Below are 57,671 nucleotides of genomic sequence, written 5' to 3' on the forward strand. Positions count from 1 at the left end.
ATTGATGACTTTATTCTCGATAAAAATCATCTGCTACCACAGAGAATCTATAAATAATAGTGCGTAAGTCCTATATATTATGTTTTTTATTTATTTCCCTCATCAACAAGATTGATTGAAATGCAATTCAAATTGAGTTCCGTCTACAATTTAAGCAAAGTTCCTTACATAAAACCCCATAATCTGACTGTCATTAAAGATAGAAAACTTTATTTTTTGCAGTATTTTTTCAGATATAAATGCTCTTTTAAAATGTGACTGCTGGTTCACAAAACTGTATTCAGCAGTTTATTGGGTATGAAATAAACAATCTGTTTTATTTTGATGGATATTTATGCGCTTTCACCACGCCACCTCCCAGATAAAGGACATAAAAAAACTCAGCTTAAACTTGCTGAGTTTCTAAAAAGTCACGGTGGATATGACTTAAATCTATCAATTCATAGGCCTGTAAATTAAAAATTTCCCAAACTGCAATAAAATCTTCTTTTACATCTATTTTACTGCTTGCATTTGGGCGTGCTTGCCACTGCTGATCTGAAATCCATAAATAGCTTTGTTGCGTTTGCGGATGAATCGCCTGCATTTTACCTTCAGCATTAATACCCTGCACCAAACAATCGGCAGGTAGTTCTTGCTCGATCATCGGCAAGCTTATTTCGACAAAATGTTTCACTTGACGCAAGCCATAACCTGCAAAAATTTCTTTTTGGCTTGGGCTTAATTGTTCATATTTTTCTTGAAGATTCGAAATCATGGTTTTGCCTATCATTTGATATCCAAAGTGTTATGCAGTGGAACAAAAAATAATGTCATCCATGTCTATTATTCGTGTGACCCACTCTTTCTGCTTCTTTATACTGCATAACGCACTTTTTTATTATTCTACAATAGTTGCAATGACATCTTGGTGAAGGCGCTTTTACTTAAAGTATTAAGTACAGCACAAAGGCTTTACAACTGACTGTGAGAAAAATATTTGCAGTATGAAATAGCTATATTTTAACTTGCAAAAATAATGCCGACTTTAGGTAAAGCTTTACTTTTTACTCGCACGTGGATGTGCCTGATCATAAACTCGCGCTAACTGATCAAAATCGACATGGGTATAAATTTGCGTGGTGCTTAAATTGCTATGCCCAAGCATTTCTTGGACTGCACGTATATCCCCACTATTCGATAGCATGTGACTTGCAAAACAATGTCGCAATAAGTGCGGATGCAAATCGACATTAACGCCCGCACGCTGCGCCTGAAACTTCACCCGATTTTCAATTTGGCGTGCTTTTAAAGGTTCACCTTTTTGAGTAATAAACAATGCTGCATCGGGTACAAAATCGCCCTGCCATAAAGGGTAAATCTGCAGCCATTGCATCACCGCATCTTTGGCTTTGCGACCAAAAGGCACTATACGGGTTTTATTGCCTTTACCCGTAATGCGCAGCAATTGACGGTTAAAATCTAAATCGCGGATACGTAAACTTTGTACCTCTGCTAGGCGCAAACCACTCGAATAGAGCAATTCTAAAATCGCTTTATCGCGTCGCCACATTTGTTGTTGTACTTCAGTTTCAGGTTCAGGCTGATCCAAAATTTGATGAATCGTTTCAATATCAATCAAACCCGGCAAAGGTCGTGGCTGACGTTTTAGCTGAAAATTATCAATTGGATTAAATTGTAAATACTGCCCTTGCTCGGCCCATTTCATAAACTGACGAATCGCTGACAACATGCGCTGTAAACTGCTGCTATTTAATTGTTGCTGTTCTACTTTTTGCGCTAAATAATGGCGCAAATCTGCAGCCTCTACATCATATAAGGCAAGTTGTTGTTGCTCACAAAAGCTAAAAAAATCGTTTAAATCGCGTGCGTAGGCTTTTAACGTATGCGGTGACTGCTGTTGTATTTCTCGTTCTTTGAGCCACATCTTTAATAGTTGCTGCGGATCGTACATTAGTCACGCTCCGATTGCTGAACTGCGGCAAACTGAGATAAATAAGCAGCAATGTGTTCAGCCGCCTGATCTGCATGTGTTTCTAAAAACAAATGATCACCATCATGCACAATTTTTAATACGGCTTGTGGAAATTGTTGTTGTAAAAACTCACCTACTGCCAGTGGACTTATCGGGTCTTGATCACCCCATAACAACAAAATAGGCATGTTGATTTTAGCAAAGTCTACCGTGTAATCGGCCTTTGCCTCTACAAACCAGTCAGGATAATTTAAATCACTTGCTTGATAGTCTTGTCGCCAATCTTGCACCTGAAAACTGCTTAAATCCATGCCACCAGATGTTGCAACCAATACTAATCCTTTGACTTTTTCTGGATATTGCAACGCGGCAGCAACTGCAAAAATACCACCCATCGACTGTGCAATGATAATGCAATCATCTGGGATATTCGCCAACACATAAGCCTGCAAACTTGCAAAATCATGTACCTGTGAATGTGCAGGTTGATGATTAAATTCAGGATAAGCCACAATTTTTACAGCATTCTGCCACGGCAATTTTTCAATTTTTTCGATTAGCGGATGAAAAAATGCGGTATTGCCTGAAGCGCCAGGTAAAAAAATCAGTTGCGGCATAATGAGTAGAAGTTTTTAGAGTGACATTCAGTACAGCATACCTGATCCGTGCTGCAAGATACAAAAAAGCACCATTCGTTTTGAATAGTGCTTTTAAGTAAGATAAGAGCTGTTCATGTTAGAACGAAACATCAGCCCTGAAAATAATTTAAATCCAAACGACCGTGATAGACATTAGCAGTTGGCCCTGTCATCCACACCACATCGCCTTCACGCCATTCGATTTGCAACTTACCACCTGCCAGTTCAATTTCAACTGAATTAGACAATAAGCCACGGCGCATACCCGAAACGGCTGCAGCACATGCACCTGTACCACAAGCCAAGGTTTCACCTACGCCACGTTCAAACACACGCAAACGCGCATGTTTTTCGTCAATGATTTGCATAAAACCTGCATTGACGCGCTGTGGAAAACGCTCGTGTGATTCCACTTGTGGGCCAATACCTGCAACATCGGCAGTCAATACATCAGGCACAATGGTCACAGCATGAGGATTGCCTATGTTCACCACATCAATGGTCAATGCAGCACCATCTTTCAGCGCAATGTCATATAAGTTATCAGGCTCATCGGCAATGAATGGAATCTCATGCGGCAAGAATTTTGGATAGCCCATATTCACCCGCACCCAACCGTTTTGCCCCAATTCAGGCTCTACAATGCCTGCCTTGGTTTGCACCTTGATTTTGGTTTTGGTCGTAAGCTGACGTTCATGCACAAAACGTGCAAAACAACGCACACCATTGCCGCACTGCTCCACTTCAGAACCATCGGCATTGAAAATGCGATATTTAAAATCGACATTTGGTAAATCGGGCGGTTCCACAATCAGGAGTTGGTCAAAGCCAATCCCGAAGTGGCGGTCTGCAAGGCGTTGAATAGTCAGCGCATCCAAATACGCACGCTGGCTGATGAGATCAACCACCATGAAATCATTGCCCAGACCATGCATTTTGGTAAATTCTAATAACATCTCGAATTCCCCTTATGGCAATAAACGCTCTCTTTCCCACAGCGATTCAATGCTTTCACGTTCACGAATTAAATGTGCTTGATCTGCATCGACCATGACTTCAGCTGCACGACCACGGCTGTTGTAGTTAGAACTCATCACAAAACCGTATGCGCCCGCACCCATTACAGCCAAAACATCATTTTCTTTGATCGCAAGCTGACGTTCTTTACCCAAGAAGTCACCTGTTTCACAAATTGCACCAACCACATCCCACTCTAGCGTTTCAACATCAGTACGTGGGGTTACGGGCTGGATGTCCATCCACGCTTCATATAACGCAGGACGGATTAGGTCATTCATGGCAGCGTCAATAATCGCAAAGTTACGATGATTGGTCGGTTTGAGTAAATCAACTTTCGTCAACAATACACCTGCATTGGCAGAGATACTACGCCCCGGTTCCATATACACTTTAAGACCTAACTTTTCTAAAGCGGGACGTAAAGCATTGGCATATTCTTCAACCGTTGGTGGAGTTTCATCTTTATAAGTCACCCCTAAACCACCGCCAATATCAATGTGTTTGAGCTGAATACCCATTTCTTTTAAGGTATCAATCATCACAATCACGCGATCTAAAGCATCGACAAACGGTTGTGTTTCGGTCAATTGTGAACCGATGTGACAGTCAATTCCAACGATATCTAAGTTTGCTAAAGAAGCCGCATATTCATAAGTGCTATATACCGAATCAGACGGAATCCCGAACTTGTTTTCTTTTAAGCCTGTAGAAATATAAGGATGGGTTTTGGCATCGACATCTGGGTTAACCCGTAATGAAATTGGTGCTTTGACATTCATGCTTGCCGCAACTTTTTGAATACGGTCTAATTCTGCATGCGATTCTACGTTAAAGCAGGCAATCCCAACTTCCAACGCTTTTTGAATATCGGCTTCAGTTTTACCTAAACCTGAAAAAACAATTTTCGATGCATCACCACCTGCTTTGAGAACACGCGCCAATTCACCGCCTGTCACAATATCAAAACCTGCACCCAACTTAGCCAATACATTCAATACCGCAAGATTCGAGTTTGACTTTACCGCAAAACAAATTTGATGATCGATAAAGTGGAAAGCACGATCCATATCTAAATAATGCTTTTCAAAAGTCGCTTTTGAATAAACATAGAGTGGTGTGCCAAATTGCTGTGCGAGTTGTTGTAGCGAACATTGCTCGGCGTGCAAAACCCCTTGAATGCGGGTAAAACTCATGAATGTATCCTTTATCTAGAAAGCGTTAAGGTGTAGTCGATGTAGATGCAGCAGGTGCAGCAAACTGCTGTTGCACAGGTACGGCTGTGTCTGACGATGTTGCCGATTGCGTTGCACGTTTAGGCGCAGCATCTGGATATAACAAATATTTTGCGCGTTTGTCGTAATTTGGGTCATTGGGTAACTGTAATGTACCTGACTGACCACAACCGACCAAAACCACTGTTGTAAGCAAAACACTCATGCAGCAAATGACGGTACGCATCTGACCACCTATAAAATATTTTCGATGAAGTATAACGCGATCACTGCCGCGACCAAAGTGCTAATGCAGAGAGATTATATTGAGCTTAGTAAAAATTCTAGCTTACTTACTATTCTGCTGGCATAGATTGACCTTATCAGGTCTGAAAAATTGCGACTTCTGACACAGATAAAGTCAATTTTATTTCAAGGCATCAATTGTCAAAATCTAAAAACTATGCAAAAAATATAACGTGCTTAAAACCAAGTTCTTTTAACAGGAAGTTTTAAAGACTGGCATATCACTTGCTTAATTTTTACAACTGTTCAACTACAGTCACAAACTAAGCATTTATACACTGCGTTTATAAGAAGAAATTTATGCAAAATTTACAATCGATGATGGAAACCCTAAGCGGTTGGGTCTGGGGTCCATACATGCTGGTTCTCATTGTGGGAACGGGCGTCTTCCTCACCTTCCGCTTATTGTTCTGGCAATTCCGCATGCTGCCACTGGCTTTTAAACAAGTCTTTTGCAAACACGACAAAGCGCAAAAAGAACCGGGCGATATTTCACATTTCGCATCACTGATGACTGCACTCTCTGCCACCATTGGTACGGGAAATATTGCAGGTGTTGCAACGGCTTGCGTCCTCGGTGGCCCGGGTGCAGTGTTTTGGATGTGGATGACTGCCCTGTTTGGTATGGCGACCAAATATGGTGAAGGTGTTTTGGCGGTTAAATACCGTATTAAAAACGAAAAAGGGCAAATGTCAGGCGGCCCAATGTACTACATTGAACGCGGACTAAAATGGAAATGGCTCGCGATTATCTTTGCCTTTTTTGGCACAGTCGCCTCGTTTGGAATTGGTAGTTCAGTACAATCCAACACCGTAGCTTTAGCAGTTGAAAATAGCTTAGGTGTAGAAACTTGGATTACTGGCGTGGTAATTACCGTATTTTCTGCATTGGTGATTTTGGGCGGAATTAGCTCGATTTCCAAAGCATCTTCGGTGATTGTTCCGATTATGGCCATTCTGTATGTTACAGGCGGTTTAATTATTATCCTGAATAATTTACACCTTGTCGTGCCTGCATTTGAGCTAATTTTCCGTGATGCCTTTACTGGTGAAGCAGTTGCGGGCGGTGCAATTGGTGCAGTAATTCGTTACGGGGTTGCACGTGGCGTATTCTCCAACGAAGCAGGGATGGGTTCTGCCCCAATTGCTGCTGCGGCTGCAAAAACCGACCACCCTGCGCGTCAAGGTTTAGTGTCTATGACAGGTACCTTCATTGATACCATTATTGTCTGTAGCATCACGGGGATTGTTTTGGTAATGGGCTTCATTATGGCAGGTAATAGCTTTGGTGGTGCAACAGGTGCTGTACTCACCACACAGGTTTTTGACCAGTTATTGCCAGGCTTTGGTGGTTGGGTCGTCACTTTCGGGATCATCTTCTTCGCCTATTCCACCATTCTCGGTTGGAGCTATTATGGTGAAAAATGCTGTACTTATTTATTCGGCGAAAAATACGTGTTGATTTACCGCTTAATTTATATTGCTTCAGTGTTCATTGGCACCATCGCCACCCTAGATTTAGTCTGGTTATTTGCCGATACCTTTAATGGTTTAATGGCTGTACCAAACTTAATTGCCTTGTTGTTACTGTCTGGTGTGATTGCCAAAGAATCTAAAGACTTTATTGCGAAGCGCAAATCTGGCGAGTTGTATTAAATAAGCCCAATTCATTGAATTATTCCGTTCAAATCATAAATCATACAATCACCCACGTGGTTGTATGATTTTCCATGAAAAATCCAGATAACATTCATTTCGCGAACATTCCTCTGTATGCTGTAGTCAGTTTTTAATTGATGCAATGACTGGGTTATGGCAAAAGTAAAAAGTGTCTATCGCTGTGAACAATGTGGTGCAGATCATCCTAAATGGGCAGGTCAATGTTCAGAATGTGGGGAATGGAACTCACTTCATGAGGTCAGTATTGCCCCTGCGGTGACGCATCGTGCCCAACCCAAAATGGGCGGTGGCTATGCAGGACAAGCTGCAGCAATTACTACATTAAACAAAGTATCTGTTTCGCATGAAACCAGACTAACCACAGGCATTGGTGAGTTTGACCGTGTATTGGGGGGCGGTTTGGTTACAGGTTCTGTGGTGCTCATTGGTGGTGACCCTGGTATCGGTAAATCGACCATTTTGCTGCAAACTGCAACACACATGGCTGCGGCCAACAACACTGCCTTATATATCACGGGTGAAGAATCGCTTTCACAAGTGGCATTACGTGCTCAACGCTTAGACTTACCCACAGATCAGCTCAAAGTCATGGCAGAGACCTGTGTTGAACGTATTTACGAAGTTTTGGCGCATGAACGCCCTGCGGTAGCCATTCTGGACTCGATTCAAACTTTATATACCGAAACGTTGCAGTCTGCTCCAGGTGGTGTTTCACAAATTCGTGAATCAGCTGCCTTGCTGACTCGTTTTGCTAAAAATAGTGGCACTGCGCTGTTTATTGTCGGTCATGTGACCAAAGAAGGGGCTTTAGCGGGGCCGCGCGTCCTTGAACACATGGTCGATTGCGTCTTGTATTTTGAAGGACAGTCAGACTCACGCTACCGTATGATTCGAGCAGTCAAAAACCGTTTCGGTGCAGTGAATGAACTGGGCGTTTTTGGCATGACCGATAAAGGCTTACGCGAGGTTGCCAATCCATCTGCGATATTTTTGAGCCGTTATGATGAGGCAATTCCAGGTTCTATTGTCATGATTAGCCGCGAAGGAACGCGACCACTTTTAGTTGAAGTACAAGCCTTGGTGGATGATGCACATGGTCAACCTAGACGTGTAGCTTTAGGTTTGGAGCAAAACCGTCTGAATATGTTGTTGGCGGTCATGCATCGACATGGTGGTGTGCAAACCTCAGGGCAAGACGTGTATGTAAATGTGGTTGGTGGTTTAAAAATTACCGAAACAGGCTCTGACCTTGCAGTATTGCTGGCCTGTGCTTCGAGCTTACGAGGCAAAGCCCTACCACAACAATTGGCTGTTTTTGGTGAGGTCGGTTTGTCGGGCGAAATCCGCCCTGTGCCTAATGGTCAAGAACGCTTAAAAGAAGCCATTAAGCATGGCTTTAAATACATTATTGTGCCGCGTGGCAATGCCCCACAAAAAGCCATTGCAGGTGTGCAAATTATTGCGGTAGCTCGTTTGCATGAAGCTTTAAGTGAAGCCATGAATTTAAGTGAAAACTTAGGTTAAATCCTTGGATGATATTTTTTCAGTTTCAAGAAAAAATATCATATTTATATTGAAATTCGCAGCAAATGCCTGCATAAATACACAGCTTAACTTTATTTTAATATAGGAAAATTTGATGGAAGTTCGACAGCGTGGTTTGATTGCAGCAATGCTTACAGCGACCTTATTGGTAGCACCGTTGGCAGCAGAAGCAAAACGTGCAGGTGGCGGTAAAAGTCATGGTATGAGCCGTTCTGCAGCCCCAACTCAGTCTTACCAACAACCTCGCCAAACAACGCCAGCACAACAACCTGCTCCTGCTCAGCAAAAATCTGGCCCAGGCGTAGGTGGTATGGTTGCAGCAGGTGTTGCTGGTGCAGCGATTGGTGCTGTTGCTGCGAATGCTTTGGCAGATGACCAAGCCAGTGCAGCCGAAGCACAAGAGGAAAAAGGTGGTATTCCAAGCTGGATTTGGATTTTACTCGCTGCTGCTGTCGCCTTCTTCATTTTCCGTAAGATGGGCGCAAAAAAAAAACTAACGCCTAACCCGTATGCGCCAAACAGCGGTGCCAATCAGGCACCGTTTGCGCAAACACCACCTGCTGCAGCGCCACGTAACGACAATACCAATATTTTTGGTCAATCTGTTGGGGGTTCTGCCGCTTCTACCCAAGCGCCTTTTGGTCAAGCTGCCAATAATAACGCGCCATTTGGTGCAGCTTATACCAACAGTGGTAATCAATTGCCTGATGGTTCAGAGCCTGCAACCTTTTTACGTGTAGCGCGTCAGCGTTTTAACCATATTCAGTCTATGAACACAGCCAGTAATATCGCAGAAATTCAGCGTTATTTAACTCCTGATTTATATCAGTCGATGTATCAGGACATTATGGCAAACCAAGACCAAGATGTAGCAGAGTTTTCTAACTTGAATGCCATGGTGGTCGATTCTGCAACTGAAAATGGTCAATATGTCATAAGTGTACGCTTTACAGGTACAGTCAGCGAAGACCTGAACAGCTTACCGCAACCATTTACAGAAATTTGGCACTTTGTAAAACCTGCAGGCTCTAATCAAGACTGGTTAGTGGCAGGTATTCAGCAAGAGCAATAATTTCAATGGATCTAGAAAAACAGCGACTTCGGTTGCTGTTTTTTATGCCTTTCTTTATCTAAGTTGAGACCCATCATGTTTAAACAGCACGTTTAAATCTTCTAAGACATCAACACCGAATACATCCACACTTGCCACACAAAACCAAACCCTCGATTGATTAGATCTATCAAAAAGTATCATCATTCATCAATACAGTTTATTTAGCCCACCTTCTCTTTGTATCTACCCAGAGATAAATCAAATCACGTTATCCGTATCACTTTGGTTATTTCCAGTCGATCTCCATTTACTTAGCCAACAAAAAAGCCCTGCAAACGGGCAAGGCTAAATTGTTACTGTTAAATCTATTATTCAGGCAATGGAATAAATTGCTTATCGGTATTTTGAACTTTGCGCTCACCGACTGCGACTTCCAAATCTAAGGCTTCTTCACCACGTTCAACTGAAACAGTCACCGTCGTATGCGGTGCTTGTGCAGCAACATAATTAATTAAATGCGAGGTTGAAGTAATCGCTTCATCATTCACTTTTAAAATTTTGTCACCACGTTTTAAACCTGCTTCTGCTGCAGGGCCACCGCGCAGTACATCAGCAACCACTACACCGCCTTGTGCAGGTTCTAAAATGTTGTCTTGTTGCACAGGCAACAAACTAATACCTAACCAACCACGAACCACACGTCCATCTTTTAAAATCGAGTTTAAAACCTGCTGACAGACTTGTGCAGGAATTGCAAAGCCGATGCCCAATGAACCACCTGATTGCGAGAAAATTGCCGTATTTACCCCAATCAAATTCCCTGCCACATCAATCAATGCACCACCTGAGTTACCTGGATTAATTGCTGCATCGGTTTGAATGAAATCTTCATAGGTATTAATACCCAAGTCAGAACGTCCTGTCGCAGAAATAATCCCTTGAGTCACGGTTTGTCCCACACCAAATGGGTTACCAATCGCAAGTACGACATCGCCCACTTCATTGCCACTCAGTTTAAATGGCAATACAGGCAGTTTTTCTAGATCAATTTTAATGACCGCTAAGTCTGTGTCTGGGTCAGTTCCAACAACTTTTGCAACCGCACGGCGTCCATCGTGCAAAGCCACGACAATTTGTTCAGCCTGCGCGATCACATGATTATTCGTTAAAATATAACCATCTGGACGAACAATGACCCCAGACCCCAAACTGTTTTCATTTGGGCCTTGCTTAAATTGATCGGGTAACTGATTGCCAAAAAATTCACGAAATGCAGGGTCATTTAACAATGGATGATCCATTTGTTTCACTTTTTGTGTGGTAAAAATATTTACCACCGCAGGCGCTGCCACTTTAACCGCAGCGCTATACGACACCACCCCACCTGTCCGTGTTGTATCAATTAATGGTTCAACTTTCTCGGCAGGCATTTTGACCCCATCGGCAGCCACAGGCGCTTTCGGTTTTTGCAGTTGTTGCCAAGTCACAAAGCCAATAATAACCAGAATGAGTAACACCCAAGGTAACCAGGTAAAGGTCCGGCGCACGTTTTGTACCTCTAAGTAAATTTTTTTTGATGATTAAGTCATTGAATGAGCTATTGTAAAACGAAACACAAATAGAAACATAAAAAAGCCCAAGAGTTTTGTCTTGCTTTAGTTACAATACAAAATATGTTTTGATATTGGCTAAATATGAGCAATTTGAGAAAGTTATGGCGCAGCTAAAAGAAATTATTCAATGGTGTGATCAAACTTTAAATACACATGAATTTAAAGATTACGCGCCCAACGGTTTACAAATTGAAGGTAAGTCTGAAGTTCAAAAAATTTTATGTGCAGTGACTGCCTCTCAAGAGGCTATTGATGCTGCTATTGCCCAAAATGCAGACTTACTGTTGGTACATCATGGCTATTTTTGGAAAGGCGAACCTTACCCAATTACAGGCATGCGCGGTAAACGCATCAAAAGTTTAATCCAGCATGATATTTCTTTGGTGGGTTATCACTTACCGCTCGATTCACACCCAAGTCTAGGCAATAATGCTGCCATTGCTGAATGTTTGGCATTAGAAAATTTGCAAGCCCTAGACCCGAGTGAACGTCATCCTATTGGTAATATTGGTTTTTTAAAGCAAGCCATGAGCGCAACCGAATTTCGTGACTATCTCACAGCGCGTTTAGGCTTTAAAACCATTCATCTTCCTGCCGAAAAAAGTCAGATTCAAAAAGTAGGGTTCTGCACGGGTGCAGCACAAGATTTTATTGGCAAAGCGGCAGAACAAGGTTGTGATGCCTTTATTTCGGGCGAAGTCAGTGAACGCACCTATTATGAAGCCAAAGAACTAGGCGTGCATTATTATGCCTGCGGACATCACGCGACTGAGCGCTATGGTGTACAACGACTCGCAAAAGCTATTTCAGAACAGTTTAATATTGAGTATAGTTATTTTGAATTAAATAACCCAATTTAATACACCGTTTCACCCAACGATTTCACTCAAATGACATCTGTGTTTAACATAGTCTTTAGATGTATACATTCGAGTCTTATTCTGTATGGTTATTTATACCTAATGCGCAATTTGATCTCGAAATCTATTACAATAGAGCCACTTAATGTTAAAACCCAGCAAAATGCAAGGAATTGAAAACATGACAACCATTACTTTACCGGCTTTACCATACGGTTACGAAGATCTTGCTCCACACATCAGCAAAGAAACTTTAGAATTCCACCACGACAAACACCACAACACTTATGTTGTGAACCTGAACAACTTGATCGCGGGTACGGAGCTTGAAGGTAAAACTTTAGACGAAATCATCAAAGCAACTGCAGGCGATGCAGCTAAAGCTGGTGTATTCAACAACGCAGCGCAAGTTTGGAACCACACGTTCTACTGGAACTGTATGGCGAAAAACGGTGGTGGTAAAGCTACTGGTGCTTTGGCTGCTAAAATTGATGAAGCTTTCGGTTCTTACGAAAAATTTGCTGAAGAATTTGCTGCTGCTGCAACAACTCAATTCGGTTCAGGTTGGGCTTGGTTAGTAGCTGACGAAGTGAATGGCAAACTTTCTATTATGAAAACTTCAAATGCTGACACACCAATGGCGCACGGCAAAGTTGCAGTATTGACGATTGACGTTTGGGAACACGCTTACTACATCGACTTCCGTAATGCACGTCCTGTTTACATCAAAACTTTCTTAGAAAGCCTTGTAAACTGGGATTACGCAAATGCGAAATACGCAGGTCAAGATGCTGGTGTAGAAAAATAATTTCTATTTTTCTGTAGAAAAACTGCTCTTTATGGGCAGTTTTTTTATTTTTGCAGATGAAATGAATATTTATAAAGCAAACAATACATTTCTGATGATGAACGTGTTGACGACTTAAACTTTCATCCCTAAAATGCCCCACAGATTCTCCAATAGCTCAGTCGGTAGAGCGACGGACTGTTAATCCGCAGGTCCCTGGTTCGAGCCCAGGTTGGAGAGCCAATCTATTCTCCCATAGCTCAGTCGGTAGAGCGACGGACTGTTAATCCGCAGGTCCCTGGTTCGAGCCCAGGTGGGAGAGCCAAGATTCTAAAAATCCCACGCAGTATGACGTGGGATTTTTTTTTGCAATTTTTATTGTTTTTATAGTGGATATGATATTCTAAACGAATGGAACAGGCCTCACTCTCCCCTTAAATCAAAATTAAAACCATACAGTGAAGATCGGGCTATCCCCTCTTGTGATGACTCTATTTTTTCGCTAACTTAGGTTCATCAACAACAATAAAACTTGAAAGCCCATGCAAGCGCCTTGGTTAAAATCCCTGATTTTTTGGACAATTCTGATTGTGGTGATTTTTGCAATTTTTCAATGTACGCAAAAATCTGAAAGCAATAAAACTGCTGCGACACTCATGTATGAACGTCTGTATCAATGCAGTCGTGATCTGAACGCACAACAACAAGCCACCTTAAAACAAATTCAAAGCCAAGTGAAAACAGAAATGACTCAGCAAGAGATGCTGCAATTAATTAACTTATGTCGTAAAACCAACCCACCACAGACACGCGAAGATTATATAAAAGCCATTCAAGCACTCTAAAAACTGCGTTGAAACAAAGCTAGATGATTATTTTTAAAGCAGTTAATCTATAATTACGGTTTTTTTTCAATTCCAGCTTGACCAAAAACAGATACCCACATAGAATGCGTGTCAGATTCTCCCATAGCTCAGTCGGTAGAGCGACGGACTGTTAATCCGCAGGTCCCTGGTTCGAGCCCAGGTGGGAGAGCCAAAATTCTTAAAAAACCCACGCATTATGACGTGGGTTTTTTATTCCTGCCGTTTAGGGTCTAACGACACCGCATCATCTATGTTTGAATCCAGTCAATCGACTTTCTTGCTTATTGGCAGCTTGGCTAGCCTTGCCCTGTTTATCTTAATTTTTAAGCAATTATTTTTCCCCAAGAAAAACTTTTATCCTAAACCGATGATGACTGCTTTTGAACGCAGAATGTTTATGCGTTTAAAACAAGCTTTTCCTGAGCATCACATCTTGGCACAAGTGGCGTTTAGCGCATTAATCACCAACAACCACTATAAAATTCGTGCGTTGTTTAATCGTAAAGTGACTGATTTTGTGATCTTAAATGCAGAAATGCAGGTCATTGCAATTATAGAGTTAGATGACCCCTCACATATTGGCAAAGAACAGGAAGATGCAGAACGGGATGCAATGTTTCACGAGGCAGGTTATCGCGTTGTCCGATACACCGAGATTCCAAGTATCAGACAACTACAATCAGATTTGAGTTGAAATCATCAACTCGATATTAAGGTGTAGCTTCTGAAGCAGCTTGTGTCTGACCCGCCTGCTTCGCTTGCTGTGCTGCAGCTTCACGCGCTTCAATACGCGCAATAATTTCTGCCTGCTGTTGTTTATATTTTTCCTGATTTTTGGCATCACTATTGACTGCTAAAAATGCCATGCTGACCAAAAAGATAGGAATCAACAAACCTAAGCTTGCCAAGATAATCATCTTTTTTAGACTTGGCTTTTTTTCAGGACTTTGCTGCTCAGACTGTGACATCATATATTCCTATTTCAAACGCATCAAAATGAAGCTCAATATATCAAAATCGAGTGTAGGCACAAAGTTTCTTGTGGCTTTTGCACGTTTATTCATCTACAACTTTCTTTGAATCAATCAATAGATAAAAAACCACAGCCTGCGTACAAGCTGTGGGCAGTTCATAAACAAAGTATTGCTGAACAGTCAAAGCTGTCTATTTAATACATAATTGGATTTGCGACAAAACCTGTTTCAAACACGCCAAATGGTCAAAATCTGCAGATGGCGTGTCTTGCATCCGCCAAGCCACACAATCATCTGGGCGTACAAGCACTGCACCTGCATCGGCAATTTCAGACTTTTGCTGCCATGTTGCATACACATCTAGATGCTCATGCGCACCAATCTGAATCACATCTAAATAGGCCAAGTTGAGTTCTGCTGCAGCCGTTTTCCATGCTTTGCCTGACAAACCTGTCAGCAAGGTAAAACGACCTTTACCGACAATATCTAAAGTTGAATGTTTATGACCTTTGGCATCAATCAACCACGTATGTGGGACTTTTGCACCTGGGCGTGTAGTGGCTTGCAAGTACAATTGCGGGTCTTGTAAAAACGTTTCAGTGGTAGTTTCAGCAAGCATGGCATTAGATACATAACGCTGATTCAACTCCACTCCCTGCGCATTAAACTCATAATGTTTAATTGCCAGTGCCTGATACAATTTTTCCCGAATTTGGGCTGCTTCTGCGGTTTCTGCAAAAATAAGATCCAGCATTTCAGCTTGTGTGCTAACGCCATCATCAAAGCCAAAAACTTCTTTTAGATGTTTATAATCAAAGCGGGACTGGTTAGCACGCGCGACAATTTGCTTACCTACAGGCGCACGTTCATCACTGTAATATCTATAAAAAAAGCATCTGACCAGCAATATCATCAGATGCTTTGTTAGATTTTTTATTCAATGAAAGGGTTTACATTAAAGCCAATACAATTCCCACAAAAATAATCAGCCCTACCCAACGGTTATGACGAAATGCCCAAAAACAGCGTTGCGGGTTTTTATCTTTGGTTTTACTCCATTGGTATATAAAGTCTGCAACCACAACCAGTAATGCCGCTAAACCAAACGGAATCAGTAAATTTTCTAACCACAATGCCGTACCAATCAAAAGTACACTGCCCGCTTGCAACAATGAAATAATTTGAATGTCATAGCGACCAAATAAAATTGCGGTAGATTTCACCCCAATTTTCAAATCATATTCACGGTCTGTAATTGCATATTGAGTGTCATAAGCCACAGTCCACGCCAAATTGCCAAAATACAATAACCAACAAGTAAGATCAGGCGTTGCACCTACAGCGGTATAAGCCATAGGGATAGACCATGAAAATGCCGCTCCCAAGAACACTTGCGGTAAATGAGTGTAGCGTTTCATAAATGGATAAATAAACGCTAAAAATAATGCCCCAAATGACCAATAGAAAGTTTCAATTGGTAAAAATAACAACATGGCTGCGCTTAGTGCAACCAAACCTAAGAATACATAAATGGCTTCTTTGGCACTAATCACACCCGTGGCTAAAGGACGTGTTTTGGTACGCTCTACATGACCATCTACCTTACGGTCAGCAAAGTCATTAATGGCACAGCCTGCAGCGCGCATAAAAATTGTGCCCAGAATCATAGGGATTAATATCCCGATAGACGGCATGCCCTGATTAGCAATCCACAAGGCCCACATGGTTGGCCAAAACACCAGTTCTGTGCCAATCGGTTTATCGAAACGACACAAATAATAATATGCTTCTAAACGCTCACGCCACGTGATCTGCTGTGCCAATGCCATACCAATCTCGTATCTTAATGTTGTTGAATAAATTGCTCAAAACGCGGTAAAAAAGTTTCTTGCACAATAAATTTACAGCCATGCCAAGTATAGCAACTCTGTCGTGTCCAGCCTTCATCGAGCAAAACCACACGCCTTTGACACAACGGATTGGTACGCTGAAATAAAAACCAGCCAATGGGTTTATTGCCAATATGCTGAAATAAACGGGCTTTGCTTTGCAAACTTAGAATCGGAAAAATACTTTTGGCTTTGACCCATGGCTGTTCATCACACCCATATAAATAGCTTTCACGCACCCATGAAGTGTGCCAATGTGGCATTTGCATCCACTGGGCATCTTGTAAATTTAAACGCTGAAAAGATTGCTGCAGTGGTTCAACTTTAAATTGTCCGCCTGCGAGCTGAGTCAGTTGTTGGGTCAAAGAACCTGCTGCATATAGCCATGTTTTTAATTCAGAAGGCAGATTTGCCTGCTTGGGAAAAATAGGCTGTGTTCGCATGTTCCGCCACCTTAACAAGATAGCCTAGTGTAGCCCAAATTTAGGCAAAGTTTTGTGACCGATGGCGCAATTCCCTGCAATTATCCAAAAAAATTAAGCGAATTCTTATATTTTGATAAAATCCATGCCAATTCAAAACCATGATTGCACCATCTAAAACAAAAAACCCGCCGAAGCGGGTTTTTCAAATTTAAGATTTTTGATGTATTACAAGCTGTAGTACATATCAAATTCAACTGGGTGAGTCGTCGTGTTCAAACGACGTACATCTTCAGTTTTCAATTCGATATAAGCATCAAGCATGTCTTTGGTGAATACACCACCTTTTAATAAATAGTCGTGATCTTCTTTCAAAGCATCAAGCGCCATTTCTAGGTTGTGTGCCACAGTTGGGATTTTTGCTTCTTCTTCAGGCGGAAGGTCATACAAGTTTTTATCTGCAGCTTCACCTGGGTGAATCTTGTTTTGAATACCGTCAAGACCCGCCATCAACAATGCCGCAAAACCTAAGTACGGGTTCATCATTGGATCAGGGAAACGTGCTTCAATACGTTTGCCTTTCGGGCTAGACACGTAAGGAATACGAATAGATGCAGAACGGTTACGCGCTGAGTAAGCCAACATAATTGGTGCTTCAAAGTGCGGTACTAAACGCTTATATGAGTTGGTCGATGGGTTAGTCAACGCGTTCAAAGAGCGGGCATGTTTGATAATACCGCCAATGAAGTACAACGCCATTTCTGACAAACCTGCGTATTCATCACCTGCAAATAAGTTTTTGCCATCTTTAGAGATAGACATGTGTACGTGCATACCTGAACCGTTATCGCCTACCATTGGTTTAGGCATAAAGGTTGCAGTTTTTGCATATTGATGCGCAACGTTCCAAACTGCATATTTGAACTGTTGCACTTCGTCAGCTTTACGCACCATGGTATTGAAGCTCACACCAATTTCTAACTGGCAAGATGCAACTTCGTGGTGATGTACTTCTACACGACCAGGCCCCATGATTTCTTCAATTTTTGCACACATATCTGCACGCATATCTTGAGAAGAATCTACTGGTGGTACTGGGAAATAACCGCCTTTCACACGTGGACGGTGACCTGAGTTACCAGCTTCGTAGTCTTTACCTGTAGACCATGCAGCTTCTTCAGCGATTAATGTGTGGCGCGCGCCAGACATATCGATGTCCCATTTTACTTCGTCAAATACGAAGAATTCTGGTTCTGGACCAAAGAAAGCAGTATCACCAATACCTGTCGATTTTAAATATTCTTCAGCACGGCGAGCAATAGAGCGTGGATCGCGGTCATAGCCTTGACCTGTCGATGGCTCAATAACATCACAAGTCACCACTACAGTTGGCTCTGCAAAAAACGGGTCGATAAAACCTGTTTCAGCATCTGGACGTAAGATCATGTCAGACGCTTCGATACCTTTCCAACCAGCAATTGAAGAACCGTCGAACATTTTACCATCTTCAAAAGTATCTTCATCGATAGTATCTGCTGGGTAAGTAACGTGTTGCTCTTTACCCTTAGTGTCCGTAAAACGGAAGTCTACCCATTTTGCGCCACTTTCTTGGATGAGTTGTAGGACCTTGTTCGCCATGCTCATTTTGCTCCGATGATTTTTTGTTGCACCCGAAAGTGCGTGTTAGTAGTTGGCAGTTATTAAGCAATTAGCGTACCAACTTTTAAAAGCAAAGCTAAAACCATGAATTCCGTATGAGAATACATCATTTAAAAAAATTACTTTGTCGCTATTATACTGTCAGAAATACGATTTGCACCATATTCAAACACTGTTCATTTGATTTGATTTAAAACCGCAAAACATAGCACCATTTTAGTGCATTTATGTTTTATTTCTGTTGAATTGTAGATCAAAAAATAGCTCAAACTGTATCTATGCAAGCATTTTGCTGTGCCAAGCTTGCATTGAGCAATGCAAATTGTCCGACCAATCTTAAACAACCTTTTATTTTTTATTGAGCAAAAATAATAAGATCGTTTAAAAATCCTAAATCTGTATTCTTTTCGAGCAAACCGATTGAAAATACCTTTACTACACATTTGTATTTTCTATCGAAACGCTGCACTCAAACTGCCTGACGTGAACCGCTAATAACATGCGCCATGATGCTACTTTTTGGCGCATTTTTTATGCTGTCTTAAGTGTGAAGCTAAAATATGACGGCAGAATGACCCTGCTTGATTAAGTGGTCATTTCTTTCAAATCAAACCTGAACATTGCGCAGCAAGCTTTGAAAATCTATAAATTGGTGAATGCGCTGATAAGCTTTAACAGGGATTATCATATAAATAGTCCGCAGAAAATGCTTATTTTTTGCTATGATGATAAGCGCTTCCTTATTCCACCTTCTTTTCGACAAGAAAAATAAAGTCCTTTCTCGTTATAGGCGCAGGAATAAAGCAAATTATCTCAGACTCTTTAGCACTTAAAGTGTTCAATTTTCAATAGGTTAGCTCATGCTTTTAATGATCGACAACTATGACTCTTTTACCTACAACATCGTCCAGTATTTTGGCGAGTTAAATCAGGAAGTAAAAGTCGTTCGTAATGATGCCGTGACATTAGAAGATATTGAGCGATGGCAACCCAAGTATTTGGTGATTGGCCCAGGCCCTTGTTCTCCATCTGAAGCAGGGATTTCTATTCCTGCAATTCAGCATTTTGCAGGCAAAATTCCGTTACTGGGTGTGTGTTTAGGACACCAAAGTATCGGACAAGCCTTTGGTGGAAACATTGTGCGCGCTAAAACCGTGATGCATGGTCGTTTATCGGATATGTACCACAGCAACACAGGTATTTTTAGCAATCTGCCTTCACCATTTTCTGCAACCCGTTACCACTCTTTGGTGATTGATCAAGCAACCTTGCCAGATTGTCTGGAAGTGACATGCTGGACCAAAGAAGCAGATGGTTCGATGGAAGAAATTATGGGCGTGAAGCACAAAACTTTGCCTGTTGAAGGCGTGCAATTTCACCCCGAATCGATCCTGAGCCAACACGGTCATCAAATCTTTAAAAACTTTTTGGAAATTTACGCATAATGAGCGAGTCAAATCACATGAATATTCAACAAGCACTCAACCATATTACAAAACAAATTCACCTGACTCAGCCTCAAATGGAAGATGTGATGCGCGCGATTATGTCGGGCGAAGCAACAGACGCTCAAATTGGTGCATTGATGATGGGCTTACGCTTAAAAGGCGAAAGCATTGATGAAATTACTGCTGCTGCACGTGTAATGCGTGAATTTGCCATCAAAATTGATGTCAGCGATATTCCTTTTCTCGTAGACATTGTTGGTACAGGTGGCGATGGTCAAAACCTATTTAACGTATCTACCGCTTCTGCTTTTGTGATTGCAGCTGCAGGTGCAACCATTGCCAAACACGGTAACCGTGGGGTTTCAACAAAATCAGGTTCATCAGACTTGCTTGAGCAAGCAGGCATTAATCTTGATTTAAACATGCAACAAACGGAACGCTGTATTCGTGAAATGGGCGTAGGTTTCTTGTTTGCACCGAATCATCACAAAGCCATGAAATATGCGGTTACCCCGCGTAAAGAGTTGGGTATTCGCAGTATTTTCAACTTGCTTGGGCCATTGACTAACCCTGCGGGTGTAAAGCGTTTTGTCATTGGTGTGTTTAGCAATGAATTGTGCCGCCCAATTGCAGAAGTGATGAAACAGCTCGGTGCTGAGCATGTCATGGTGGTGCATTCTAAAGATGGTTTAGATGAAATTAGCCTTGCTTCGAGCACTTATGTTGCAGAACTCAAAGATGGTGAGATTACCGAATGGGAACTTACCCCTGAAAGCGTGGGAATTGAATCTCAAACTTTAACAGGACTGATTGTAGAAAACTCTGCTGAAAGCTTGAGTTTGATTAAAGATGCTTTAGGCAAAAACAAATCAGACAAAGGCGAAAAAGCGGCCAATATGATTGCACTCAATGCGGGTGCGGGTATCTATGTTTCGGGTCTAACTACAAGCTACAAACAAGGTGTCGCTTTGGCACATGACATTATTTATGGTGGACAAGCTTTGGAAAAAATGGGCGTGTTGTCTGAATTTACCAAAACGCTCAAACAGTACGAAGCATAAAGCAAATCAGGAAGGTGCATCATGGTGGATATTAGCAATACCATTTTAGGTAAAATTGTAGAACGTAAAAAAGAAGAGTTTGCCGAGCGTTTAAAACAACGCAGTTATGCAGACCTAGAACAATTGGCACGTGCAGCAACACCTGCACGTGGCTTTGCACAAGCCTTGCATAACAAACGCCCAGCGGTGATTGCGGAAATTAAAAAAGCATCACCATCTAAAGGCATTATTCGTGAAAACTTTGACCCTGCCGAAATTGCACAGCAATATGAAGCCGCAGGCGCAGCCTGTTTATCTGTGCTGACTGATGTCGATTTCTTTCAGGGTGCAGATGAAAATATTCAGATTGCCCGTTCACACTGTAACTTGCCTGCTCTGCGTAAAGATTTCTTGATTGATCCGTATGGTGTGGTGGAAGCACGTGCCTTACATGCAGACTGTGTGTTATTGATTGTATCTTGCTTATCTGACCAACAGTTGGAAGAAATGTCGGAAACGGCTTTTGAACATCATTTAGATGTGTTGGTTGAAGTGCATGATGAAACTGAATTGGAACGTGCTTTAAATCTTTCAGAGCGTTGTATTTTAGGGGTCAATAACCGAAATTTAAAAACCTTTGAAGTCGATTTAAATACCTCATTGCGTTTAAAAAACTTGTTGCCACCTGCACGTTTATTGGTCACGGAAAGTGGTATCGCCACACCAGAAGACGTCCGTATGATGCAAGACCATGATATTCACAGCTTCTTGGTCGGTGAAAGTTTTATGAAACAAGCACGTCCTGACCATGCCTTTACGGCACTGTTTGGTCAGCCTGAAAATCTATAATCCAATTTGAAATACCATGAGTAAACATGATTCTTCGCTTTCTAAAGAACAGTACAATTTACTGAAATCTTTTAAAAAGCAAATCACTCAGCCTCATACTTCAAGCATTGCTAAGCCGTCTGAACCCAAAGTTCTGACGCCTGAGCAACAACAGGAAGATGATCTCGCATTGTTTCGTCAGCAAATGCAAGGCGTTCAAAAAATGGATGCAGGCAATATTGTAAAAATCGAACACACTGCCAAGAAAAAACCAGATGCTCAAACGCTGGCCAAACGTGCAGCAGCCATAGGGCCTATGGAAACCGATGACACCTTGCTGTCCGATACGCAAGCCATGCTTAACCCTGTGGGCAGCCAAGCTTCGCTGAGCTATCGCATTGCAACTTTGCAACATAAAGTCTTTGAAGATTTAAAAGCAGGCAACTTACGCTGGTTTGAAGCTGTTGATTTGCACGGTTGTACGGTAGAAGAAGCGCGGGTAGCCGTTTTGCAAATCATTCAAATGGCTAAAGATGAAAACCAGAACGTGATTAAAATTGTGCATGGCAAAGGCCCTGAAGCCATTTTAAAAACTTATGTAAATGGCTGGCTGCGTCAGCATCGTGATGTTTTAGCTTTTGTGAGTGCGCCTGAAAAACAAGGTGGCACTGGTGCAGTTTTAGTGTTGCTTAAACGCAGCGAAAAGAACCCAAAGTTTAAACAGTAATCGGTTTCATCTTTTAAACAAGGCATTGCAATAGTTTTCTGTTACAATGCCGACCTTGTTCAATATCAGTGTAAGTGAACACGTCTTATGTCTATGCAGCAATCCTACGCAAACATCCTAACCGCCGTTGGTGAAGATCTTAATCGTCCAGGTCTAAAAGATACGCCGATGCGTGCTGCTAAAGCTTTTTCGTATTTAACTTCGGGCTATAGCCAAACCTTAGCCGAAGTGACCAATAATGCCGTATTTCCATCCGACAACCGTGAAATGGTCTTGGTGAAAAATATTGAGTTCTACTCACTGTGTGAACATCATTTATTGCCATTTTATGGTCGCGTGCATATCGCCTATTTACCTGAAGGTAATGTTTTAGGCTTGTCTAAATTTGCCCGTATTACCGAAATGTTTGCACGTCGTTTGCAAATTCAGGAAAATCTGACTCAGCAAATTGCGGAAGCTGTGGCTGAAGTGACCAAAGCACGCGGTGTTGCTGTGGTGATTGATTCAGCCCATATGTGCATGATGATGCGCGGTGTAGGCAAACAGGAATCGACCACACGTACCGTATCTTTTGTAGGTGACTTTAAAACAGATAAAGAAGCCCGTCGTGAATTTTTAAGTGCGGTGCCTGAGAGTTTTTAAATTGTGGCTAAGTTCCTCAATCAAATAAAAAATCCCGAAATTTATGTTCGGGATTTTTGGGTTTTAGATTAAAAAATTAGCTTGATACATCTTCAGATTCAACCTACAGACACATTGTTGCGTCCATTATTTTTTGCCATATACAAGGCTTTATCCACTTCTTCAAAAAAACGTTGATAGTCTGGATGCCCATCATATTCATGCACACCTATACTAATGGTAAAGTTAAATTCTTCACCTGTTGATGTTTTTAATGTGGCTTTTTCGACACGTTTACGAATATTTTCAGCGACTACCAAGGCACGATCAATGGTGGTATCAATCTGTAACAGTAAAAATTCTTCGCCGCCAATTCGGAAGGCATAGTCACTGCCTTTTGCATATTGCAAAATCACATCAGCTAAAAACTGTAATGCATCATCTCCTGCTGCATGTCCATAACGGTCATTGATTGATTTAAAATGATCGGCATCTATCGCCAACAATGTTAAAGGCGAATTATTTTTTCGTGAAAAATTAATTTCACGGGACACGATGGTATTTAAATAACGGCGGTTGAGCAGTTGAGTTAAGGCATCATTGCCTGAACTGATATATTCAGACACCTGAAAAATTTGATCGACTAAATGCAAAATTTCACGATTCTTGGCACGAATGGATTGAATCATTTCAATTGCCTGTGCCTGACTTTCACATTGACCAATTTTCTGAATTAATTCATCCACCTGATAAATAAATTCAGTAATAGTTTGTACTTGTTCTGAACTTGAAAATGCATAAGCCGCTTTATGAATAAACCATAAACCAAATTCTGTTTTAGATAAAATCGGTTGCGTCATTTTGGTGTGATCGGACACCACCTGAAACATCAGTTCATTTTCCCAATCCAGCAAAGTTCCGCGTTGTCGATCTTTGTGCACGGCAACATCTTGCATGGCAGAAAATAAGCGATAGGTATGTTTCATATCATTATGTACTTCGACCTTCATTTCATAAGATCGGCACATAATTTCTGTGGCAAAGCATAAAATTTGGCTTAAATAATTAAACTGATTTAAGTTGCTATTGGCTTCTGTTGCAAAAAACTCAAAAGCCTTTTTTATAATAACGCGCACACCACGAATAATCAGCCAAGATGGAATTTGTACACGTGCATGCACATCGCCCACTTTAAATTGCTTTTCTACAATCTCGTTATAATTGTGTTGAAACGGAACTTCAAAACTGGAAATTAGCCACTGATATAAAGAGTTTTTTAAGCGATTCTTCACCATCTCTGCAGACAAAAATTCTGTCGCATGTTCTTCAAGCAACATTTGCTGATAGAACTCGATCACAAAATCTTCTGCATGTGCTTGAATAAACTGGAATGTCGCTTGCAAATCTTCTGGCTTAAATTGCTCGCAAATTGACTTCCATTGCTCTGCAAGCTCATGCGTACACTCTTGATACATCCACAACAACCCAGCCAAAAGAAACTGCTAAATTTTAACGGGTTTCACCAGCAACTCAACTTGTTTAGCTGGTTTTTTACAATTCAGTATAAATTCAACAGCTCTTTAAAAAAAATGCACATAGCCTAAACTGGTCTTGTTCCAGTCCTGTTTGTCCTGTTGTTGATATTCCCAACCCAATCGCAACACATGCTGCGGGTTGAGTACATATTGCAACTGGCTGTTCAGCTTAAATTGCCATTGGTGACGATCTTCCCAATACGGTAATTCAAGCTGAACCAAACTATTCATGCGTGCTGACCAGATATTTTGACAACCCAGTGTTGGGCCAATTCCAACACGCCAGCCTTTGTCTAAAGCCTTACCCGCTTGCACATGATTTTGAATTTGCACATAACACAAATGTTCACGCGCTTGATTAGCCACGCTATAACCAAACTGTGTTTTTAAACTTAAAACACCATGCTGTTCCGTTTCGCTAAAAGCCCCGTGCGAATTCAGGGCTTCTTGCTGCCAACCCAAATTAAAGCCCCAACTAAGTGGTGTTTTAAATGCGGTCATTGGGTTATAAGAGTTCACCGAGAGTAAATCTAACTGATTCAGTTTTAAGCGGTCTTCACGATATTGCACAGAAGCTTCTAAAAAGTTGAGTTGCGTCCCTGTACGAAAACCACCTTGCGGATCAAGTAAGTCATGGTAAGCCTGTCGATGACTCAACTCTACAAAATGCTCGCCTTGCACCTCGCCAGTACGCACAGCAAAGCTTCGTGCATGATGCCCCTGCACAGGATCGACCTGAGGGCGTGCGACATCCTGACGTTGTTTTTCTAAATTGATCTGACTTCTTAAACTTAAAATTTGTCTCAGTCGCGGTTGTGCAATTTTGGCTTCAATTTTGCATCCAATCAGTTTCAGATACAAATCGTCATAAGCCATTTCCAGAATTTTAGCTTGATCGATTTGGCTGTGATTTTGCAAAACTGCCGCCACATTTTCAGGTTCTGCTTCGGCCACTTGATGGGCAGTTTTTGCCAACGCTGTGCCATGTTGTCTAGCTTGCGCCAATAACTGAGTTTCCAAAGCAGGACGATAGACAACATCTGCCACTAAATTTTCCTGCTCTACAGCTTTTAGTGTTTCAATTGGAATAGATGCGACTCTAAACTGCTGCTGTAAATTCAGCTCAGGGCGCACCAAATCCATTAAACCCAATAAGCGATAGGCACAATTATCACTGATAAAATAATACGGAAATTGCACATGCTTCATTTCCCAAATGTGCTGCACTAAAAATGTGGTTTCCTGCTCATTCAGTGCCAGTTCATATTCCCACAAATCTCGGCTTTCTAAATCGCCATATTCTTTTACTTTGCGGTAATACGGCATCAGTGAATATTCACCCGGATATTGCCCTGTAAGTCCTTTCCATGCATAAGACCAACCTTCGCTGCCCGTTACCGTTGCTGCATAATTGACAGCATAAGAAATTAAATTCAGTTGTTTTTGATCTTTTGGGTCTAAGCGCAATAAAGTATGCCCAAACATAGAACTTGGATTGCCCATAAAGTCTGTGGCATAAATCAGCACTGCTTTATAAGGTTTAATTTGTCCAATCCATTCGTCCAATTCAGGACATTGCACCTGTGCCAAATCTTGTTGAGGAATTTGTAATTGTTCAATTAACCAGCGGCTACGTGCAGGAAATTTGCACTGCACCGATTGATTGGCAGGCGCTGTTTCAAATAATGCCTGCACATTGCGAAGTAACTCTTGGTTTAAATTGCTTCCGCCTTGTTCCGACACAAAATAGCCTGCATATTGCACTTTACTTTTGCCTTGCTGCGCATACATTAAACGCTGCCAAGTCACCTGTTCTGCCAAGTGTAGGTCTTTGGCTTTTTGCACATAATGTGCGGAAGATATTGCTAATTTATTTGTATTTTGTACTGTAGAAGTGGCTGTAAGTGGCTGAATCTGTATTGGAGATATTTCAGGAGATAACGCAAAAACCGTAGGAGATAAAAAAACTAAACTACTTAAAATAATGGATTTCATGGACATTTTATAAATTTTATATACATATTCAGGCTTAAACGTATTCTTGTGCTATAAAAAAGCCCTGCGAATAATGCAGGGCTTTTATTCAAACTTAAACGTATGCTTTTAAAACGTCATCATTCGCCATCACGTTCTGTAAAGATGCCAATACTTCTAAAGAAGTCTGGTTTTCTGCAGAATAAATAGATGCAAAGTTTTGCTTAGAAACCGCAAAGAAATGTGCTTTATCTTCTGCTTTAATGCTTAATAATTCAGCCAATACGTTCAAGCTTTCGCCTTCACCAACTGCCATATCGCGTGCCAATGTTTCAGCATTTTCATTGGTAAATGTCACAACTTGTGCAGTTACTGTACCTGTACCGCTACAACCTAAAGTACCAAATGTGATACCAAACAATTGGTTTGCAAAAATACCGTTTGTAGTTGCTGCTAAAATTTTTGCAACTTTGCCAGACTGACCTGCCCAAACTTGAGAACCGATACCACAACCTGCATCACGGTCTGCAAATGCTGCTGTAGAACCCACTGCCAAGACAGCAGCCAATGCTAATTTTTTAATCATCACCTTACTCCAGAGATTTATTATTCGAAAAATTATGCTTCGAATCATTATTATTGCTTTGTGTAACATTTATTACACCGCTTTAAGATAGCGAGATGTAGCTGAGAACGCAAAACATTTATACCAAAGTCATGCATTATTTTTGTGCATTTTTGTAGCGATGATTGATTTTATCTTCAAATTTGGGTTTAAGTTTAAAGATAGATTCTGTATGTTCGAGGTCGTATTTAGATTTAGTGCTGCTGATTTTCAGCTTTCAGTCTCCACTGACCTTGGGCATCGCGATAACCCAAAATTTTCATGACCAAAACCAGACTCAGTAAAAGCAATAAATACCAAGAACCGAGTTTTCCCCAGCCGACCATGTGCCATGCATCGACCTGACTTGGATACAACCATATTTGATAAAAGGTGCTAATATTTTCTGCCACCCAAATAATAAAAGCCAAAAGCAGCAATACAGGCAACATCGGTAGTTGTAATTGAGACCGTTGTAATTGAAAACGAATTTTGGTTTTCCAGAAAATCACAACGCTCCACGCAAACAAGCCATAACGAATATCGGGGATAAAAAACTTGCTCATGAAGTTGATATAAGACAACACTGCCAAAGCCAACAAATTGCTAAAAGTCGGCAAATTCAGCAAAGATACCCGATACAAACGCAAAGAACGCGCAAAGAAACTGCCAACTGCAGAATACATAAAGCCTGCAAAAAACGGTACGGTCATAATTTTAAAGACAGCAGGTTGAGGATATTGCCACGATGCAATTTGTGGATGGGTTAAAAAAATTTCCATGATCATCGCCAAAATGTGAAACAAGGCGATGACTTTGGCTTCTGCCCAAGATTCTAGTTTTAAATATAAAAGACAAACTTGAATAATTAAGGCATAAAACAATAAATAGTCGTAACGGAAAAATCCGAAATATTCCTGGCTACCCATTGATGCAGTGAGTGCAAATGCAATCAGCAATAAAATTCCAAATAAGGCAGCCGAAGCTGCCTTAGTCGAAAACTCAAGTCCTGACTTTAACCATGTTATCCACATGATCTGACAACCTGACCGAAGCTGAGATTACACCTATACATCTACAAATGATCCATCTATATCATTGTGCGATTATAGATATTTGGCACTGTATTCATGTACCGTGTCGATAAATACTTTAGGACGTTCAGGGTCTACCCACTGGGTAATACCATGCCCTAAGTTGGCTACATAACCTGTTTTTTCACCATTGGCATAGGCATCATCCAGCATCGCACGTGTTGCTTTGGCAATTGCTTCAGGTGAACCGTACAAAGTGGCTGGGTCTAAGTTACCCTGCAATGCGGCACGACCACTCACCGTTTGACGTGCGACATTTAACGGTGTTGTCCAGTCCAGACCAAAAGCATCTGCACCTGTTGCAATCATTGGCTCCAGCCATTGACCGCCACCTTTGGTAAATAAAATAATAGGGATTTTACGTCCATCTTTTTCACGTTGCAGACCTGACACAATTTTCTGCATATAGTGGAGTGAAAATTCAAGATATTCACGATGGGCCAATGCACCGCCCCAACTATCAAAAATTTGTACTGCCTGTGCGCCTGCATCAATTTGTGCATTTAAGTATTCGGTCACTGCATCGGCCAAACGGTCTAATAGTGCATGTAAAACTTCAGGCTGTGCGTACATCATGTTTTTGGTGAAACGGAAATCTTTGCTTGAACCACCTTCAACCATATACGTTGCCAAAGTCCATGGACTACCTGAAAAACCAATTAAAGGCACTTGTCCGCCCAAAGCAGAACGAATGGTCGATACTGCATTCATGACATAGTCTAAGTCTGACTTGGCATTAAATTTAGGTAAATTGGCAACGTCTTGCTCGGTACGCACCGTTTTATGAAACTTTGGCCCTTCGCCTACTTCAAAATACAGACCTAAGCCTAATGCATCGGGTACAGTTAAAATATCTGAAAATAAAATCGCAGCATCTAATTCATAACGACGCAAAGGCTGTAAAGTCACTTCACAGGCAAATTCAGTATTTTTGCATAGAGAAAGAAAATCTCCTGCCTGCGCACGTGTAGCACGATATTCTGGTAAATAACGTCCTGCCTGACGCATCATCCATACGGGCGTGCAATCTACTGGCTCACGTAATAAGGCACGAAGAAAACGATCATTTTTTAAGGTCGTCATTTACTTTCCCAACTCATTTTCAATCTTGCAGCCATCATATCAAAAAGGTTGAAGTTTTAATAACTTCATTTCTTGCTCGTCTTTTCAGCCTATTCTAAGTGTTCAAATTCAGCTTACGTTTATGTGAAATACATCACACAAACAAAAGTCACTGTAAAATTGGGGTTATCTTGCATATTTACACAAAACAACTACTGCATCTCCTTAGTTTTTCTGCAATACTTGGCTAGTTTTTATCTATGTAAATGAATAATTCTCAAGGTTGAATTACATGTTGGTTCGCACAATACTCGCAATGAGTTTAAGTTGCATTTTTGCAGGGACTACTTTTGCTGCATCTACTGCTGAACAACCGTTAAATCCACAAGTGATTAGCAATACCGCTATTGAAGATCCGATTGATCCTTTAGCGACAGAAGCATCGGCTGCACAAAATAATCTAAATGCAACAGACACTGCTATTACGCAACAAGAACAAAATGATTTAAATAAGGCTTCAAAAACCTTAGATGATCTACACAAAACTGAAGATACCACTGCCGATGTAGGCACTGCACCAACAAAAAGCTCTGCAAGCCAAACTGCTACATCCAACACAGCAGCACCAAAAGCTTCATGGACTTTAGATGGTTTAAATAATGCCACTTGGTATGAAAATATTGGTAAAGGTCAGTTCCCTGTGTATGCACGTGCACACGTGATGCTGAACAATTCACATGCTTCTCCAGGTGCAATTGATGGCACTAGTGGTAAGAACACCCTAAAAGCAATTGCATCATTCCAGCAAATGAATGGCATTAGCCCAACGGGTATTTTAACCAAAGAAACTTGGGATGCGTTGGTTGCACGTCAAGGTTCACGTCCTGCATTTGTAGAATACACGGTTACTGAAGCGGACTTAAAAGGTCCTTATGCGAAATCTATTCCGCATGACTATGCAGAACAAGCCAAAATGAAAGGCTTGTACTACACCCGCGTAAGTGAAATGTTAGGTGAAAAATTCCACATGGATGAAAATTTCTTAAAGAAATTAAATCCGAATGCAACATTTAATAAAGTGGGTGAAAAGTTATTGGTGACCAACGTTCGCAATGACTTACCTGAAGACATTCACCTGATTGTGGCGCACAAAGGTGCAAAACAACTGTATTTGTTCAACAAACAAAACCAAATGGTCGGCTCATTCCCAGCAACCATTGGCAGTGCAGATACTCCATCGCCAACAGGTACTTATAAAGTGACAGGTGTTGCACCAAACCCATGGTACAGCTATTCACCAAGTAACTTTATTCAGGGCAAAAACTTAAAACCGCTGTCTTTACCACCAGGCCCTAACGGCCCTGTGGGGAATATCTGGATTGGTTTAAGTAAAAAATCATTCGGTATTCACGGCACACCAAACCCATCGACCATTTCAAAAACGGCGTCGCATGGTTGTATCCGTTTAACCAACTGGGATGCAAACGATTTAGGTCGTAAAGTACGTTCTGGCGTGACTGTAAAATTCCTTGAATAATCAGTGATCGCTTTAAACCGCAAAAGACCCACGTTTTTACGTGGGTTTTTTAATGCCGCGATAAAACTCTAAAATGTCTAGGTTCTGCAAAAAATCTACACATGTTGCAATTTTAGAACGGCATGTTGCAGTTCGCCTCTAGGTCGGCTGCGGTGAAAAGATTAAGATTAGTTCAAGTTAAAAAAATGATAGGAGCATTATCATGAATGCTTATTTACACCGTAGTGAAGATCGTGGTCATGTGAAAATGGGGTGGTTAGACACCAAACATAGTTTCTCTTTTGGTAATTGGTATAACCCGAAATATATGGGTGTTAGTGCCTTACGTGTCATTAACGATGACCGTATTGCCGCACATAATGGTTTTGGTACTCACCCACACGACAACATGGAAATTTTGACTTGTGTATTAAGTGGTACGATTTCCCACCGCGACAGCATGGGCAATGAACGCCATATTACTGCAGGTGAATGGCAGTTAATGAGCGCAGGTACAGGCGTTCAGCACAGCGAAATTAACAATGGTGATGAAGAAGTACACATGCTGCAAATTTGGATTCAGCCGAATGTACGCGATGCAGAGCCGACGTATCAGCAAATTCAACGTGACCCAAATACAGCACCCAACCAGTGGCATTTAATTGTCGGCCCGAATGACAATGCCCCAATGCACATTCGTCAACAGGCAGAAGTAAAAGCAGCTGTTTTAGAAACTGGACATCGTTTAGAAGTTACAGCAACACAAGCGGTAAACTATGTGCATATAATTCGTGGTGAAATCACCATTGGCGAGCAAACAGTTAAAGCGGGCGATGCTTTGTTATTTGCTGATAATGCTGTGATTGAAGCAAAAGAAGACAGCCAGTTCATTTGGTTTGATTTACCAAAACAGTAAGTCCTGACTGTCACCTTATTATGATTGAGCATCTTTAATTTTTTGAGTTACCCTCTTGCCCTCTTCTACAGAGGGCTTTTTTATGGCTGACATTGCATGATTCATTTTTTAAACACAGTTTTTGTCACGTTAATGACTTTACGCTGTTGTCTGCAAATACGCAGCAATTTGCTCTGCCACATTCCGTGCGGTTCGGGAAACACCAATTAAAGTTGCCGAGGCTGCGCCTGTCCAATCGCCATAACCAACCAACCATAAATTTTGCTGTTGTAACGCTCGATTTTCTAACACATCGACTGTGCCTTGTGCATTAACCACATTCAAACTTTGTAAATGCGACAATGCTGCCTTAAAACCTGTGCACCAAATAATGGCATCAATTTCCTGTTCGCGCCCATCTGCCCAAACTGCACTATGTTCGGTTAAATAGTCAAATGGCGGCAGACCATGTAATACATCACGTTGCCGTGCTTCTTTGACACTTGGAATCATCACAATATCGCCCAAACCACCGATCGGTTGTTCAATACTGCGACCTTCCTGCTGGGCTTTTAAGCGCTCCGTGGCACGTAAAAATAAAACCCGTCCATCTACATCATCGGCTAAAAAACTTGGCGGTTGCTGTGTAACCCAAAAAGTTTCGGCCACTTTAGACACTTCTGCCAAAATTTGTGCGCCTGAGTTACCCCCGCCGACAATCATGACTCTTTTGCCCTGAAAAGCATTGGCATTGCGGTAATGAGCCGAATGAATTTGTGTGCCTAAAAAGCGTTCGCGTCCTGTATAAGCAGGAATAAAAGGCTGACTCCACGTTCCAGTAGCACTCACAGCGGCTTTGGCTCGCCAGCTTTGCTGTGCCGAACACACAATTAAATCATTGCCTTCCTTCAGGACTTTTTCGACCTGCACAGGACGCAGCACAGGAAATTGATAGCGTGTTTCATACGCTGTTAAATAGTCAATCACTTCTAATCGTTTCGGATATTCCTGTTCGGTTTTTGGCATTAACCAGCCGGACAAAGAACTCCATGTATTTGGAGAGAACAGCTGTAAAGAATCCCACGCATGTTGCCACGCACCGCCCGACTGCGTTTGATTATCCAAGATCAGAAAATTGATTTTTTGCCGTTTTAAAAAGTAAGCCGTGGCCAATGCTGCTTGTCCGCCACCAATAATAATTACATCGGCATCCATTATTTGATTCAAAATGGCTCTCCTGCTCGCAATACGCACCCTGTTGCTATGCCTAATCTTAGCGCATAAGTGCAACACGTGAGAGATTAAAAATTCAGTCCACCAAACTCAACTTATGGAAGCACGTAATTAGAAGCAAGCCATCTTGAAAAATGATGCTGCAAAAAAGCCAAGTCTTTCAACTTGACTTTGTTTTGTAAGATAGCTTGATGTGCAACACTGCAGAATCAGGTTCGGGCTTTAAAAAGCCCAAACCAATTTCAAAGTCGAAGAGTGTCCTTCAGGACGATGTTCCACTTCGGTTTCTTTCAAAAACTTTGCTTCCAAAGACCAATTATCACGTTTGTATTGAATCGCGGGACCAAAAGATAGAGCCTGTCCTTTATTGCCAATACTGACACCATTCACTTCATCATCTGTGGTTTGTTTAAATACATAACCTTCGAGTGCCAATTTGACTTGATCATTCAATTGATAACCGATTGCATAATCTCCAGCGAAATAATCCCCCGACTGATAATTTGTGTCGTCATTTTCACTGTTGAAGCTATAAGACATTTTGGTGGAAAACTCCCAACCTTGCGGCTGCAAATAAGAATACGCAAAGATAGGACGAATGGTGTTGTAGTTCTTACCTAAGTTGGCAACTACAGGACGTTGTGGATTGGCATCTTCATAATCGCCTGTTGCGAGCACACCTTCTAAAGCAGCTACACTGTGATGATTGCCTTTATGCCAACCCAACATGCTGCCAATAATCAAATCGCCCAAACCACTGTTAGAGTCTGACATGCCCATCACATTTAAACGCAAATCGACCAAAGGCTGTGCAGCATATAAACCCAACTGACCGCCTGCAATGTGTTGGGGGGTCATCCATACCAAACGTGGAATATAGACATTCACATCGGCATGGAAATTGTCTGGGCCGTCTTTAAACTCACTGGCATGATAGTTCTGATAGTAGTTGAGTAAGTATACCCCAGCTGGTGGTAAAGCCCCTGCTGCAATGCCTTCTGCGCCTAATCCAAATGTATCTAAACCGTTTTCTGTTGCATTGACGTGTGTCGCCATGACACCCAAAAGCATGAGTGCCCAAATTTTGTTATTCATAGAACATCCTATTCAATAGAAATTTTGATGAAGTCTGCCTGCTGCGCCTGAATCATTCATGCGCGAACAGCCGACTTTTAAGGGCAGCATCAACAAAGAACTTGCTGATGCTGTATTGGCGAACGTGTTAAAACTTTGTGTTTTAAGGTGTGGGATTAAGCACTTGCACGACGACGTTCAACTTCAGTCGATGGTGCATTTGCAGTGTCTTTGACTAATTCAAAGTTAAAGGTGATGTGCTTAAATGGTTTGTCTAAACCACGGCGCTGAATTTCTGCAGCATCGGTCACATCTACCGCTGTTGCAACCAGACCTTCACGGGTCGCAAATGCGAAGTCATCCCACAGGTATTGATCACCTTCAATGTTAAATTGCGTAGTGAGTTTGCGGTAACCTGGTGCAGAAATGAAGTAATGCACGTGAGATGGACGGTTGCCATGACGACCTAGTTTGTTTAATAAAGCTTGAGTCGTGCCGTCTGGTGGGCAGCCATAACCGACTGGCATGGTCGTTTGCGCCACATATTTACCATTGGCATCACTGAAAATAGTACGGCGTAAGTTAAAGTCAGACTGAGATTTATCAAAGAATGAATAGTTACCTAAACCGTTGGCATGCCAAACTTCGACTTTGGCATTTTCAATGATATTGCCATTGGTGTCAGTGACTGTACCTTCAATAATTAACGTATCTAAATGGTCTGATTCTGAACCATCATCCATACGCGCAAAACCGACTGATTCAGGCGCACCTGCAACATAAAGTGGCCCTTCAATGGTACGTGGTGTACCGCCTGTTACGCCTGCTTTGGCATCGGCTTCATCGGCACGTAAATCTAGATAATGTTCTAAACCCAAACCTGCTGCAAGTAAACCAAGTTCATTGGCTTTGCCTGCATCGGTAATATATTCCAGACCTTTCCACACTTCTGAAGGCTGAATGTCTAAATCTTCAATGGCTTGAAATAAATCTGCCACTAAACGCACCACTATTTGCTGCACACGCTGATCGACAGGGCGTGTAGCGGTGTCTACGTTCATTTCCTTCACTAAAGTATCAATTTGTTGACGGTCCATGTAACTCTCCTTGGCTATTTTGGCTTTGCTGGTTGTCGCATTGCTATTTTGGCTTTTGACACTGCCTTACTGTGTTGATGATGGTGTCAGTGCTGAGCTAAATGCCTCAACACTGACCGACTTCCTTGGAAACTTTTTATCTATTGCAATTCGATAGGCTCAGTACAATATTGCAGCACCTATCCACTTTTGAATATGTGTTAAATATGTTTAAACAATGCTGAACGTGACTGACCACTTGCACCATCGGCAGCACTCAAGAAGCGTTCAGTGTGAATATCACGTTCAAACAAACGGCTTTGCATTAAGGTCGAAATTGCTGCATCAATCATGACTGGTGGGCCGCATAAATAGGCTTTGTGTCCACCGCAACGCTGCTCAAAATAATCGGCAACCGCTTCATGCACATAGCCTGTAAATCCTGTCCAATGGTCTTCTGCTTTAGGTGCATTTAATGCAGGAATGTAGCGGAAGTTTGGATAGTCTTTGACTAACTGCTCAAACAGTTCTCGGTTATATAATTCCGCAACATCACGCGCACCTTGGAATAGGTAAATGGTGCGGGTATCACCCGACTCTAGTAAGTCTAAAATCATAGATTGCGGGCTAGATAAACCTGAACCACCTGCAATAAAAATCGCATCCTGATCATCCGATTTACGTACAAAGAATTGTCCGTATGGCCCTGAAATTTCCAGTGCGTCGCCTGCCGCAAGCTGCTCATGCACATAGGTCGTAGCACTGCCGCCCACAACATGACGAATATGCAATTCAATAATGCCTAGTTCGCTTGGTGCATTGGCAATTGAGAAGGCACGAGTGCCTTCAATACCCGGGAATTGCACGTTAATGTATTGCCCTGCCTGAAACTCCATCGGGCGGTCTAACTGCAAGCGCACACCTTTAATGGTTGGAGATAAGTCCTTTACCTCAAGGACTTTGGCCTGATAATCCTGAACCAAATATCCCAAGAAATCTGGGTCTTCATCAACATCGGCTTCAATGGTCATGTCTGATTCAGGCTTACAGCAGCACGCCAACACTTTGTGTTCTTCACGTTCCAAATCCATCAGCGCGAAAGGTGACGCTTCGCCGACATCATAATAACCATCGGTGACTTGGACTTTACAAGTGCCGCAAGTGCCATGCCCACAAGCAAATGGCAACCACACGCCTTGACGTAACGCGGCATCTAAAATGGTTTGATCTTCTTCAACCTCAATGGTTGTGCCAATTGGCTCAATTGTGACTTGATAGCTCATCTGCGACCTCCTGTCTTGTACTTACTGACTGTGCTTTGCTGTCTTTATTTTGTTGTGATCTTACTGTTTTAAACGTGTGCGCTCTTGTACCCATTCAGTCCTGGGGTCACAAAACGCAGTAGTGATTTTTGATCGAAGCCAATTTCTGCCAAGGTCTGTTCAGGGCGTGGCTGAATTACCTGTTTGTTTAAAGTAAATTGCACTTCATCCCATTTAATGTTTTCAAAGTCAGGATGTTGATGGAAACCCGCCTGCATTTGCTGATCCAAAAATTCCTGAAAGGTTTGCTGCGGCGAAACCAACATGGCGTGTGCAGAACAATATAAAGTGTGATGATCCCAACCCACATACACCAAAATGTTGTCGCCATAGTGTTTTTGTAGGTCGCGTGGTTCAAAGTCGTAATCTGGGCGAATAGCGCGTACTGACATGGTCATTCTCCGTATTGGGGTGGTTTGAGCCGCAAATGACTCAAACCGAAATCCTTTTAAATTTGAATCTTGAAATAACTTAAATTTTAGATATTTACTTTAGATAGTGAATGAGCGTTAAGCCGCATCACCTTTCCATTTTTTCCAGCGTTGCTGGTCTGGTGAACCTTCAATATCCAAGTTGTCTGCACCGACATTGAAGCGATAATATTCGCGCAGCATGTTTTCCAAATCTAAGCCACCACAGTTGCCTTGTAGAATTTGGTTCACTGGCAACCATGCCTGCACATATTTTTCAGGTTCACGTTCAAAAATATCGTGACAACCATCTGAACAGGTGTGGTAACGCTCGCCTTTATAAACAGACTCACGATACGTAAACATGGTCGGATCGCCATCCATTTCGGTGAAAGTCATTGGCACTTGGCAAATTTGGCACAATTGCGGTAAGCCTGCGCTATAGAAACGCTTGCCTTCTGCTTCCATCTTGCGTGCTAACTCCCACTTTGGACGGTAGTATTTGTCAAAGGTGTCTGGATATTTTTCAGATAACCAATCCATTTCCTGATCGGTTGGAATCCAAGTATGGAAACCTGCTGCATGACCGAAGTTATAGAAAATCCACCACGCTTGATGCGACACGTGTTCTTTTTCTTTGGTAATTACTTCTGAATATTTCGGCATACGAATACCGTAACGGCTCAAGTCTTTAAATAACGCACCGCCCGCTTCTTCAAAGTAGGTTTCCCACGCTTCTTTCCACGACATCACTTTGTTTGGCAGCATGTAGTCCATCATCATGCCAACTATAGATAACAGACGAGTCCCACGCCAGAACCACTTATCAATCCATTCCTGTACGATTGGCACGTTATCTTCGTGTTGTTCTAACAAGAATTTCACGATTTCTAGACCTAAAGTCATGTGACGTGCTTCATCGGACTGTGCACTAAAACCAAAGGTGACCGTTGCCATATCGCCATTGTGTGCTGCACCTGACATGAACGGTACGAACAACAAGTTGGTCAATACATATTCAAAGGCAAAGCTAATGGCTAACAAGAACTCAAACGGCCCTGCTGAACGCGCATCTTCAAAGAAAGATTTTGGTACAGACAAGTACCAAACGCGGTCATGCATGTGCGACCAATCCTGAAAACCATCAAAGAATTTGTTGTAATGGCTCATGGCATGAATTTGCGTCTGCACGTGACGTAATTCATCAATCGACTGCATTTGTGATGCGATACGTGCACCTACACCACTGAACTGACGCCCTACATGTGCATAACCTTGGAATGCCTGATATTCAAGCGGAGTTACCGCAGTTAAAAACAGTTTGATGGCATTCAAATAACGCTCATTGGTCACGTTCATTTGACCGTTGTTTTGTGCAAAAGCATCAAAAATGGCGTAAAGTTTTTTCTCTTTTTCTGCCTGATACTTCCAGTAAGCATCCATGGTTAAACGGAATGGATCTTCCCATTTAGACCAGTCTGTAATTTTAATGCCTTCAAATTCTTCGTATGGAAAGGCTTCTTTGCGGTCTGCATAAGAAAAGTCCCAATCCAAGTCACGAGTAAGTGCGCGATAACGGTCTTTGGCATTCAGTTTTTTTGCTGGGGTTTTAACTTGTGAATTCATGCTCATCATCCTTAAATTTTTTAGCGGCAATCTATGCAGCAATATGTTCTGGCGGCACTGTACTCAAATTGGCTCAGTGCACATCCTTATTCCTAGTTCCAGTGCAAACGGAAACTGTCATCATCTTCTTCGACGTTGCCGCCCAACGTAATCATGTTGAGTTGTAAAGACTGAATATCCCAATCTTGTCCAAGTTTTTCAGATACCGTTTCTGCTTTAACAATCAGACCTGTTTCACTTTCTACCCGAATCATGGCTGGCAGATATTGAATCGTGGCATCTGGGTTGTCTTCTTCAATCGCTTCAATGATGTAGCGCGACGTGTCATTGTCCTGTAATGCGAGATAAACCTTAGACATGCTGCTTCTCCTTAAGCCTGCAAAATTTGTTCGAGTTCGATGCCAATTTTTTTACTGCGTTCCAGCAGTTTTTGTTCTGCAATGTCGACTGCATCTGCAGACAACGCCTCAGCTGCCCACGCTGCAAATGCCGCTTTCACTTCAGGTAAATATTCGGCTAACCACTGGCTCAACAATTGTTTGTTATGTGCAGATTCTGCAGCTGCGGTTTTAAATACGCTGTCTGACCATTTGCGTAAATCTGCCATGGCTTCCTGCATAAATTCCATCAGCATCGCCAAGTCACGTGCTTGATGCTGTGCCAACCATTGATCAAATTGGGTGTAAACCAATTCGCTCATAAAGCTGTCAATCACCAAGTTTTGTAATAAAAACAGTTTGAAATAGTCCTGCTCGATCAAACTGGTTTCACACAACTTGCGCAGTCCTTGCCATGCTTCATCCTGCATCCATGCTTGTTTGGCTGGAATTAAAGATTCGCCCGTGTTGCCATCGAGTGCCAAACCAACCCGTGAGATGTACTGCGCCATCCCTAAACGATCCATCGCAGCATAAATACAGGCTTGGGTCAGCACCGTGCCATAACCATAAGCACTGCCCGACATCATGTGTAAATTGGCAGTCTGTTCGATATGACGAAACGGCAAAAACAAGGCAATCACTTTGGCTTTGACATCTTCAGAAATATGCTCTGCCAACTGACGCTTTTCAAAAAAGCTAAAGTTACTTTCGGCAATGTCCTGCAAACGCGCACGATGCTGCACATAAGTTCCGTAATAAAACTGACGCGGGTCTTTAAATGCGTACCAATCCTGCATTTCAATTGCAGTATGGGTTTTATCATTTAAGGTTTTTTCAGGTTTCCACAGCGGACGATAGTGAAAGTTGGTTTCCGCCTGAATATCAAAACTGACTTCCTGATAACGGGTGGCTGGCTTGTTGCCAAAACGACGCTCAATATAGGCATAGTTTTGACGAATTGGCTCAATACCCGCTGTTTTAATTTCTAAAGTCATCGCTTATCTCCTTAAGCATTCAGTGTTGATCTTCATGATCAATGTTGTATCGCTGTGCACCGACTAAAGTGTCGTGTTCAATGCCGTAACGCCATTTGTCTTCTTCAGCATCATTCACGGCTTGCTGTTGTTCGCTCATTTCCACCACTTGATTGGTTGCGCAGAACTCGCGGAATGCTTGCTGCGGTAACACCAACTCCACATATAAAGTGGGATCGTGAATGGCAAAGTCGAACTCGACAAATGCGGCATTAATATCGCCCGTTACCCGAATATATTTGGTTAAGGGCAATGCGCCTGTTGCATCCTTCATATTGTTCTCCTACAAGATCTGATTCATTCAGAACTTGCTTCAGTTGCTTCATGCATCTGTTGCTTACTTTTACTATTACAACAAGCGTGCCAACTTTATAAAAACATTGAAAAACAGCAACTTAAAAAATCTGAGTGTTTTTATAAGAATTTGGATTTCATGATTTGATGAATTTTGATGTTTAAAAAATTTAAGATTTCATGATTTGATGAAATACAGCCCGTACAGATACAAAAATTTACCCTTGGGCTTTATGCAATTCGCTTATGATAAAGACGGAATAAAAACAACAAAAACATATAGATACAACTAAATACCTTTAAGGTTTGGCATGATGCTGTTTAGGTATTATTGAATATTCACGAATTTGCATAAGATGGCTAAACAGCCTCGAATTTAATGGATTAAACACGGCGCATGGTACGAGTAAAATACGACAGCAGCGGCAAATATGCAGGTCATCCTCAGGAAATTCACGACCTGCTTTCCAAACTACATTTTGACACTGAGCGTGGACAAATCTGGTTTGATGAATATCGCATGTTGCTGATGCATACCAGCATCATGGGCTATTTGCGTAAAGACCTTGTCAATATGATTGGAATGGAACGCACCAAACGCTTTTTTATTCGTTTGGGCTATCAGGCAGGTCTGAAAGATGCAGAAGTCACTACTAAAATGCGCCCAGGTTTAATTGAAGAACAGGCTTTTATGGCAGGGCCGCAAATGCACGGTATTCGTGGCATGGTGCAAGTTTCTGCCAATCAATTGATTTTAAATCAAAAGAAAAAACAGTTTTATGCAGACTTAAACTGGCATAACTCTTTTGAAGCCGATGTGCATGTTGAGCAATTTGGACTGAGTCACGAACCTTCCTGCTGGATGCTGCTGGGCTATGCTTGCGGTTACAGCAGTTTTGCCACAGGCATGACCATTATTTATCAGGAAGTGGAATGTAAAGCCTGCGGGCGTGAGCATTGCCGTATTATTGGTAAACAACTCAGTGAATGGGAAAATGCCGATGAGCTGATTCAGTTCATGTCGCCTGAACCGATGGAACAGGAACTCATTGCACTGCAAGCCGAATTGTATGAACTGAAAAAGTCGATTTATGCCACCAGTAAAAATGACTACAGCATGTTCAGCTCAGTCGGACAATCGGCGGCTTATCAGCGGGTGTGTGACTTACTCAAAAAAGCCGCAGGTGCCAAAGTTTCCATTTTGCTGCAAGGTGAAACAGGGGTCGGGAAAGAAGCCTTTGCCCGTGGTGTGCATGAACTGAGTCAGCGTAAAGAACATGCTTTTGTTGCGGTCAACTGCGCGGCAATTCCACCTGAACTGATTGAATCTGAACTGTTTGGTGTTGAAAAAGGTGCATTTACAGGTGCACATCAATCACGCTTAGGTAAATTTGAACGCGCCCATGGCGGTACTATTTTTTTAGATGAAGTGATTGAACTTTCGCCACGCGCTCAAGCGGCTTTGCTGCGTGTGCTACAAGAAGGTGAAGTGGAACGCGTTGGAGATTCGCAAACCCGTCATATTGATGTTCGCGTGATTGCTGCAACCAATGAAGATTTAGAACAAGCGGTTAAAGCAGGTCGTTTCCGTGCCGATTTATATTACCGTTTAAACATTTTTCCTGTGCAGATTCCACCGCTGCGTGAACGCCGTGAAGATTTACCATTATTGGTTGCACATTTCTTAAAACGCTTTGAAAAAATGTATGACAAACAAATTCAAGGCGTCAGTGAAAAAGCCACTGACTTTATGCAAAGTTATGCGTGGCCTGGCAATATTCGTGAACTGGAAAACCTGCTCGAACGTGCGGTACTACTGACGGAAGATCAACAACTGATTAAACTGAATGCCCTGTTTCCGCAAATGCACAGCGACCATACTGTAGATGAGCAAGACAGCGTAGATTTAGACACGCTTTTAACCGAAGGTTTTGATTTAGAACAGCATGAGCAACAACTGATTATCACCGCGATGCAAAAAGCCAAACACAATGTATCTGAAGCGGCACGCTTATTGGGAATTTCCCGCGCTGCACTGGATTATCGTTTAAAAAAATACGCCATGCGCTAGAAATTCCGCAATAAAAAAGCCCTGTTTTTCAACAAGGCTTTTGCATTTCAAGCAGCCGAATTACCAGCTCAGTGTCTGAGTGCCTGGACGGAAAATTGCTTCACCCATAGCATCTGGATTGGCATATTTCAGACCTTTCATTAAGTCACCTTCAACAACACCGTACTGCTCCATACACATTTTGCAGATATACACATCACCACCTTTGGCGATAATACTTTTCAGCATGTTCTGATGCTCTGCATATTTATGTTCAAAGCGGTTAGATGCCAACATTACGCCTTGATCGACCAAATAAATCGTCAGTGGATGACCTTTGCCAAATTGGTTATTGCTCATGCCAATTGCCATTTTGGTGCGGTGCGCATCACTGCTGGTAAGCAAGACAAAAAGTGGATCTTTTTTGCTCTCTGCCATTGCTGGAGATAGACTGGCCAAGGTCAGCAAAACCGATAAACATAACAACTGAATCAATTTCATGGCAGAACTCACACTCAATTTAAATCTGGTCAAAATATTAGCATAATAAATATACTATATTTAAATAATAAATTAAGACGATAGTCTGTATGCAATAAAGCCAAGCACTAAACTTTTTCAAAAATCAAAAATTGATCACTGTAAAATGACCCCAGCATCAACAATCACAATTCAATACGTCCAAAAAACAAAGCGCCACCGAAAACGGCAGCGCCAAGCATGTATTTAAGAGCAATCTTTTCTAGTAGAAATGAAGGGTTAAGCCGCTAAATTTTTCTTAAGCTCATCTTCCACAATCCCAATTTCCAACTCACTGAAACGACGGATTTCCCCTTCTGCATGTTTTTCCAACATGCCGCCAATCAATGGCACTTTAACCTTAATTGTCCAGTTTAATTGAATATCAATTTTTTCATGGTTGCCTGTCACACTACGCTCGCCTTTAGCTTCTAAAGGCAAGTTTGCACCAAGCTCCACGGTAGAAGTAAGCGCCGTTAAATGGGTCACATCATTGCGTTTTAAACGAAATGCATCTTTTAATAATTTTTTAGCCATATCTGGAATATTCACATCTAAATTATAAGCACGGCGTAAAGTGTAAATATCACCGTTCTTTTTAGATTCTAAAATTTCCAAATTTTCACCAGGAATACGCTTGCAGACTGCTTCATGCAAAGCAACATCTGCCACTAAACGCTTAAATTCGTCAATTGAAACGCCATGAATGGTGGCGTTTACAGTAAATTGATGAGCCATTTGAGTTCCTTTTATTTTGTTTATTGATGGAGTAGGTCTAGCATCATCGTGCAATATAATTTGGCTGATGCTCAACGGGTATAAGCTGTTTTATATCCTAAATACAACTTTATTTTCAGGCTATTAAAATGTTTTTTCCGCCTGCTGTCATTGACTCTATTTTGTCTATTCTGTGTGAATGATGCCAAATTCAGCGGCATAGGTTTCATGGCTATAAATAGTTAAATAATGCCCATAAAATTCAATTTTGGCATAAAAATGTTCTGCGCCATCATCTAGTCCTGTGGAACACCATGTCGTCCCTTTGGGGAAATCATCTAACCACTGGGCTTGGTAAAAATCTGCAATCGAATCAAACTGTAAATAACGCTCAGGATACGCTAAAATATCCAATGCCAATAAATCAAATTGTTTAAGCTGCGCCTGTTTAAAATCAATTAAATTGCTCATCGCTACACGCCATCACACCGCAGAATGTGCCGCATGTTGTTGTCGGATTTTATGCCATTCACGCCAGCCCAAATAAGCAAGAACCACAAAACCTGCATATAACACAGCCGTTAACAGCAACTCTTTGTAAATAAACATGCCGATATACACCAGATCGACCACAATCCATAACACCCATGTAGCCAAGTATTTACGACTGGTCCAATAGGTTGCTAATAGACTCATAGCTGCCAGTTGTGCATCCAATAAAGGCAGTGAAGCCTGCGTCCACCACTTTAAACTTAGCCCAAACAGTAAACCCAGTATGCTACTCAGTGCAATTTGCAGCCACATTTTAGAGAGTGGCAAGCTTTGAATGATGATATGTTGTTTTTGCTGCTGTGCAGTTTTCCACTGGAAAAAACCATAAACAGCCATGCCCATAAATAGGGTTTGTAATACCGTTTCGCCATACAATTGATATTCAAAGAACAAATAGGCATACAGCAAACAGGCAATAAAATTCACCACCCAGCAAGCTATATGTCGCTTAATGGTTAAGGTCACGCCTAAAACACTAATCAACACAGCAATGATTTCTAAAACTGACATTGATGCTGCCTATGTAAAAGAAAAAGGCATGATACCTCTTTTCGGGAAAATAGCGCAAAACTCAACATTTAACCAAACACTTTACTGACAAGAAGATGCTGCAATTAATTTTCAAGAAACCTCTGTAAAATCATAAACAGAAAATCAGGCATGAAAATCAATCTGTTTGAAACTGCTCTGAATTATTGTATTTATGCTCTTGCCCAAAGCGGTCTACATGGGTAATAAAAACTCCGTATTTGCCGACAAAATATTCAAGGGATTGCTCGTAAAAACTCCAGTAAATTGACCACTCCCCCAAGTCTAACTGACGAATTTGCGTATGTGCTTTGGCAGGCATTTTATTCAGCACTTCTTGTTGAATAGTTTCGGCATCTTCAGGGTTACGACTAGATACTTTTAAGCTTAAAAATATTTCTGCGATATCATCAAATAATTGCTGTTCGTATTCGGCAACTTCTTCCACCACCTCACGAACAGGGCGCGGTGTTTTGTGGGTAATCGGGTCTTGGACAATATTGGCAATATCTTGACAGCTTTGCTGAAAAGTACGATTAATTTTTATTTTGAACCAGACTTTCCAGACTGCATATACGGCAATCAACAACAAAATCCATAACAATAGTTTTGCCATCTTGGTCTTCGCTCTTATTTCAGGCGTTTCAATAAAGTATAACCATTTCAGGGCTTAGCGTCTATTCGCTGCTGCACGCTTCAACGCTTATGCTTTAACAGATGATTCCATCCATGCATCGCTAAAAAGTGCAATGCTCAATTACACAATGATACCGATTGCCTTAAAAATAGGACTTGTGCTGCAGTATAACGCAGTAAAACACAACAATTTTCTGCTATTTCTTTAAACACTTTTCGCTTCCAATAGAGCCTTGTTTTTATCTATCACCCTAAGCCTAGATGATTAGAGCTGCACAAATTCAAGATGTCGCCAATTTGGTTGCGGTATTACACGCCAGTATTCGCTCTTGTATTCAAGATCATCAACGCAATGAAGCCAAAATTCAGGCATGGCTAGAAAATAAAAGCTATGAAAATATTTTAATGCTGCTGCATTACAACAATTGTTGGGTCTATGTCTTACAGCATATGGTGGTTGGCTTTATTATGATGAGTGATCGCGGGCAAATTTTAAAACATGCCATTGCCCCCGAAGTACAACAACGCGGTATTGGTCAAGCCTTGTTATTTGAAGCAATAAGCGATTTAAAGCGCAAAAATGTATCGCACATGAGTGTATTTAGCACACAGACTGCTTTAAGTTTTTATGAAAAAAATGGCTTTGAAATACAACCTCAAAAAATTAGCTATGGGCACTTCACACCCATGCTCAAACATCTCAATGGCGAACCCTTAGAACACACTTAAAAAACAAACTTTCCAATATAGTGAACGCACATAAAAAAACCGCTTTCAGGTGAAAGCGGTTTTTTGGGGATGTGGATTCGATTTTATAAACGAATCTAATTTTATAAGCGAACTAGGGCAATAATTTTTTCTGCCAGTTCTTCTGTAGCTGTCGCAGTCAACTCTGCATCTGCACCACTGTTTACATCACTAATGACCACAATGCCCGTTTCGCGGAGTAATGCAACCTGCGCAGCATCTAAACCTGCTTTGGCAATGGCAACAATACCCTGCTGAATCAGCAAGCTTTCAAGTGCTTGTGCCTGTTCAAGTGCTTGGCTTGGTACACATACCGCTGCAGGTTTTTGACCCAAACGTGCAGCACGGTCTTCGGCTGTTACAGGTGTACTGTGTGCAGTCCATTCTACGCAAGCTTCAACCATACCTGCGCCAATGGTCACGTTATTTAAACGATCAATGAAAATAAACGAACCCGTATAACGACTGTCTTGATAACGGTCAAATACCACAGGCGCATCAAATTCGATGGTGACATTGGCAATTGCATTCAGTTCAAGCTGTTCAACCTGCACCTGTTCCAAAGTATTCACATTGGTACGGTAATGAATGGCTGTGACTTTTGCAGGCACAGTTTGTGTACCCACTTTTAAGTTATACAGCTTGCCAATAGATAGTGGCTGATCAGCCATCCACACCACAGTGGCATTTACAGCACGTGAAATTTCAGGACGCACTTGATCTTCACGCACCAACACATTACCACGTGAAATATCAATTTCATCGTTCAGTGTTAGGGTAACTGCTTGACCTGCAATTGCATGTTCAAGATTGCCATCAAAAGTCACAATCTCTTTTACTGTCGAGCTTTTACCCGATGGCAATGCCACAATGCGGTCACCCACATGAATATCGCCCAATGCAATCGTGCCGCAGAAACCACGGAAGTCAAGGTTTGGACGGTTGACATACTGCACAGGGAAACGGAAATCATTTTGAGCCGAGTTACGGTTAATTTCTACCGACTCCAATGTTCCCATTAAAGTATCGCCTGTGTACCAAGGGGTATGCTCAGACTTGTTCACCACGTTATCGCCATTTAAGGCAGAAATTGGCGTGAAAATAATATTCGATGGTTTACGATCACCCAGTTGATTCACAAAGTTCGCATATTCCGTCTGAATTTCGTTAAATCGTGCTTCTGAATAATCCACCAAATCCATTTTATTGATGGCAACCACAATATTGTTAATGCCCAATAAACTAGAAATAAAAGTATGACGACGGGTCTGAGTTTGTACGCCATAACGCGCATCAATCAAAATAATCGCCAAGTCACAAGTCGATGCACCTGTTGCCATGTTACGTGTATATTGCTCATGCCCAGGTGTATCGGCAATGATGAACTTACGCTTTTCAGTAGAAAAATAACGATAAGCCACATCAATGGTAATGCCCTGCTCACGCTCGGCTTGCAAACCATCGACCAATAAAGCTAAATCAGGTGCATCGCCCGTAGTGCCGACTTTTTTCGAGTCACGAGTCACGGCTTGTAATTGATCTTCATAAATCAATTTTGAGTCATACAACAAACGACCAATTAATGTCGATTTACCATCGTCTACGTTACCGCAAGTTAAAAAGCGCAGTAGATCTTTGTTTTCGTGCTGTTTTAAATACGCCAAAATATCTTGGCTAATTAAATTCGATTGATGAGACATTGCTCAAAGCTCCACATATTTTTTAGAAATCGGTTTTTTAATCTTTAATCCCTCTAAATCTCCCTTTTATAAAGGGAGGCTTTGCTCCGCTTTTTATAAGTCCCTCTTTATAAAGAGGGGTTTGGGGAGATTTTTCAGGAGAGATTAGAAGTAACCTTCTTGCTTTTTCTTTTCCATCGAGCCAGCTTCATCGTGGTCAATCATACGACCCTGACGCTCTGAACTGGTTGCCAATAGCATTTCCTGAATAATTTCAGGCAAGGTATTCGCTTCTGATTCGACTGCACCCGTAAGTGGATAACAACCTAAAGTACGGAAGCGTACCGATTTCATTTGTGGAACTTCACCTTCTAGCAACGGCATGCGTTCGTCATCGACCATAATTAAAGTGCCGCTACGCTCAACGACAGGACGTTCTGCAGCCAAATACAACGGTACTAATGGAATACTTTCGAGGTAAATGTATTGCCAAATATCCAATTCAGTCCAGTTAGACAATGGGAACACACGAATACTTTCGCCTTTATTGACCTTGCCATTATACAAATTCCACAATTCAGGACGCTGATTTTTCGGGTCCCAACGATGTTTTGCATCACGGAAAGAATAAACACGTTCTTTGGCACGTGATTTTTCCTCATCACGACGCGCGCCACCAAATGCCGCATCAAAACCGTATTTATCTAAAGCTTGTTTTAAGCCTTGGGTTTTCATGATGTCGGTATATTTAGAACTGCCATGATCGAATGGGTTAATGTTGGCATCTACCCCTTCTTTATTTTGATGAACAATCAAGTCAAAACCGTGCTGTTTTGCCATGTTGTCACGGAAAGTGATCATGTCTTTGAATTTCCAGCCTGTATCCACATGTAACAGTGGAAATGGCAGTTTCGCTGGATAGAATGCTTTTAAAGCCAAATGCAACATTACCGCTGAATCTTTACCAATCGAATACAACATGACTGGATTTTCAAACTCGGCTGCAACTTCACGGATAATATGAATACTCTCAGCTTCAAGCTGTTTAAGATGAGTAAGTCTTTCCTGATTTATTGACATTGATCACACCAGATGTACTTAAACTTGTGTACGAATAACACAGATAGAATTTGATTTTCATTATAGTGACTTAGTTATGCAGACTATTGCTTGTTTTATTATATTTATATGCAAAAAGCTCATATAAAAGAAAACCAATAAGCAGTATAAGTTTTATTTAATCAATAGTTTATTCCATCATATATTGAAATTTAACGTCATTCTCGCTACGTTTGATACATACAAATCGCGCTTACAAGCTGCTCATTTTTGAATAACTTCATAGATTATTCATCTAATTCAGTGCTTCAAGCATGAACAAAAAATGCTTAAAGTAAAAACATATTTTTTTATTTTTAAGATGCTCCCATGCCACAGATTGAACAGATCAAATCCAAACTTGAACAGGCGCAGCTGGCTGGTTTTTTGTATCAGCACAGCCCTGAGCTACTCGTCCTACAAGAGCCTTTAAACGATGATGCTTCAATGCTGAATGTTTTTGTGCAACATGAACTCAGTGCAGATCAGATTGGGCTGCAATTTGGTTTGCGTTGCCGTGATCAACAACTCTCCTTTTTAATAGGCGTGACGCATAGCAATCAAGACCGCAGCTATGAAATTGGTGCGGGCAATTTAAAGGCCGAACAAAAAGCCTTTAACTTAATGTATGCATTTTATAATTATCCTAAAGGTTTTTATTTGGTAGATGTGCCTTTAAATGCAACCACGGCAGAACTGCATCAAGCGATTGAAACGCAATTATTTTCGCAAGAAAAACTGGATTTCTTAAACACTGCTATTAAAACCAACCCCATGGGTACACAAGTAACTTGGATGAAAGCGCATATTTTGCAGCAAGCTTTAGAGATGAAAGTACGGATTCAAACGGCGTTGTTATAAGCATCATCACTTTAAGTTTCTGCGGATTACGCAAGATGCACTTAAACCCCGCCAAAACTGGTTGATTGATTAAACTCGAAATTATCGTATACTGTACATATACACAATACACTTGGATACTAAGGCTTGATTAAGAGTTTTAAACATAAAGGTCTTCAGGCTTTTTTCCAAACTGGTTCAACAGCAGGTATTCAAGCAGCGCATTCTACAAAATTACGTTTAATACTTGCAGCACTACATGCTGCATCTACGGTGAATGATTTGCGAACTCCACCCAATTGGCGTTTACATAAATTGAGTGGAAATCTACAAGATCAATGGTCACTAACAGTAAATGGTAATTGGCGTGTAATTTTTAAATTTGAAGATGGTGATGTCTACATTGTAGATTATTTGGATTATCACATAGCTTCTAGCGCAGGAGTACAAAGATGAATATGATGTTTAATGCACCTCATCCGGGCGAAATGTTGCGCGAATATATTGGTGAAACTTCTGTGACTGAAGTGGCTCAAGCACTTGGAGTGACACGTGCAAACCTATCTCGCATTTTGAATGGTCATACTGGAATTTCTGCAGATATGGCGATTCGTTTGAGTGAAGCCTTAGAAACCTCACCAGAGTTTTGGTTGAATTTACAAATGCAGCATGATTTATGGCTTGCCAGTCAACGCCAGCGACCTATGATCAAAAAATTGGTGGCAAGTGTTTAACTTTAAGTTACAACAAAAAAACAACCTGCATTTCTGCAGGTTGTTTTTTATGTCGTCAACGATGCGCTAAAACTTAGTTTTTATGACGCATGTGTGGGAATAAAATCACATCACGGATACTCGCAGCGTTGGCAAACAACATTACCAAACGGTCAATCCCGATGCCCTCACCTGCAGTTGGTGGTAAGCCGTATTCCAAAGCTTCAACAAAGTCTGCATCGTAATGCATCGCTTCATCATCGCCTGCGTCTTTTTCTGCAACCTGTGCTTGGAAACGCTCAGCTTGGTCAATCGGGTCATTTAATTCTGAGAAACCATTCGCCAATTCACGACCACCAATAAAGAACTCAAAACGGTCAGTAATGTGTGGGTTATCGTCATTACGACGTGCCAAAGGCGACGTTTCTGCAGGATATTCTGTAATGAAAGTCGGCTGACGTAATTGAGTTTCTACGGTTTCTTCAAACACGATGGTTTGTAGTTTGCCCAAACCAAAACCAGGCTTCACCTGTTCTTTCAATTCTTCCTGCACAAATTTAGCCAAGAAATCACGGTCATTAACATTTTCTGGCGTGAATTGTGGATTATGCTCAAGAATGGCATCAAACATAGAAATTTTCTTGAATGGGCCTTTGAAGCTATACACTTCATCGCCATACGGCACATCGGTAGTACCCAAAATATCCAAAGCCAGTTTTTCTAGCATTTGCTCAGTCAATGCCATCAAATCTTTATAGTCGGCATAAGCTTGGTAGAATTCGATCATGGTAAATTCAGGGTTATGACGTGTAGACACCCCTTCATTACGGAAGTTACGGTTAATTTCAAACACACGTTCAAAACCGCCAACCACTAAACGCTTTAAATATAATTCAGGCGCAATACGCAAGAATAACGGCATATCTAAAGCATTATGATGCGTTTCAAATGGACGTGCCGATGCACCGCCAGGAATCACATGCATCATTGGCGTTTCAACTTCCATAAAACGCTGTTCAGTTAAAAATGCACGAATACCCGAAACCACTTTGGCACGAATTTCAAAGGTTTTACGGGTGTCTTCATTTACGATTAAGTCTAAATAACGCTTACGATATTTCGCTTCGGTATCGCTTAAACCATGATATTTGTCTGGTAATGGACGTAAAGATTTGGTCAACAATTCAAAATGTTGAATATGAACATATAAATCGCCTTTGCCTGAACGACCAATATAGCCTTTCACTGCGATAATATCGCCCAAATCTAGGCTCTTGATCGTCTCTAATGTTTCAGCACTAAGTTCTTTACGCGCCACATACAACTGAATACGACCTGTCATGTCTTGAATTACGATGAATGAACCGCGGTTCAACATCACACGACCTGCTACAGACACATACACTTTTTCGCCTGCTTCAATTTCTTCTTTAGAAACTTCTGCGAATTGTGCCTGCAAATCTTCTGCGTAGTTTTCACGCTTAAACGTATTTGGCCAAGGGCTAGTTCCCTTCGCCTGCGCTTGTTCTTGAATTTGCTTTAACTTGGCATGACGCTGCGCAATTAAATCGTTTTCGGAAATAGTGGGTTCAGAAGTCGATTGAGCGTTATGTTGCGTCATCTCTGCCTCGAATAATTACTAAAAAAAGAAGTTCAATAGAATAGCAGATTTAGACACGATTTCGTATGCCTTCTCTGACTCGAGCAATTTATTTTTTAAATTGCCACTTGCTTTTGTGATTTTTTGTAGACTTAGACCAAAAGCTAACTTCTTTCTCAGGCTAAGCGCACTACAATATTGTTCAGAAAATAGATGAAAAAGACCGTATTTTGCTGTTTTTAAACCTGCTGATGTATCAGTCTAAATATTTTATTTTCTATCCACTTTATCTTTAGGCTCAGTTTGACTCAAGATGTTTAACTTTGTGAATCTGGCAATGAATACATGTGCTTTAAAAGTCTTGTTTTTACATGGATTAGATTCCTCGCGGGAGTCGACTAAATTCCATGCCATAGATGCAAAACAAAAATTTTGTATCAATGTCGATTATCGCAACTTAAATTATCAAACTGTTGCCGATTTTTATCACAATATCATTCAAAAAATTAAGCCTGAAATTTTGGTGGGACATAGTCTAGGCGGCTATTGGGCACTCAAAATGTCTTTGTCGCACCATATTCCGTGTGTGGTGGCAAATCCAAGTTTAGCTCCCACGTTTCGCAATGACTATCCTGCAATTTCAGATGATGACTTGCAGCACGATATTCCACAATTGGCTTATTTAGAATTGGGCGATGAAATTTTGGATATGCATGCCGCGCAAGCATTTTTAGAAAACTATATGCAGACCTCTACTTTTGAGTCTGGGCATCATCGCTTATTGCATCCAGAAAATATTAATTCTTGTATTCAGCAAATCGAACAAGCTTATCTTGCCAAATAAAGTCAAAGCTATCCATTAAAAATAATCAATTAAACATCACCCATTAAAAAAGCCTGATCACAACTATGGAGATCAGGCTTTTTTACAGCAGTTACAATAACTTAAAAGGATTAAGCCACTGCTTGTTCTGGTTTAGATTTATTGTCCAATACGGACCAAATATCTAAACCTAAATTTTTGTGTAAATCTGGTAAGTCTAGGAAAATGCTTGCACCTAAAACTTGATGATTACATTTTTCAGCCAATTGTTTCACTGCTTTTAAAGTGCCACCTGTCGCCAATACATCATCTACAATAATGACTTTTTGCGCTTGCACATCGGCAGCCATTTCTAAACGGTCTAAACCGTATTCTAAGCTATAACCCACACCCACAACTGGTGGTGGCAATTTACCTGCTTTACGCACAAGTACCAAACCTTTGCCTGTACGCTGTGCCAAAAGGCTCGCCAATACAAAACCACGTGCTTCTACTGCAATAAAGCTTTCAACTTCAGCTAATTTTTCTGCAGGAATGCTGGCAATTAAAGCATCTGTTAATGAATCCAAATTATTCATAAACAAAGGCGTTAAATCATAAAAATCTACGCCTGGTTTTGGAAAATGAGGAACTGTACGAATATGCGACCACAAAAAAGTAGACAAATTGCTCATGGAAGATCAGAAATGTGACTAAAGAATGGTTGAATTTTACCGTTTATTTTCACATAAGGCTAGTGATCGAATCGGCAAGACTGCCATCAATCACGCATCAAAACACTACAAGGTTTTGATTTTTATAAACTTTAATATACTTAAAAATATTAATATATATTTATTCCATAATAAAATAGCAAAAATATAAGACTTTTACTGTACGACCAAGGTCTTAAATGGCATTTAAACGCATAAAAACGTGATTTTTCCTGCAGCCATTCTCTCATTACAATGCCGTATCTATATCAAAAGAGGTCTTTTCTGCGCGGTTATGTCCCATGCAGCTATTCATTCTATAAAAGCACAGATTAAAATCGCTTATTTACTTTACTTTAGCCGTATAACTGCGTAAAAATTTAATCAAATAGATATATCATACAACTAGTCGTAGATAAGTTTTTTGCTGATCTGGAAATTTAAAGATCGGTTTATGGAGAATTGAATGAAAAAGTATCAATGCATCGTTTGTGGATGGATTTATGACGAAGCAGAAGGCTGGCCTCAAGATGGTATTGTGGCAGGTACATTATGGGAAGATATTCCTGATGACTGGACTTGCCCAGACTGCGGCGTTTCAAAAGCTGATTTTGAAATGATTGAAGTTTAAGACCACGAAAAGACCATGTCCGATGGTCTTTTTTTAACGCCAATTTCTATGCCCTCATTTGGAGTACACCTTATGCATCCTATCGTTATTATTGGTTCAGGCATGGCAGGTTATACTGTTGCACGCGAGTTTCGTAAGCTAAATGCAGAACAAGAGTTAGTCATGATTTGTGCAGATGATGCTGCCAATTATGCCAAACCAACTTTATCTAACGCATTGGCGGGCAATAAAGCCCCTGCTCAAATTGCATTGGGCGATGCAGCTAAAATGGCAAGCCAACTCAATATGCGTATTGAAACCCACACTTGGGTTAAAGCAATTGATGCAGAAGCGCATGTACTTGAATTAGAAAAAGAGGGTGTAAGCAGCCAACAACCTTATTCTAAATTGGTTTTGGCAGTGGGTGCGAATCCTGTACGTTTAGCCATTGCGGGCGATGGCAGTGATGACATTCATGTGGTAAATAATTTAAGTGATTACACCGCATTTCGCCAACAGCTTGAACAACGTCAAGACAAACGTGTGGTGATTTTAGGTGCAGGTTTAATTGGTTGTGAATTTGCCAATGACTTGCAGCAAACAGGACACCAAGTCACGGTGATTGACCTTGCACCACAACCACTAGGTCGTTTATTGCCGGATTATGTAGCCAGTGCTTTTAAACAAAACCTAGAAGAAACGGGTATCCATTTTGTATTGGGTACAACCGTTGAAAAAGTTTCGAAAATTAAAAATGACGACTATTTAGTGACCATTACCAGTGGTCAGTCTTTAATTGCCGATGTGGTACTGTCTGCCATTGGTTTACAACCAAACATTGCTTTGGCTAAAACAGCAGGCATCGAAACCAGTCGTGGGGTCTTAACCAATGCGCAACTTGAAACCAGCCAAGCTGATATCTATGCAGTAGGTGACTGTGCGGAAGTGAATGGTATTTTATTGCCGTATGTGATGCCAATCATGCAGCAAGCACGTGCCTTAGCCAAAACCTTAAATGGTGAAACTACTCAGGTACACTACCCTGCCATGCCTGTTGCAGTGAAAACACCTGCTGCACCACTGACCGTTTTACCTGCGCCACTAGGGGTAGATGTCAACTGGCATACCGAAGAATTTGACGATGGCATGATTGCCAGAGCCTATGACCAAACCGATACCTTACGTGGCTTTGTCCTATTAGGCGCAACAGCGGCCAAACAACGCTTGAGTTTGACCAAATTAGTGCCAGACTTATTGCCTGTATCGGAATAAAATAAAAACAATAAAGGGCGATTGATTTCGCCCTTGCCTGACATGAGGATCACAACATGAATAGTGCACTTCAGTTCACCACATCGCCCTATACGGCATTTATGCACGAAACCAAAGTCGATTTAGGCAACGGAATTCAGCTGCATATCGAAGTGGGCGGCAAAACTGAAGATCCACCTATTTTGCTGATTATGGGTTTAGGCGCACAAATGTTGTACTGGCCCGATTTCTTTTGTAAATCACTGATTGATCAGGGCTATCGTGTCATTCGCTATGACAACCGCGATATTGGTTTGTCATCCAAAATTCGCCACAAAGGCCCGCGTCTGAACACCTATAAAATGATGGGACGTTTTAGCTTAGGTCTGCAAAACCACGGTGCACCTTATAACTTATTTGATATGGCGGATGATGCTGCATTGCTATTAGAGCGCTTAGGCATTGAAAAGACCGAAGTGATTGGTGCTTCTATGGGCGGCATGATTGCCCAAATTTTGGCTGCCAAATATGCAGATCGCGTGAATAATTTAGGCTTATTATTTACCAGTAATAACCAGCCTTTTTTACCACCACCATTTCCGAAACAACTGTTCAGTTTGCTAGAAAGACCAAAATCGCAAGATGAAAATGGCATTGTTGATCATAGTTTAAAACTCTTTAAGGTGATAGGCTCACCAGGCTATGTGAATCAACTCGAAGCGATGCAAACTGCACGCAAATTATATCAGCGAAGTTATTACCCTGCGGGTGTACTTCAACAGTTTTTAGCAATATTATGTACAGGCTCGTTGCTACAACTGGACAAACAAATTCAGCAACCTACCCTTGTGGTACATGGTTCGCAAGATCGTTTGCTCCCACCAGGGCATGGTAAGGCTGTTGCGAAAGCGATTCCGGGCGCTAAGTTTGAATTAATCAAAGGAATGGGGCATGATATTCCTCCACACTTTATTCCTCATCTTAGCGAACTGTTTGCTCACCACTTTAAATCATAATCATTAGGACACTATGGCTGCATTACCATCTTTAAGACAGCTGTCATACCTCGTTACACTGTCTGAAACGTTACATTTTACAGAAGCGGCTCGCCGTTCTTTTGTAACTCAGTCGACTTTGTCTGGCGGGATCATGGAACTGGAGCGCCTGCTTGGCGGCGTACTGGTAGAACGTGATCGACAGAATGTACGTTTAACCCCATTGGGTGAACAAGTCGTAGCACGCGCCCGTGTTCTGTTAGCAGATGCACAGGACTTAATGCGTTTAAGCCGTGAAATGAGTGAGCCTCTCACAGGTGATTTACACTTAGGCGTGATTCCAACCATTGCCCCATTTATTTTGGCGCAACTGTTAGATGAAGTGCATAAGCAGCTACCTAAAATTCAATTGCATTTACACGAAGCGCAAAGTGAAAAAATTGTCGAAAAACTGGAACACGGCAATTTAGATATGGTGGTGTTAGCCCTGCCATTCGATACGCGTGGTTTGAAAGTGGCTGAAATTTCTAAAGAAGATTTGTTCTTGGTTTATCACAAGGGCGATCAAAAATCGGCGCAGGCCAATTCTTTAGATGATTTGGATTTATCGCGTTTAATGCTGCTTGAAGAAGGTCATTGCTTACGTGATCACACTTTAAGTGCTTGCCCGATTGGTGAACGCAAAAACGATCATCGTTTAAAAGCCAGCTCTTTGCCGACCTTGGTTGAAATGGTGTCTGCAAATTTAGGCTTTACCCTATTGCCTGAAATTGCAATTCATAATGCCATGATCAAATCGAATCCAGATTTACAGATCAAAAGTATTGAGGCTGCACCAAGCCGTACTTTGGCTTTAGTGACGCGTAAAAGCACGCCATTACAAAGTGAATTTGACGTTTTGCTGCAGATTTTACAGAAAATCACTCAAAACGCAGTCTAAATTTAGACACACGATCCAACATTTCATTAAGGAGCCAACATGGCTCCTTTTTTATTTTTCGTTCAAAAATGCGTATTGTTTTTGCAGTTCACTATGATTTAAGTGACTTATAAATATGAACAAGTTTTTAAAATGTGAGATTCATCACAAATTCAACAATTCACTCTTACCACTGAACGAAAGAACAGGATCGAGTTACATTACTCACATTTTCAACACATTTCAAAAAAACATATTCAGCAACAATTACTTATATTTACCCTTTTTATATAAAAATCACTATATTTAAGGATATTCAGTTACAGCAATATCACGCACAATCTATTTATCAAAATTATTTATAGAACAGCACAGGAGTATTTGTCATGATTCACAGAGATCTCGTTTTA

General features: G+C 41.4%; 59 protein-coding genes, 3 tRNA genes and 1 pseudogene (1 of these 63 running past the window's edge). 28 read left to right on the forward strand and 35 right to left on the reverse strand.

Annotated elements, in window-relative coordinates; all coding sequences use genetic code 11:
- Positions 1-385: 385 nt before the first annotated feature.
- The 6 genes from CF596_RS00960 to CF596_RS00985 all read right to left on the reverse strand — a co-directional run bounded on the left by CF596_RS00960 (position 386) and on the right by CF596_RS00985 (position 5,091).
- The gene (locus CF596_RS00960) at positions 386-757 is read right to left on the reverse strand and encodes a hypothetical protein (RefSeq protein WP_096901040.1); all 372 of its coding nucleotides are present in this window, start codon (positions 755-757) and stop codon (positions 386-388) included.
- A gap of 282 nt (positions 758-1,039) precedes the next feature.
- Entirely contained in the window at positions 1,040-1,954 is a 915-nt protein-coding gene (xerA, locus tag CF596_RS00965) for a site-specific tyrosine recombinase/integron integrase (RefSeq protein WP_004971874.1), read from the reverse strand.
- Complete coding sequence (locus CF596_RS00970) at positions 1,954-2,592, reverse strand: alpha/beta hydrolase (RefSeq protein WP_096900946.1); 639 nt, start codon at positions 2,590-2,592, stop codon at positions 1,954-1,956. Before CF596_RS00970 ends, xerA begins: the two co-directional genes overlap by 1 nt.
- 131 nt (positions 2,593-2,723) lie before the next feature.
- Positions 2,724-3,569 (reverse strand): diaminopimelate epimerase, encoded by an 846-nt coding sequence (gene dapF, locus CF596_RS00975; RefSeq protein WP_004971880.1) that lies wholly within the window; start codon positions 3,567-3,569, stop codon positions 2,724-2,726.
- 12 nt (positions 3,570-3,581) lie between these two features.
- Positions 3,582-4,826, reverse strand: a complete 1,245-nt coding sequence (lysA, locus tag CF596_RS00980; RefSeq protein WP_004971882.1) for a diaminopimelate decarboxylase — start codon at positions 4,824-4,826, stop codon at positions 3,582-3,584.
- Between the two features lie 25 nt (positions 4,827-4,851).
- The gene (locus CF596_RS00985; protein ID WP_004971884.1) at positions 4,852-5,091 is read right to left on the reverse strand and encodes a hypothetical protein; all 240 of its coding nucleotides are present in this window, start codon (positions 5,089-5,091) and stop codon (positions 4,852-4,854) included.
- 359 nt (positions 5,092-5,450) lie between these two features.
- Here CF596_RS00985 and CF596_RS00990 point away from each other — a divergent pair, with 359 nt between their 5' ends.
- The 3 genes from CF596_RS00990 to CF596_RS01000 all read left to right on the forward strand — a co-directional run bounded on the left by CF596_RS00990 (position 5,451) and on the right by CF596_RS01000 (position 9,447).
- Positions 5,451-6,806 carry a sodium:alanine symporter family protein gene (locus tag CF596_RS00990; RefSeq protein WP_096900947.1) on the forward strand — a complete coding sequence of 452 codons (1,356 nt, stop codon included), beginning with the start codon at positions 5,451-5,453 and terminating at the stop codon, positions 6,804-6,806.
- A 156-nt stretch (positions 6,807-6,962) separates the two neighbouring features.
- Positions 6,963-8,354 carry a DNA repair protein RadA gene (gene radA, locus CF596_RS00995; RefSeq protein WP_096900948.1) on the forward strand — a complete coding sequence of 464 codons (1,392 nt, stop codon included), beginning with the start codon at positions 6,963-6,965 and terminating at the stop codon, positions 8,352-8,354.
- Between the two features lie 115 nt (positions 8,355-8,469).
- Positions 8,470-9,447 (forward strand): TIM44-like domain-containing protein, encoded by a 978-nt coding sequence (locus CF596_RS01000; RefSeq protein WP_096900949.1) that lies wholly within the window; start codon positions 8,470-8,472, stop codon positions 9,445-9,447.
- A gap of 350 nt (positions 9,448-9,797) precedes the next feature.
- On the opposite strand, the gene CF596_RS01005 is transcribed toward CF596_RS01000, so the two are convergent.
- Positions 9,798-10,976 carry a trypsin-like peptidase domain-containing protein gene (locus CF596_RS01005; RefSeq protein ID WP_004971893.1) on the reverse strand — a complete coding sequence of 393 codons (1,179 nt, stop codon included), beginning with the start codon at positions 10,974-10,976 and terminating at the stop codon, positions 9,798-9,800.
- A 167-nt stretch (positions 10,977-11,143) separates the two neighbouring features.
- On the opposite strand from CF596_RS01005, the gene CF596_RS01010 reads away from it, so the two are divergent.
- From CF596_RS01010 to CF596_RS01040, 7 genes are all read left to right on the forward strand, one after another.
- The gene (locus CF596_RS01010) at positions 11,144-11,902 is read left to right on the forward strand and encodes a Nif3-like dinuclear metal center hexameric protein (RefSeq protein WP_004971895.1); all 759 of its coding nucleotides are present in this window, start codon (positions 11,144-11,146) and stop codon (positions 11,900-11,902) included.
- Between the two features lie 181 nt (positions 11,903-12,083).
- On the forward strand, positions 12,084-12,710 hold the full coding sequence (locus CF596_RS01015) for a superoxide dismutase (protein WP_026438302.1): 627 nt from the start codon (positions 12,084-12,086) through the stop codon (positions 12,708-12,710).
- A 146-nt stretch (positions 12,711-12,856) separates the two neighbouring features.
- Positions 12,857-12,932: transfer RNA gene (locus tag CF596_RS01020), tRNA-Asn, on the forward strand.
- Between the two features lie 6 nt (positions 12,933-12,938).
- Positions 12,939-13,014: transfer RNA gene (locus tag CF596_RS01025), tRNA-Asn, on the forward strand.
- Positions 13,015-13,231: 217 nt separating this feature from the next.
- Complete coding sequence (locus tag CF596_RS01030; RefSeq protein ID WP_004971899.1) at positions 13,232-13,534, forward strand: hypothetical protein; 303 nt, start codon at positions 13,232-13,234, stop codon at positions 13,532-13,534.
- Between the two features lie 117 nt (positions 13,535-13,651).
- Positions 13,652-13,727, forward strand: a tRNA-Asn gene (locus tag CF596_RS01035).
- Positions 13,728-13,805: 78 nt separating this feature from the next.
- Complete coding sequence (locus tag CF596_RS01040) at positions 13,806-14,249, forward strand: DUF2726 domain-containing protein (protein WP_004971902.1); 444 nt, start codon at positions 13,806-13,808, stop codon at positions 14,247-14,249.
- Between the two features lie 16 nt (positions 14,250-14,265).
- Here CF596_RS01040 and CF596_RS01045 read toward each other — a convergent pair whose 3' ends face one another.
- From CF596_RS01045 to glnA, 5 genes and pseudogenes are all read right to left on the reverse strand, one after another.
- Positions 14,266-14,523, reverse strand: coding sequence for a hypothetical protein (locus CF596_RS01045; RefSeq protein ID WP_096900950.1), 258 nt, complete (start codon positions 14,521-14,523; stop codon positions 14,266-14,268).
- Positions 14,524-14,719: 196 nt separating this feature from the next.
- Positions 14,720-15,406 (reverse strand): annotated as a pseudogene (locus CF596_RS01050) (2,4-dichlorophenol 6-monooxygenase); the annotation flags it as partial.
- A 73-nt stretch (positions 15,407-15,479) separates the two neighbouring features.
- Positions 15,480-16,358, reverse strand: coding sequence for a 4-hydroxybenzoate octaprenyltransferase (gene ubiA / locus CF596_RS01055; RefSeq protein ID WP_096900951.1), 879 nt, complete (start codon positions 16,356-16,358; stop codon positions 15,480-15,482).
- A 14-nt stretch (positions 16,359-16,372) separates the two neighbouring features.
- The gene (locus CF596_RS01060; RefSeq protein WP_004971911.1) at positions 16,373-16,861 is read right to left on the reverse strand and encodes a chorismate lyase; all 489 of its coding nucleotides are present in this window, start codon (positions 16,859-16,861) and stop codon (positions 16,373-16,375) included.
- 207 nt (positions 16,862-17,068) lie between these two features.
- Positions 17,069-18,484, reverse strand: a complete 1,416-nt coding sequence (gene glnA / locus CF596_RS01065) for a type I glutamate--ammonia ligase (RefSeq protein WP_171324771.1) — start codon at positions 18,482-18,484, stop codon at positions 17,069-17,071.
- 875 nt (positions 18,485-19,359) lie between these two features.
- Here glnA and CF596_RS01070 point away from each other — a divergent pair.
- The 5 genes from CF596_RS01070 (at position 19,360) to folE (ending at position 23,184) form a co-directional block, all read left to right on the forward strand.
- Entirely contained in the window at positions 19,360-19,944 is a 585-nt protein-coding gene (locus CF596_RS01070; RefSeq protein WP_004971915.1) for an aminodeoxychorismate/anthranilate synthase component II, read from the forward strand.
- A gap of 17 nt (positions 19,945-19,961) precedes the next feature.
- Entirely contained in the window at positions 19,962-21,008 is a 1,047-nt protein-coding gene (trpD, locus tag CF596_RS01075; protein ID WP_096901041.1) for an anthranilate phosphoribosyltransferase, read from the forward strand.
- Positions 21,009-21,029: 21 nt separating this feature from the next.
- On the forward strand, positions 21,030-21,836 hold the full coding sequence (gene trpC, locus CF596_RS01080; protein WP_096900953.1) for an indole-3-glycerol phosphate synthase TrpC: 807 nt from the start codon (positions 21,030-21,032) through the stop codon (positions 21,834-21,836).
- A 16-nt stretch (positions 21,837-21,852) separates the two neighbouring features.
- Positions 21,853-22,542 (forward strand): Smr/MutS family protein, encoded by a 690-nt coding sequence (locus tag CF596_RS01085; RefSeq protein WP_096900954.1) that lies wholly within the window; start codon positions 21,853-21,855, stop codon positions 22,540-22,542.
- Positions 22,543-22,635: 93 nt separating this feature from the next.
- Positions 22,636-23,184 (forward strand): GTP cyclohydrolase I FolE, encoded by a 549-nt coding sequence (folE, locus tag CF596_RS01090; protein WP_171062567.1) that lies wholly within the window; start codon positions 22,636-22,638, stop codon positions 23,182-23,184.
- Positions 23,185-23,282: 98 nt separating this feature from the next.
- Here the strand turns inward: folE and CF596_RS01095 are convergent, their stop codons facing one another.
- The 5 genes from CF596_RS01095 to hemE form a co-directional block, all read right to left on the reverse strand.
- Positions 23,283-24,638, reverse strand: coding sequence for a diguanylate cyclase (locus CF596_RS01095; RefSeq protein ID WP_096900955.1), 1,356 nt, complete (start codon positions 24,636-24,638; stop codon positions 23,283-23,285).
- A 105-nt stretch (positions 24,639-24,743) separates the two neighbouring features.
- Entirely contained in the window at positions 24,744-26,693 is a 1,950-nt protein-coding gene (locus CF596_RS01100) for a DUF4105 domain-containing protein (protein WP_197704855.1), read from the reverse strand.
- A 94-nt stretch (positions 26,694-26,787) separates the two neighbouring features.
- Positions 26,788-27,258, reverse strand: coding sequence for a DUF3015 family protein (locus CF596_RS01105; RefSeq protein ID WP_096900956.1), 471 nt, complete (start codon positions 27,256-27,258; stop codon positions 26,788-26,790).
- A 233-nt stretch (positions 27,259-27,491) separates the two neighbouring features.
- Complete coding sequence (locus CF596_RS01110; protein ID WP_096900957.1) at positions 27,492-28,310, reverse strand: DUF817 family protein; 819 nt, start codon at positions 28,308-28,310, stop codon at positions 27,492-27,494.
- 72 nt (positions 28,311-28,382) lie between these two features.
- Positions 28,383-29,453: a uroporphyrinogen decarboxylase gene (gene hemE, locus CF596_RS01115; RefSeq protein ID WP_096900958.1), complete on the reverse strand. Its 1,071-nt coding sequence runs from the start codon at positions 29,451-29,453 to the stop codon at positions 28,383-28,385.
- A 271-nt stretch (positions 29,454-29,724) separates the two neighbouring features.
- On the opposite strand from hemE, the gene CF596_RS01120 reads away from it, so the two are divergent.
- Both CF596_RS01120 and CF596_RS01125 read left to right on the forward strand, forming a co-directional pair.
- Complete coding sequence (locus CF596_RS01120) at positions 29,725-30,969, forward strand: L,D-transpeptidase family protein (protein ID WP_004971948.1); 1,245 nt, start codon at positions 29,725-29,727, stop codon at positions 30,967-30,969.
- A gap of 202 nt (positions 30,970-31,171) precedes the next feature.
- A complete protein-coding gene (locus CF596_RS01125) occupies positions 31,172-31,864 on the forward strand; it encodes a pirin-like bicupin family protein (protein WP_096900959.1) in 693 nt (230 codons plus the stop codon).
- A gap of 138 nt (positions 31,865-32,002) precedes the next feature.
- Here CF596_RS01125 and CF596_RS01130 read toward each other — a convergent pair whose 3' ends face one another.
- The 9 genes from CF596_RS01130 to CF596_RS01170 form a co-directional block, all read right to left on the reverse strand.
- Positions 32,003-33,070 (reverse strand): ArsO family NAD(P)H-dependent flavin-containing monooxygenase, encoded by a 1,068-nt coding sequence (locus CF596_RS01130; protein WP_004971952.1) that lies wholly within the window; start codon positions 33,068-33,070, stop codon positions 32,003-32,005.
- 228 nt (positions 33,071-33,298) lie between these two features.
- The gene (locus tag CF596_RS01135) at positions 33,299-34,171 is read right to left on the reverse strand and encodes a transporter (RefSeq protein ID WP_004971953.1); all 873 of its coding nucleotides are present in this window, start codon (positions 34,169-34,171) and stop codon (positions 33,299-33,301) included.
- A 155-nt stretch (positions 34,172-34,326) separates the two neighbouring features.
- Complete coding sequence (catA, locus tag CF596_RS01140) at positions 34,327-35,247, reverse strand: catechol 1,2-dioxygenase (protein WP_004971957.1); 921 nt, start codon at positions 35,245-35,247, stop codon at positions 34,327-34,329.
- Between the two features lie 200 nt (positions 35,248-35,447).
- A complete protein-coding gene (locus tag CF596_RS01145) occupies positions 35,448-36,509 on the reverse strand; it encodes a phenol 2-monooxygenase domain-containing protein (RefSeq protein WP_004971960.1) in 1,062 nt (353 codons plus the stop codon).
- A 68-nt stretch (positions 36,510-36,577) separates the two neighbouring features.
- Complete coding sequence (locus CF596_RS01150) at positions 36,578-36,940, reverse strand: phenol hydroxylase subunit P4 (RefSeq protein ID WP_096901043.1); 363 nt, start codon at positions 36,938-36,940, stop codon at positions 36,578-36,580.
- 117 nt (positions 36,941-37,057) lie between these two features.
- A complete protein-coding gene (locus CF596_RS01155; RefSeq protein WP_004971966.1) occupies positions 37,058-38,584 on the reverse strand; it encodes an aromatic/alkene/methane monooxygenase hydroxylase/oxygenase subunit alpha in 1,527 nt (508 codons plus the stop codon).
- A gap of 92 nt (positions 38,585-38,676) precedes the next feature.
- Positions 38,677-38,943 (reverse strand): MmoB/DmpM family protein, encoded by a 267-nt coding sequence (locus tag CF596_RS01160; protein WP_004971969.1) that lies wholly within the window; start codon positions 38,941-38,943, stop codon positions 38,677-38,679.
- Positions 38,944-38,954: 11 nt separating this feature from the next.
- Entirely contained in the window at positions 38,955-39,959 is a 1,005-nt protein-coding gene (locus tag CF596_RS01165; protein WP_004971970.1) for an aromatic/alkene monooxygenase hydroxylase subunit beta, read from the reverse strand.
- Positions 39,960-39,978: 19 nt separating this feature from the next.
- A complete protein-coding gene (locus CF596_RS01170; RefSeq protein ID WP_004971972.1) occupies positions 39,979-40,272 on the reverse strand; it encodes a phenol hydroxylase subunit in 294 nt (97 codons plus the stop codon).
- A 417-nt stretch (positions 40,273-40,689) separates the two neighbouring features.
- Between CF596_RS01170 and mobR the strand changes: the two genes are divergently transcribed.
- Positions 40,690-42,363, forward strand: coding sequence for a phenol degradation transcriptional regulator MobR (mobR, locus tag CF596_RS01175; protein WP_096900960.1), 1,674 nt, complete (start codon positions 40,690-40,692; stop codon positions 42,361-42,363).
- A 60-nt stretch (positions 42,364-42,423) separates the two neighbouring features.
- Here mobR and CF596_RS01180 read toward each other — a convergent pair whose 3' ends face one another.
- The 5 genes from CF596_RS01180 to CF596_RS01200 all read right to left on the reverse strand — a co-directional run bounded on the left by CF596_RS01180 (position 42,424) and on the right by CF596_RS01200 (position 45,274).
- Positions 42,424-42,843: a DsrE family protein gene (locus tag CF596_RS01180; RefSeq protein ID WP_096900961.1), complete on the reverse strand. Its 420-nt coding sequence runs from the start codon at positions 42,841-42,843 to the stop codon at positions 42,424-42,426.
- A gap of 258 nt (positions 42,844-43,101) precedes the next feature.
- Positions 43,102-43,599, reverse strand: a complete 498-nt coding sequence (locus CF596_RS01185) for a DUF2505 family protein (protein ID WP_004971978.1) — start codon at positions 43,597-43,599, stop codon at positions 43,102-43,104.
- A 165-nt stretch (positions 43,600-43,764) separates the two neighbouring features.
- On the reverse strand, positions 43,765-44,049 hold the full coding sequence (locus CF596_RS01190; RefSeq protein ID WP_096900962.1) for a hypothetical protein: 285 nt from the start codon (positions 44,047-44,049) through the stop codon (positions 43,765-43,767).
- A 12-nt stretch (positions 44,050-44,061) separates the two neighbouring features.
- Positions 44,062-44,640, reverse strand: coding sequence for a nicotinamide riboside transporter PnuC (pnuC, locus tag CF596_RS01195; RefSeq protein ID WP_004971981.1), 579 nt, complete (start codon positions 44,638-44,640; stop codon positions 44,062-44,064).
- 157 nt (positions 44,641-44,797) lie between these two features.
- A complete protein-coding gene (locus CF596_RS01200) occupies positions 44,798-45,274 on the reverse strand; it encodes a hypothetical protein (protein ID WP_096900963.1) in 477 nt (158 codons plus the stop codon).
- A 281-nt stretch (positions 45,275-45,555) separates the two neighbouring features.
- On the opposite strand from CF596_RS01200, the gene CF596_RS01205 reads away from it, so the two are divergent.
- Positions 45,556-46,023: a GNAT family N-acetyltransferase gene (locus CF596_RS01205; protein WP_096900964.1), complete on the forward strand. Its 468-nt coding sequence runs from the start codon at positions 45,556-45,558 to the stop codon at positions 46,021-46,023.
- Positions 46,024-46,124: 101 nt separating this feature from the next.
- Here the strand turns inward: CF596_RS01205 and cysN are convergent, their stop codons facing one another.
- Both cysN and cysD read right to left on the reverse strand, forming a co-directional pair.
- Positions 46,125-47,741, reverse strand: a complete 1,617-nt coding sequence (gene cysN, locus CF596_RS01210; protein ID WP_096900965.1) for a sulfate adenylyltransferase subunit CysN — start codon at positions 47,739-47,741, stop codon at positions 46,125-46,127.
- 144 nt (positions 47,742-47,885) lie between these two features.
- The gene (cysD, locus tag CF596_RS01215) at positions 47,886-48,794 is read right to left on the reverse strand and encodes a sulfate adenylyltransferase subunit CysD (RefSeq protein WP_026438300.1); all 909 of its coding nucleotides are present in this window, start codon (positions 48,792-48,794) and stop codon (positions 47,886-47,888) included.
- Between the two features lie 354 nt (positions 48,795-49,148).
- On the opposite strand from cysD, the gene CF596_RS01220 reads away from it, so the two are divergent.
- The 3 genes from CF596_RS01220 (at position 49,149) to CF596_RS01230 (ending at position 50,392) form a co-directional block, all read left to right on the forward strand.
- Positions 49,149-49,679 (forward strand): hypothetical protein, encoded by a 531-nt coding sequence (locus CF596_RS01220; protein WP_096900966.1) that lies wholly within the window; start codon positions 49,149-49,151, stop codon positions 49,677-49,679.
- A gap of 126 nt (positions 49,680-49,805) precedes the next feature.
- Complete coding sequence (locus CF596_RS01225; protein WP_096900967.1) at positions 49,806-50,114, forward strand: type II toxin-antitoxin system RelE/ParE family toxin; 309 nt, start codon at positions 49,806-49,808, stop codon at positions 50,112-50,114.
- Positions 50,111-50,392, forward strand: a complete 282-nt coding sequence (locus CF596_RS01230) for a HigA family addiction module antitoxin (RefSeq protein ID WP_004971994.1) — start codon at positions 50,111-50,113, stop codon at positions 50,390-50,392. The genes CF596_RS01225 and CF596_RS01230 overlap by 4 nt, the downstream gene beginning before the upstream one ends.
- A 73-nt stretch (positions 50,393-50,465) precedes the next feature.
- Here CF596_RS01230 and lysS read toward each other — a convergent pair whose 3' ends face one another.
- A complete protein-coding gene (lysS, locus tag CF596_RS01235) occupies positions 50,466-51,992 on the reverse strand; it encodes a lysine--tRNA ligase (RefSeq protein WP_096900968.1) in 1,527 nt (508 codons plus the stop codon).
- Between the two features lie 316 nt (positions 51,993-52,308).
- On the opposite strand from lysS, the gene CF596_RS01240 reads away from it, so the two are divergent.
- The gene (locus tag CF596_RS01240; protein ID WP_026438299.1) at positions 52,309-52,815 is read left to right on the forward strand and encodes a YqiA/YcfP family alpha/beta fold hydrolase; all 507 of its coding nucleotides are present in this window, start codon (positions 52,309-52,311) and stop codon (positions 52,813-52,815) included.
- Between the two features lie 110 nt (positions 52,816-52,925).
- Here the strand turns inward: CF596_RS01240 and CF596_RS01245 are convergent, their stop codons facing one another.
- On the reverse strand, positions 52,926-53,468 hold the full coding sequence (locus tag CF596_RS01245; protein ID WP_004972003.1) for an adenine phosphoribosyltransferase: 543 nt from the start codon (positions 53,466-53,468) through the stop codon (positions 52,926-52,928).
- A 484-nt stretch (positions 53,469-53,952) separates the two neighbouring features.
- Between CF596_RS01245 and rubA the strand changes: the two genes are divergently transcribed.
- The 5 genes from rubA to CF596_RS01270 form a co-directional block, all read left to right on the forward strand.
- Complete coding sequence (rubA, locus tag CF596_RS01250; RefSeq protein ID WP_004972007.1) at positions 53,953-54,117, forward strand: rubredoxin RubA; 165 nt, start codon at positions 53,953-53,955, stop codon at positions 54,115-54,117.
- A 72-nt stretch (positions 54,118-54,189) separates the two neighbouring features.
- On the forward strand, positions 54,190-55,368 hold the full coding sequence (locus tag CF596_RS01255; RefSeq protein ID WP_096900969.1) for an FAD-dependent oxidoreductase: 1,179 nt from the start codon (positions 54,190-54,192) through the stop codon (positions 55,366-55,368).
- Between the two features lie 56 nt (positions 55,369-55,424).
- Positions 55,425-56,363, forward strand: a complete 939-nt coding sequence (locus tag CF596_RS01260) for an alpha/beta hydrolase (RefSeq protein ID WP_096900970.1) — start codon at positions 55,425-55,427, stop codon at positions 56,361-56,363.
- Between the two features lie 13 nt (positions 56,364-56,376).
- Positions 56,377-57,282, forward strand: a complete 906-nt coding sequence (gene oxyR / locus CF596_RS01265; RefSeq protein ID WP_096900971.1) for a LysR family transcriptional regulator OxyR — start codon at positions 56,377-56,379, stop codon at positions 57,280-57,282.
- A 365-nt stretch (positions 57,283-57,647) separates the two neighbouring features.
- Positions 57,648-57,671, forward strand: the 5' end (the start) of a protein-coding gene (locus CF596_RS01270; protein ID WP_096900972.1) for a LuxR C-terminal-related transcriptional regulator. The gene runs 612 nt beyond the window's last position; only the first 24 of its 636 coding nucleotides appear in the window; its start codon is at positions 57,648-57,650; its stop codon lies beyond the right edge, outside the window.

The organism is Acinetobacter sp. YT-02 (assembly GCF_002412355.1).
In the GTDB taxonomy this organism is placed as follows: domain Bacteria; phylum Pseudomonadota; class Gammaproteobacteria; order Pseudomonadales; family Moraxellaceae; genus Acinetobacter; species Acinetobacter towneri.

Bases quoted from the DNA above. Each gene is read 5' to 3' on its own strand.
- CF596_RS00960 (WP_096901040.1), bottom strand. From the start codon at position 757: ATGATTTCGAATCTTCAAGAAAAATATGAACAATTAAGCCCAAGCCAA.
- xerA (WP_004971874.1), bottom strand. From the start codon at position 1,954: ATGTACGATCCGCAGCAACTATTAAAGATGTGGCTCAAAGAACGAGAA.
- CF596_RS00970 (WP_096900946.1), bottom strand. From the start codon at position 2,592: ATGCCGCAACTGATTTTTTTACCTGGCGCTTCAGGCAATACCGCATTT.
- dapF (WP_004971880.1), bottom strand. From the start codon at position 3,569: ATGTTATTAGAATTTACCAAAATGCATGGTCTGGGCAATGATTTCATG.
- lysA (WP_004971882.1), bottom strand. From the start codon at position 4,826: ATGAGTTTTACCCGCATTCAAGGGGTTTTGCACGCCGAGCAATGTTCG.
- CF596_RS00985 (WP_004971884.1), bottom strand. From the start codon at position 5,091: ATGCGTACCGTCATTTGCTGCATGAGTGTTTTGCTTACAACAGTGGTT.
- CF596_RS00990 (WP_096900947.1), top strand. From the start codon at position 5,451: ATGCAAAATTTACAATCGATGATGGAAACCCTAAGCGGTTGGGTCTGG.
- radA (WP_096900948.1), top strand. From the start codon at position 6,963: ATGGCAAAAGTAAAAAGTGTCTATCGCTGTGAACAATGTGGTGCAGAT.
- CF596_RS01000 (WP_096900949.1), top strand. From the start codon at position 8,470: ATGGAAGTTCGACAGCGTGGTTTGATTGCAGCAATGCTTACAGCGACC.
- CF596_RS01010 (WP_004971895.1), top strand. From the start codon at position 11,144: ATGGCGCAGCTAAAAGAAATTATTCAATGGTGTGATCAAACTTTAAAT.
- CF596_RS01015 (WP_026438302.1), top strand. From the start codon at position 12,084: ATGACAACCATTACTTTACCGGCTTTACCATACGGTTACGAAGATCTT.
- CF596_RS01030 (WP_004971899.1), top strand. From the start codon at position 13,232: ATGCAAGCGCCTTGGTTAAAATCCCTGATTTTTTGGACAATTCTGATT.
- CF596_RS01040 (WP_004971902.1), top strand. From the start codon at position 13,806: ATGTTTGAATCCAGTCAATCGACTTTCTTGCTTATTGGCAGCTTGGCT.
- CF596_RS01045 (WP_096900950.1), bottom strand. From the start codon at position 14,523: ATGTCACAGTCTGAGCAGCAAAGTCCTGAAAAAAAGCCAAGTCTAAAA.
- ubiA (WP_096900951.1), bottom strand. From the start codon at position 16,358: ATGGCATTGGCACAGCAGATCACGTGGCGTGAGCGTTTAGAAGCATAT.
- CF596_RS01060 (WP_004971911.1), bottom strand. From the start codon at position 16,861: ATGCGAACACAGCCTATTTTTCCCAAGCAGGCAAATCTGCCTTCTGAA.
- glnA (WP_171324771.1), bottom strand. From the start codon at position 18,484: ATGAGCATGGCGAACAAGGTCCTACAACTCATCCAAGAAAGTGGCGCA.
- CF596_RS01070 (WP_004971915.1), top strand. From the start codon at position 19,360: ATGCTTTTAATGATCGACAACTATGACTCTTTTACCTACAACATCGTC.
- trpD (WP_096901041.1), top strand. From the start codon at position 19,962: ATGAATATTCAACAAGCACTCAACCATATTACAAAACAAATTCACCTG.
- trpC (WP_096900953.1), top strand. From the start codon at position 21,030: ATGGTGGATATTAGCAATACCATTTTAGGTAAAATTGTAGAACGTAAA.
- CF596_RS01085 (WP_096900954.1), top strand. From the start codon at position 21,853: ATGAGTAAACATGATTCTTCGCTTTCTAAAGAACAGTACAATTTACTG.
- folE (WP_171062567.1), top strand. From the start codon at position 22,636: ATGCAGCAATCCTACGCAAACATCCTAACCGCCGTTGGTGAAGATCTT.
- CF596_RS01095 (WP_096900955.1), bottom strand. From the start codon at position 24,638: ATGTATCAAGAGTGTACGCATGAGCTTGCAGAGCAATGGAAGTCAATT.
- CF596_RS01100 (WP_197704855.1), bottom strand. From the start codon at position 26,693: ATGAAATCCATTATTTTAAGTAGTTTAGTTTTTTTATCTCCTACGGTT.
- CF596_RS01105 (WP_096900956.1), bottom strand. From the start codon at position 27,258: ATGATTAAAAAATTAGCATTGGCTGCTGTCTTGGCAGTGGGTTCTACA.
- CF596_RS01110 (WP_096900957.1), bottom strand. From the start codon at position 28,310: ATGTGGATAACATGGTTAAAGTCAGGACTTGAGTTTTCGACTAAGGCA.
- hemE (WP_096900958.1), bottom strand. From the start codon at position 29,453: ATGACGACCTTAAAAAATGATCGTTTTCTTCGTGCCTTATTACGTGAG.
- CF596_RS01120 (WP_004971948.1), top strand. From the start codon at position 29,725: ATGTTGGTTCGCACAATACTCGCAATGAGTTTAAGTTGCATTTTTGCA.
- CF596_RS01125 (WP_096900959.1), top strand. From the start codon at position 31,172: ATGAATGCTTATTTACACCGTAGTGAAGATCGTGGTCATGTGAAAATG.
- CF596_RS01135 (WP_004971953.1), bottom strand. From the start codon at position 34,171: ATGAATAACAAAATTTGGGCACTCATGCTTTTGGGTGTCATGGCGACA.
- catA (WP_004971957.1), bottom strand. From the start codon at position 35,247: ATGGACCGTCAACAAATTGATACTTTAGTGAAGGAAATGAACGTAGAC.
- CF596_RS01145 (WP_004971960.1), bottom strand. From the start codon at position 36,509: ATGAGCTATCAAGTCACAATTGAGCCAATTGGCACAACCATTGAGGTT.
- CF596_RS01150 (WP_096901043.1), bottom strand. From the start codon at position 36,940: ATGTCAGTACGCGCTATTCGCCCAGATTACGACTTTGAACCACGCGAC.
- CF596_RS01155 (WP_004971966.1), bottom strand. From the start codon at position 38,584: ATGAATTCACAAGTTAAAACCCCAGCAAAAAAACTGAATGCCAAAGAC.
- CF596_RS01160 (WP_004971969.1), bottom strand. From the start codon at position 38,943: ATGTCTAAGGTTTATCTCGCATTACAGGACAATGACACGTCGCGCTAC.
- CF596_RS01165 (WP_004971970.1), bottom strand. From the start codon at position 39,959: ATGACTTTAGAAATTAAAACAGCGGGTATTGAGCCAATTCGTCAAAAC.
- CF596_RS01170 (WP_004971972.1), bottom strand. From the start codon at position 40,272: ATGAAGGATGCAACAGGCGCATTGCCCTTAACCAAATATATTCGGGTA.
- mobR (WP_096900960.1), top strand. From the start codon at position 40,690: ATGGTACGAGTAAAATACGACAGCAGCGGCAAATATGCAGGTCATCCT.
- CF596_RS01180 (WP_096900961.1), bottom strand. From the start codon at position 42,843: ATGAAATTGATTCAGTTGTTATGTTTATCGGTTTTGCTGACCTTGGCC.
- CF596_RS01185 (WP_004971978.1), bottom strand. From the start codon at position 43,599: ATGGCTCATCAATTTACTGTAAACGCCACCATTCATGGCGTTTCAATT.
- CF596_RS01190 (WP_096900962.1), bottom strand. From the start codon at position 44,049: ATGAGCAATTTAATTGATTTTAAACAGGCGCAGCTTAAACAATTTGAT.
- pnuC (WP_004971981.1), bottom strand. From the start codon at position 44,640: ATGTCAGTTTTAGAAATCATTGCTGTGTTGATTAGTGTTTTAGGCGTG.
- CF596_RS01200 (WP_096900963.1), bottom strand. From the start codon at position 45,274: ATGGCAAAACTATTGTTATGGATTTTGTTGTTGATTGCCGTATATGCA.
- CF596_RS01205 (WP_096900964.1), top strand. From the start codon at position 45,556: ATGATTAGAGCTGCACAAATTCAAGATGTCGCCAATTTGGTTGCGGTA.
- cysN (WP_096900965.1), bottom strand. From the start codon at position 47,741: ATGTCTCATCAATCGAATTTAATTAGCCAAGATATTTTGGCGTATTTA.
- CF596_RS01220 (WP_096900966.1), top strand. From the start codon at position 49,149: ATGCCACAGATTGAACAGATCAAATCCAAACTTGAACAGGCGCAGCTG.
- CF596_RS01230 (WP_004971994.1), top strand. From the start codon at position 50,111: ATGAATATGATGTTTAATGCACCTCATCCGGGCGAAATGTTGCGCGAA.
- lysS (WP_096900968.1), bottom strand. From the start codon at position 51,992: ATGACGCAACATAACGCTCAATCGACTTCTGAACCCACTATTTCCGAA.
- CF596_RS01240 (WP_026438299.1), top strand. From the start codon at position 52,309: ATGAATACATGTGCTTTAAAAGTCTTGTTTTTACATGGATTAGATTCC.
- CF596_RS01245 (WP_004972003.1), bottom strand. From the start codon at position 53,468: ATGAGCAATTTGTCTACTTTTTTGTGGTCGCATATTCGTACAGTTCCT.
- rubA (WP_004972007.1), top strand. From the start codon at position 53,953: ATGAAAAAGTATCAATGCATCGTTTGTGGATGGATTTATGACGAAGCA.
- CF596_RS01255 (WP_096900969.1), top strand. From the start codon at position 54,190: ATGCATCCTATCGTTATTATTGGTTCAGGCATGGCAGGTTATACTGTT.
- CF596_RS01260 (WP_096900970.1), top strand. From the start codon at position 55,425: ATGAATAGTGCACTTCAGTTCACCACATCGCCCTATACGGCATTTATG.
- oxyR (WP_096900971.1), top strand. From the start codon at position 56,377: ATGGCTGCATTACCATCTTTAAGACAGCTGTCATACCTCGTTACACTG.